This is a genomic window from Nocardia sp. NPDC052316, from assembly GCF_044547795.1.
Taxonomy (GTDB): Bacteria; Actinomycetota; Actinomycetes; order Mycobacteriales; family Mycobacteriaceae; genus Nocardia.
Genome location: NZ_JBIUBB010000005.1, coordinates 741,308 through 797,632, shown reverse-complemented (window position 1 = coordinate 797,632; position 56,325 = coordinate 741,308). Strand labels below are relative to the sequence as shown.

The following is a 56,325-nucleotide window of genomic DNA, read 5'->3' as shown; positions in this document are numbered from 1 at the left end:
CCGGCGTCGAGGTCACCTTCGCCTCCGGCGCGCGGCAGCGCTTCGACCTCGTCATCGGCGCCGACGGCCTGCATTCCGGCACCCGCCGCCTGGTGTTCGGCCCGGAAGAGCAGTTCTCCACCTATCTCGGCGGTTACATGTCCTTCTTCACGCTGCCCTCCCCCGACGACGTGGAGCACCACTGGTTCACCATGCACTCGCTGGTCGGCGCGACCAGCATCGGACTGCGGCCCGACGCCGACCCGGCGACCGCCAAGGCCCTGATCACCATCCGTTGCGACGCCGATCCGGCACTGCGCCGCGATGTCGCGGCCCAACAGGACCTCATCCGGCAACGGCTGGCGGGCGGCGGCTGGGAGTCGGCCAGGATCGCGGGCGCGCTGGGCGAGGCCACCGACTTCTACTTCGACGAGCTGGCCAGGATCGATATGCCGTCCTGGTCGAAGGGCCGGGTCGTACTGCTGGGCGACGCCGGGTACTGCGGGTCACCCCTCACGGGCAACGGCACCGCGATGGCACTGATCGGGGCGTACGTGCTCGCAGGTGAAATCGCCCGGCACACCGACGATCTCGCGCAAGCACTGATCCGCTACGAGGAAGTGCTGCGCCCGTTCATCGCGAAAGCACAGGAACTCCCGCCGGGCGGGCTGAAGGCCATGACCCCCGAGACCAGCTTCGGCATCCGTGCGGGTCAGACCCTCAGCAAGCTGATGACCACGAAGCTGCTGCGGCCGCTCATGCTGAAGATGCTCGCCAAGGCCGAGTCCTATGAACTGCCCGACTACACCACGCAGACCGTCGGCCGGTAGTTCGAAATCGTCACGACCGCAGTCTTCCCCGAGCTGCGGTCGTTAATCGATCGTCGTTCGCTTGTCGAGCAGGAACGGCAGCGCGAAGTTGCGAAGCATTGCGCGCTCGTCATCTTCGGTCGCACCGGGCAAGGTCAGCAGCGACACCATTACGCGCACGAACCATCGGCCGAGTCGGCGGGCCGCCGGTGCGGGAAGATCCGGCCGGAAGCCGCTGACGAAATCGGCGGCGAGGGTGTCCACCACCTCTGACGAATTCGACAGCTGCGCAACGATTCCCGTGTTGGCGGGCGCGAACCATACGGCCAGATGCGGCGTTTTACGCACCTCGGCGAGCAGCGCGGTGAGACCGTCGAGCAGCCGCTCACCGGGGTCGGTGGCGGCGGAGACGGCCGGGTCGCGCCACACCCGCTCGACCACCTGGCGGGCCTCGCGGCCGGCGAAGGCGACGTAGAGCGCCTGCCGGTTGTCGAAGTAGCGATAGAGCGTCGCCCTGGAACAGCCTGCGGCCTCGGCGACTTCGGCCATGCCGACGCCGCTGACCCCCCGGTCGATGAACAGCGCGCGGACCGCGTCCAGGATGCGCTCGCTCGCCAGCTCGGCGCGACCGTCCGCCAGCCAGTCGCCCGTCATCCGAGACACCGGAACGCAACGGTGGTCGGCCTGCGCACGTAAGGCCCCGGCGCGTATTCGACGGCGTCGATATCCACCGCGAAGTTCGGGAAGCGATCGAGCAGTTCCTCCAACGCCACCCGCGCCTGCATCCGAGCCGCGGCCGCACCGAGGCAGTGGTGCGGTCCGTGCCCGAAGGTGAGGATTCGCTGCGGATTCCGATCGATGTCCAGCGCTGCCGCGTCGGCGCCGAAGGCGCGTTCGTCCCGATTGGCCGAGCCGAACACCAGCAGAACCTTGCGCCCCGCGGGAATCGTCTTGCCGCCCAACTCGACCGTGCGCGTCACCGTGCGCGCCAGACACTGCACCGGTGCCGTCAGCCTCGCGAACTCCTCTACGGCCGTGCGGATCCGGCCCTTGTCCGCGACCAACGCGGCACGCTGCTCGGGATGTTGATGCAGCAGTTGCACCGCACCACCGAGCAGCCCCGTCGTGGTGTCGTTGCCGCCGGCGACCATCGTCCAGGTGTAGGCCAGAATCTGCACCAGGCCACGCACGTCCGCGGCGTCCGCCGCCATGCCCGCCTGCACGAGCAGCGATACCGTGTCCGTGCCGGGGTCGGTGCGACGCCGCCGGACGAGTTCGGCGAAGTACGCCATCATCGCCATGGAAGCGGGCATGGCTTCGGTGCTCGCGCGATCGGTACTGCCCGCGACCACCGCGTCGGTCCACCCGTCGAACCGATCTCGATCCTCGGCGGGCACCCCTAAGTAGTAGGCCACCACCATGCTCGGCAGCGGCTTGAACACCTGCTTGACGATGTCGCCGCCGCCGTCCGCGGCGATCCGGTCGAGGCGTTCGCGAACGAAGGCGCGCACCACCGGTTCGACCTCGGTGACCTGACGCGGCGTGAACCCACGGGCGACGAGCTTGCGAAAGTCGGTGTGCTCCGGCGGATCCTGCATCACCAGCGGCGGGTTGTCGACCAGCCCGATCTGTTCGAGCTCGCCGTACTCCACGGTCAGCCCGTCGCGCGAGGAGAAGGTCTCGCTGTCCCTGGCCGCCGCGTACACGTCCTCGTGCCGGGTGAGCACCCAGTAGTCGTGCTCGGGACGTGTCGGCGGCACCACGTGATGCACCGGATCCTGTTCGCGCAGTGCGGCATACATCCCCCACGGCGACTTCCAGGTGGCGCCGGAGCGAAGCTCGAAGGCGGGAGCGGTCCGATACGCATCGATCACCATGTAGTGACGGTAAGACAGATAGACGATTATGTCTAGAACGAGTTCTAGTTCGGTGGCGCCGGGCCGATCACCCTCCGAAACCAGTCCGGCTGCCCCTCCGAGTCGGGACCGTTGCCGCGCGCCCGCGGTTACCTTCGGCAGTGGCAACGGTGATCGTTGCCGGTCAGCTCCCGGAAGAGCCTGCGAAAACGTGTCCGGTACCCGAGTGGCCCACCAGGCCGGTCACCCCTCGAAGACCGGCCCGGCAAGCACTCTCCCGGAGGCCCGACCTGTCAACCCCTCGAAGACAGGTCGGGCCCCGTTCCCCACCCCCGGCGGTGGATCCAACACCGCCACCCGGCTCCCCCACCCGGCTCCCCATCCGGGTTTCCCACCCCCGGGTGGCGGTGTTGACACAAACAATGCACGGGCGGGCTTAGCACGCACTTAAGAACACCTTGCAGACGGAAAACCGCTGGTGATACGGCCATCTGGGCGGCGAATGTGCCGAGCTTGTAGCACCCGGCCCCGAATGGCGGATGATAAAGGTGAGTGCGACGAAGAGAGTGGGAGCGACGATGGAAACCGCAGTGGTCTGGGTACTGGCCTGCCTGCTTTATTGGTGGGGCCTGCTGTAGTCATGAGGGGCAACCTGGCCGAAACCGGCCAGGTCTACTACATTCGGTAGTAGAGTTGGGGTGCGTCGAGCTCGCATTCATCTCTCGTCCGATGGGAGTCACCATGGCTCGCCCCACCGCCGCCGCGCCGAACCTCGGCACCGACCCCGCCCACACCCGATTACGTTGGGCCACCGCCGTGTTCGCGGTGGCGCTGCTCACCCACGGCGCCGACCACCTCCGACGCGGGATGGACACCATTTCCAGCACCGTAATGGCGCTCGGCACAGTGCAATTCGTCCTAGCGCTCGCCACCATCGTGCTGGTGTGCACCGGTCATCGCCGCGCCCCGCTCGCCGCCGTGGCCATCGGCTTCGTCAGCGCCGCCGGGTTCATCCTGGTACATCTGTTCCCGGACTGGTTCGGCCCGTTCAGCGACAGCTTCATCAATCCGCCCGCCGCCGCCAAGGTCACCGGATTCTCTTGGTTCGCAGCAATTTTCGAGATTATCGCCGACTTGATCCTCGGCTTCGCCGGACTGCGAGCCCGGCGCGCCGTCGCCTGATGGAACGTTGCGCCGAGCCCAGGGGCGACTCCACACATACGAACAGGGCAGGTGCGCCCGCTGGAGATGCGCACCTGCCCTGTTGTGGAACAGCGTCGGTCAGCCCTGCGAGGGCGCCGGTGTCGGCGCACCCTCGAGCCCGGCGCGGACACCTTCCTCGACGCGCTTACCCAGGTCGGGATCCACGTTCGTCCAGTACTCGAACACGCGGCTCAGCACCGGCTCCCGCACACCGCCGAGCACGTGCCCGACGATATTGCTCACCAGCCGGTCGCGCTGATCATCGTTGAGTACCTCGCGGACCAGCGTGCCCGCCTGGGTGAAGTCGCCGTCCTCGGCATGCTGGACGTAGCCGGCCCGCACCATGGTCGGGTCGAACTCCCACAGTCCGCCGTCGGGTGCCAGCGCCGGATCGGCGTGCGGGCCGCCGAAGGAGTTGGGCGCGTACACCGGCACGCTCGCGTCGTTGTAGAAGTACCGCATGGCGCCCTCCTTGGAGTAGGAGTTCACCTCAGCGGCCCTCGGCAGGTTCGGCGGCAGCTGCGCGTAGTTGGTGCCGATCCGGTAGCGGTGCGCGTCGGCGTAGGCGAAGACGCGTCCGAGCAGCATCTTGTCCGGCGAGAAGCCGATGCCGGGCACCACATTCGAGGGTTCGAAGGCGGCCTGCTCGATGTCGACGAAGTAGTTGGCGGGGTTACGGTTCAGCGTCCACTTGCCGACCTCGATCAGCGGGTAGTCCTTGTGCGACCACACCTTGGTCAGGTCGAACGGGTTGAACCGGTAGCCCTCGGCCTCGGCCACCGGCATCACCTGCACGTGCACCGTCCAGCTCGGGAACTCGCCGCGCTCGATCGCGTCCCACAGATCCTTGCGGTGGTAGTCGGCGTTCTCGCCGGCGATGCGGTCCGCGTCGGCCTGGGTGAGGTAGTCGATGCCCTGATCGGTCTTGAAGTGGTACTTCACCCAGAAGCGCTCGCCCGCCGCGTTGATCCACTGGTAGGTGTGCGAACCGTAACCGTTCATGTGCCGGTAGGTCTTCGGGATGCCGCGATCACCCATCAGCCAGGTCACCTGGTGCGCCGTCTCCGGGCGCAGGGTCCAGAAGTCCCACTGCATGTTGTGGTCGCGAAGTCCGTTGCCGGGCAGGCGCTTCTGCGATCGGATGAAGTCGGGGAACTTGATCGGGTCCTTGATGAAGAAGACCGGGGTGTTGTTGCCGACGAGGTCGTAGTTGCCGTCCTCGGTGTAGAACTTCACCGCGAAACCCCGAGGGTCACGCCAGGTGTCGGGGCTGCCCTGCTCACCGGCGACGGTGGAGAACCGGACCAGCGACTCGGTCCGCGCACCCGGCTGGAACAGCTTGGCCTTGGTGTAGCGGCTGACGTCGTTGGTCACCACCAGCTCGCCGTAGGCGCCCGCGCCCTTGGCGTGCACGATCCGCTCCGGCACCCGCTCACGGTTGAACTGCGCGAGCTTCTCGATGAGGTAGTGATCGTGCAGCAGGATCGGGCCCTGAGTGCCCGCGGTGAGCGATTCGTCGTCGCTCTCCACCGGCGTTCCGGTGTTGGTGGTTGTCGGCTTGGTCATCGTCGAAGCCTCCTCGGCTGGTGAACAACGTCCCGGGTGGGCTGACCCGGGCTGGTCAAAAATGGCTGCCGCTACACCGAACGGCAGGTCGGGCACAGTCCCCAGAAGACGACCTCGGCCTCGTCAACCGAGAACCCGTGCGCGTCATCGGGTTCCAAGCAGGGTGCTGCGCCCACGACACAGTCGACGTCGACGACCGTGCCGCAGTCTCGGCACACCAGGTGGTGATGGTTGTCCCCGGTCCTGGCCTCGTACCGCGCGGGCGAACCGGCGGGCTCGATGCGCCGCAGCAGGCCGGCGTGCACGCAGGCGCGCAACACGTCGTAGACGGCCTGGGTGGACACCGAACCCAACGCTTCCCGCACGATGGCGGCCACCCGATCCGCATCGGCATGCGGGGCGGCGGCGACCGCCTCCAGCACCGCGACCCGCGGGGCGGTGACCCGCAGACCGGCCGCGCGCAGCTGCGCCTCGGCGTCGGTGTGGTTGGTGTGCATGACTCCGATACTCCTCCTTTTCTGGAATTAGTCAAGAAAAGGATCCGGTCCGGCATGGCGTAGATCACATTCGACCGCGTGGAATACATCCGGGCGGATGGTCGTTGATGCTCACTGTCGGCGTCCGGACAGCCCCGGGCCTCACCCCTTTGTCGCTACGAGCGACCACCCGCCGAGAGGCGCTTGTGGGACGTCGACTTCGAGTCGTGACGCTGGCGTGGCGTCCGGCGACTCAGCGCCGCCAGGTTTTGCGACCTGGCGGCGTTTGTGATTTCCGGCCCGGCTCGCCGCTCGGTGGCCGGGGTTGCGCCGGTGACCGCGATAGCCTCGTGCGCATGGGGCGATTCGGTGGGTTTCTCGTCGTGCTCGCTGCGTTATCGCTGGTCGCGGGCAATATGTGCACCGGCAAAGCGCAGGCGATACCCCATCGCGCGTCCGATGAGGTGCGCTGCACCCCGCAGTCCGGGCGGGAGTTCGCGCGGGCGAAGCCGGAGCAGGTCGGCCTCGACAGCGAACGCCTCGCGGCGGCGTTGGCCTTCGCCAGCACCCGCAACCGGCTGAATGTGCAGGTATTCCGGCACAACTGCCTGATCGGCGAGGGACCGACGAACGCGCAGACCGGCAACGTGGCCTGGAACATCTGGAGTTCCACCAAGAGCGTCGTCTCGCTGGTCGCCGGGATCGCCTGGGATCAGGGCAAGCTCGATCTCGCCGCACCGATCGGCCGCTACCTGCCCGCCGAGCTCGGCGACACCGAGCACCGCTCGATCACCGTGCAGAACCTGCTCACCGAGTCTTCGGGGCTGAAGATCGGCGCCCTCACCGAGGGCATCACCGGCGTGGTCCCGATCGATCCGAACAGTGCGGTGCAGGCGCTGGGCATGCCGCTGGAGAATCCGCCGGGCACGGAGTTCAGCTACAGCCAGCGCAATGTCGACCTGCTCACCTACGTGCTCGAACTGGCCGTCGGCGAACCGCTGCAACAATTCGCGCAGCGCGAGCTGTTCGACCCACTCGGCATCCAGCGCGACGACTACTACTGGGCGCGCGATCGAGCCGGGCACACCTACGGCTACGCCCATCTGATGATCCCGCCGAACGACTTCGCCAAACTCGGGCTGCTGGTCAGCAACGACGGACGCTGGGGCACCGAGCAAGTCATCTCGGAGCGGTATCTGCGGCAAGCGCTGACGCCCTCGCCCCCCAACGACTGCTACGGATATCTGTTCTGGGTCGGACCCGAGTGCGCGGCAACCCTTTACCACGTGCCGCCCGATCTGTTCATGATGGACGGTCTCGGCATGCAGAACGTCTTCGGCATTCCCAGCCTGGACCTCACGGTGGTCTGGACCGGATTCTTCGGCAATCGCAGCAGCAAGGGCCTGACCGGCACCTTGCAGAACCAGGCCGAGCTACCGTATGAATTCTTCCGCAAACTGTTCGCCGCATTCCAGCAGCGACCGCTGCCCGATCCGGGTCCGTTCGTCGAACCTCCGGTGCAATTGGATCCGAGACAGTTCGTCGATCCGAACATCCTGCTCGCCGTATTCGGTATCGGACCGGATACCTATCCCGGCTGCAACGTCTTCTCCTGCCTGGACTACCCGCTGGCCCCGCCCTTTTGGGACACCGCGCCGGGCTGCGCGATCCTGGTGTGCCTCGGCCCGGGCGCCCCGGGCATCGACTGACCCCGGCGCACCACAACACGCCATTCACCTGTCCACCGCCACCTCGCGCGATAGCCTCGTGCACATGGGGCGATTCAGTGGGTTCCTGGTCGGGTTCGCTGCGTTATCGCTGGTGGCGGGCAACGTCTTCACCGGGAGTGCGCAGGCCGCCGCCGACCCGGTGTCCTGCGAAGTGCGCTCCGATCGCGAATTCGCCCGCGCGCGGCCCGAGCAGGTCGGCATCGACAGCGCGGGGCTCGCGGACGCATTGGCTTTCGCCGCCACCCGAAACCGGATCAATGTGCAGGTATTCCGACACAACTGCCTGATCGGCGAGGGGCCGACGAACGCGCAGACCGGCGATGTCGCGTGGAATATCTGGAGTGCCACCAAGAGTGTGGTCTCGTTGCTCGCCGGGATGGCTTGGGATCAAGGCAAACTCGATATCGCCGCACCGATCGATCGGTATCTGCCGCCCGGACTCGGTGACGCCGAGCATCGGTCGATCACCGTGCATAATCTGCTCACCGAAACCTCGGGAATGAAGGTCGGCGTTCTAACCGAGGGCGCGACCGCGGTCGTGCCGATCGATCCGAACAGCGCGGTGCAGGCACTCGGTGTGCCGTTGGACAATCCGCCGGGCACGGTATTCAGCTATAGCCAGCGCAATGTCGACCTGCTCAGCTATGTCCTCGAATTGGCGATCGGGGAACCGCTGCAGCAATTCGCGCAACGGGAACTGTTCGATCCGCTCGGCATCGAACGCGGCGACTACTACTGGGCGCGCGATCGGGCCGGGCACACTTACGGCTACGCCCATCTGCTGATTCCGCCGAACGACTTCGCCAAACTGGGTCTGCTGGTCAGCAACGAAGGGCGATGGGGCGCACAGCAGATCGTGTCGGCCAGTTATCTGCGGCAGGCACGCCAACCCTCGCAGGCCAACCGATGCTACGGCTATCTGTTCTGGCTCGGGCCGGGCTGCGCGGAGTCCGCAACCAACCTGCCGCCCGACACCTACATGATGGCCGGGCTCGGCTTGCAGAATGTCTTCGTCATGCCGAGCCTAGGGCTGACGGTGGTGTGGACCGGGTTCTACGGCAATGTCAGCCGGTACGGACTGACCGGCACCATCCAGAACATCGCGGAGTTGCCGTACGAGTTCTTCCGCAAGCTGTTCGCGGCGTTCCATGCGCAGCCCATCCCCGACCCCGGTCCGTACGTCGAGCCACCGGTGCGGCTGAACCCGAGCCAGTTCGTCGACCTGAACTTCGTGCTCGCTGTCTTCGGCGCCGGACCGTACGCCTATCCGGGCTGTGATGTGTTGTCCTGCTTGAACTATCCCCTCACGCCGCCCTTCGCGGATACCGCGCCGGGGTGCACGATCGTGATCTGCCTAGGACCAGGCGCTCCCGGTATCCGCTGAATCACACGCCGAGGAACGGCAATTCGCCGTCTTCGGCCCCGTGCGCGCGGAAATGGTCGGGTGAGACGACGATGAACAGCGCGTCGGCCTCGGCGATGAGTTCGCCGTCGAGTTCGAGCCGCGCGTAGATGTGCAGTTTGCGCGTGCCCTCGCGGTGATCCAGGTGCGCGGACACCGTCATCGGGCGGTACAGCGGAGCGGGTTTGACGTAGTTCACCGTGATCTTCGCGGTCACAGCCGGAATCCCGGTGCCGGTCGGGACGCTGCCGCAGGCCTCGTCCAGCACTGCGGCGACCACCCCGCCGTGGGCCAGGCCCGGTGCGCCCTGGTGCTTTCGGTCGAAGGTGCAGCTGCCGGTGAGGCGGCCGTCCACCAGCGTGGACGCCATCGCGACGCCGGCCGGATTGCGCGGACCGCAGCCGAAGCAGTGGTCACCGTGCGGGGACAGCGCACCGCCCGCGGCGCGTGGCGCGTCCCGCAGGCCGCGATCGGACGCTTCGGCAAGTCCGGTCATCCGCACTCCTCGATCAGGAATCAACTGTCTCCTGATTGAAGCTAGGTTTAGGAAACATCCGTGTCAAGATGACGGGGTGGCGAAGCAAGCACGGACCTACGGCGGAGTCACCGCCGATCAGCGCCGCGCCACCCGGCGCGAGCAGCTGCTGGAGGCGGCGTTCGAGGTGCTGGCGCTGGACGGTCCCGGCGGGCTGACCATCCGGGCCGTGGCGAAGCAGGCGGGACTGTCCACCAGGTTCGTCTACGAGAGTTTCACCGATCTCGACGACCTCGTGGTCGCGGCGTTCGAGCTGGCCTTCCGCCAGATGGCGGCGTCGGTCGATGCGGCCGTCGCGGCCGCGGCACCGGGCCGTCGCACTCAGGTCACGGCGTTGGTCGAGGCGCTGGTCGATTTCTTCTCGAGCGCGCCCGCCAAGGGAAAACTCTTGTCCACCAAGGCTTATGGGCATCCGGCCGTGGCGGCCCGTCGGCTCGCGCGGTCGGAGAACGTCTCGCGTACCTACGGAGCGCTGCTGCACGGACTACTGCCCGACCGCCCGCCGGACGACCCTGCCATCGATCTCACCGCACGATTTTTGGTCGGTGGTTTCGGCGAGACCAGCACCGCGTGGATCCAGCAGTCGCTGCCCTACCCGCGCGACGAGTTCGTGCACGACAATGTCGAGCTCTTCCTGGCGGCCATCGCCGCCCTCGAACGGCTGTAGGGTCTCGGCGACGATGCGCCCCTCGACCTGAGCTGGTCCGCCAGCGCACGCCACTACGCTCGACCCGTGACGCAGGAACAACGCGGTGGGCGGGCGGGGCAGGCGGATCGGCGCCGGGTGCAGATCCTCGATGCCGCGCGCGAGGTGATCGCGGAGCGGGGGTATCGGGGCGCGTCGCTCGGGGCGGTCGCCGAGCGGGTTGGGCTGACCCAGCCCGGGTTGCTGCACTATTTTCCGAGCAAAGAGCACCTGCTGGTCGCGGTGCTCGAAGAGCGGGATCGGTGGGATACCGCGGCGTTCCTGGCGGGGCCGTCACAGAGCTGGCGGTTGTCGCATCTCGCGCAATTGGTCGAGTACAACGCGATGCGACCGGGTGTGGTGCAGACGTTCGCCGCGTTGGCGGGGGAAAGCGTGACCGGCGGGCATCCGGCTCGGGAGTATTTCATCGAGCGGTACGCGCAGGCCAGGGTGCGGCTGGCCGAGCTACTGCGGGCGGAGTTCGGGGAGCGGCTGGCCGGTGGGCGGACGCCGGAGCAGGTGGCGCCGTTGCTGATCGCGGTGCTGGATGGTTTGCAGACGCAGTGGTTGCTCGACCCGGAGTCGGTCGACATGGGCGCGGCGTTCCGGGACTTCGTCGCGCTGCTCGGACCGAGTGCCGACACCGAATAGTATAACGAGCCGATAACGACACCTACCATTGATTAGGTGAGTACGGCGGAACCCGCGGACGCCCGCCTGGACTCATGCACGCGTAATCCGCTCCGCGACGACATCGGCAGACAAAGGAGTTCCTCATGAGTCCAGGCGACGTAACCCGGGAAGCCGTGGTGACGGCGGCCCTCGGCAAGCTCGACCTGACTGCCAAAGCCCGGCTGCTGCTGGGCCAGGACATGTGGTCGCTGCCCGCGCTGCCCGAGATCGGGTTGCGGTCGCTGGTGATGTCCGACGGTCCGATCGGGGTGCGCGGCGTGCGCTGGACCGCCGACGACCCGTCCATCGCGCTGCCTTCGCCGACCGCACTGGCCGCCACCTGGGATCCGGAACTGGCCAGGCGCGCCGGTCGGCTGCTCGCGCAGGAAGCGCGGCGCAAGGGCGTGCACGTACTGCTCGCGCCGACCGTCAATCTGCATCGGTCACCGCTGGGTGGACGGCATTTCGAGAGTTACTCTGAGGACCCGTACCTGACCGGGCGGATCGGCACCGGCTATGTGAGCGGCGTGCAGGACGGCGGAGTCGGCACCACCGTCAAGCATTTCGTCGCCAATGATGCGGAAACCGAACGCTTCACCGTGAACAATGTGGTCTCCGCACGCGCGCTGCGCGAGCTGTATCTCGCGCCCTTCGAGGCGATCGTCCGCGACGCGGGACCGTGGGGCGTGATGGCCGCCTACAACCAGGTCAACGGCGCCACGATGACCGAGCACGGCGAGCTGCTGAACGGAGTACTGCGCGGGGAATGGGGTTTCGACGGCATCGTCGTCTCCGACTGGATGGCCGCGAGGTCGACGGTCGCGGCAATCACCGCCGGGCTGGATGTCGCGATGCCGGGGCCGCGCGGCGTCTACGGCGACGCACTCGTCGCGGCGGTGCGCAACGGCGACGTCGACGAGTCCGTGGTGGACACCGCGGTGCGGAATGTGCTGCGGCTCGCGGCGCGCGTCGGTCTGCTGGACGGTGCCGAGCCCGCGGTGACCACGCTGCCCGAGCAGATCGACGGAGTCGCGTTGGCCCGCGAGATCTCCGGGCGCGCTTTCGTTCTGGTGCGCAACGAGACGATCGGCGAACGCCCCGCCCTCCCCCTCGACGGGAAACGAACGAAGGTCGCGCTCAGCGGTCTCGCCGCCCGCGATGCCCGCATTCTCGGCGGCGGCTCGGCCACCGTCTTCCCTGAATCCGTGGTGTCGCCGCTCGACGGTCTCACCGCCGCGCTGCCGGACGGCGCGCTGAGCTACGCGATCGGTGCCGCCCCGAGTGACGTCCTCGGTGCCGCGGACCGCGGATTCGACTTGCACGCCCGCGTTTTCGACGCCGACGGGGCGCTGCTCGGTACGAGCTCGCTGCCCAACGGCATGGTCAACTGGCTCGGCGAACTGCCCGAAGGCATCGACTACGACGCACTGCACACCGTCGAGGTACGCGGCACCTTCACGCCGGCGGAGACCGGCGCGCACGCGTTCGGCACCAAGGGGGTCGGTGATTTTCGGCTCGTGGTCGACGGCACCGTGCTCTTCGATGGCGCCGAAACCCTCACCGGCACAGACCCGTTCGAGGCGTTCTTCGGCACGCCGACCGAACGCGGCACGGTCGAACTGACCGCGGGCACGACGGTCGAGGTGACGATGACGCACACGCCGATGAAGTTCGCGGACATGCCGATCCAGGCGATCCTGTGCACCCTCGCGCACGGCGACCCGCGCCGCGATCCGGACGAGCTGATCGACGAGGCCGTCGAAGCGGCGCGCGCCGCCGACGTGGCGGTGGTCGTCGTCGCCACCACCGAACAGGTCGAGTCCGAGGGCTTCGATCGCACGAGCCTGAAACTGCCCGGCCGCCAGGACGAACTGGTCAGCAGGGTGGCCGCCGCCAACCCGAACACCGTCGTGGTCGTGAACGCCGGGTCGCCGGTGGAGCTGCCGTGGCGGGACGAGGTGGCCGCGATCCTGTTGAGCTGGTTCCCCGGCCAGCAGGGCGGCGCGGCCCTCGCCGAGGTACTGCTCGGCGACGCGGAGCCGGGCGGCCGGTTGCCGACCACCTGGCCGGTCACGCTGGCCGACTGCCCGGTCTCGGAGGTGACCCCGACCGACGGCGAACTCGTCTATCGGGAAGACGTTTTCATCGGCTACCGCGCGTGGGAGCGGGCGGGCACCGCGCCTGCCTTCCCGTTCGGGCATGGATTCGGTTACACCACATGGGATTACGAGTCGATCGACCGCACCGGAACAACGGTGACCGTCCACCTGCGCAACACCGGGTCGCGCCGGGGCGCCGAAGTCGTGCAGGTCTACCTTGCCCCCGTTGCGGATTCGGCGCTGCGCCCGGCTCGCTGGCTGGCCGGCTTCGCCCGGGTGGCGGCCGATCCGGGTGAGCTGGTCACCGCTGAGATCCGAATCCCGCAGCGCGCCTTCGAGATCTGGGATGACAACGCTTGGCGTACGGTGCCCGGCTCCTACGAGATCCAGGCGGGTTCTTCCTACACCGACCGCCCATTGACCATCGGGTACGACGCGGAGTAAACGACAACGGCCGTGGATCCACTGGGGAGCCACGGCCGCGTCGACAACGCCTCAGCGATTACTGAGCAGCACTTCGGCGATTTGAATGGTGTTGAGCGCGGCACCTTTTCGCAGGTTGTCACCGGAGATGAAGAGCGCCAGCCCACGCCCGTCCGGAACGCCGGGATCCTGGCGGATACGGCCGACGAGCGAGTCGTCGGCGCCGGCCGCCTGCAGCGGCGTCGGCACGTCGACCAGCTTGACGCCGGGCGCCTTGGCCAGGATCTCCTTGGCCTGCTCGACCGACAGCGGTTCGTCGAACTCGGCGTTCACCGACAGCGAGTGACCGGTGAACACCGGAACGCGCACGCAGGTGCCGCTGACCAGCAGGTCGGGCAACCCGAGAATCTTGCGGCTCTCGTTGCGCAGCTTCTGATCCTCGTCGGTCTCGCCGGAGCCGTCGTCCACCAGCGAACCGGCCAGCGGCAGCACGTTGAACGCGATCGGCGCGACGTACTTGTTCGGCGCGGGGAAGGCGACGGCGCTGCCGTCGTGGGTGAGTCGCTCCGCGTCGTCGATCACCGCACGCGCCTGTGTCGCAAGCTCTTCCACACCGGCCAGGCCGCTACCGGACACCGCCTGGTAGCTGGACACGATGAGGCGGCGCAGCCCGGCGAGGTCGTGCAGCGGCTTCAGCACCGGCATGGCGGCCATGGTGGTGCAGTTCGGGTTGGCGATGATGCCCTTGACCAGGTTGCGGGTCTGCTCCGGGTTGACCTCGCTGACCACCAGCGGGACATCGGGGTCCTTGCGCCAGGCCGAGGAGTTGTCGATCACCGTGACGCCCGCCGCGGCGAAGCGCGGGGCCTGCACCCGGGACATGGTGGCACCGGCCGAGAACAGCGCGATGTCCAGGCCGGCCGGGTCGGCGAGCTCGGTGTCCTCCACGACGATCTCGCCGCCGCGCCACGGCAGCTTCGTGCCCGCCGAGCGCGACGAGGCGAAGAAACGCACCTCGTCGGCCGGGAAGTTGCGCTCCTCCAGCAGTTTCCGCATGACGGCGCCGACCTGTCCGGTCGCGCCGACGACGCCTACTCGAATGCCCATGGCTTAACGCCCCGTTCCCGCATGTACCACGGCGACCTCGTCGCCGCCGAGCTCGAAGGCCCGGTGCAGCACCTTGACGGCCTCGTCCAGTTCGGTGTCCTTGACCAGCACCGAGATCCGGATCTCGGAGGTGGAGATGAGATCGATGTTCACACCCGCCTCGGCCAGCGCCTCACAGAACTTGGCGGTTACGCCGGGGTGGCTCTTCATGCCCGCGCCCACCAGCGACACCTTGCCGATGTGGTCGTCGTAGAGCACCTGCGAGAAGCCGATCTCGTCCTGCTGCTTGGTCAGCATCTCGACGGCGCGCGCGCCGTCGGTCTTGGGCAGGGTGAAGGTGATGTCGGTCTTGCCGGTATCGATCTTGGAGATGTTCTGCAGCACCATGTCGATATTGATCTCGGCGTCGGCGACCGCGCGGAACACCTTGGCGGCGTAGCCGGGCACGTCGGGCAGCCCGACCACAGTCACCTTGGCCTCGCTGCGGTCGTGCGCGACGCCCGTGAGGATTGCTTGCTCCAAGGGGATGTCCTCCATCGATCCGTAAACGTAGGTGCCCGGCTTGTCGGTATAGGACGAACGCACATGCACAGGCACGTTGTACCGGCGCGCGTATTCGACGCAGCGCAGCATCAGCACCTTCGCGCCGCAGGCCGCGAGCTCCAGCATCTCCTCGTAGGAGACCTGCTCGAGCCGCTGCGCGTCCGGCACGATCCGCGGGTCTGCGGTGAACACGCCGTCCACGTCGGTGTAGATCTCGCAGACGTCGGCCTCCAGCGCCGCGGCCAGCGCGACCGCGGTGGTGTCGGAGCCGCCGCGCCCGAGCGTGGTGACGTCCTTGCTGTCCTGGCTGACGCCCTGGAAGCCGGCGACCAGCACGATCTGCCCGTCGTCGAGCGCCTGGCGCAGTCTGCCCGGGGTGACGTCGATGATCTTGGCGTTGCCGTGCGCGCCGGTGGTGATCACCCCGGCCTGCGAGCCGGTGAACGAGCGCGCCTCGGCGCCGAGCGAGTGGATGGCCATGGCGACCAGCGCGTTGGAGATGCGCTCACCCGAGGTGAGCAGCATGTCCATTTCCCGCGCCGGTGGCGCGGGCGCCACCTGCTGGGCCAGGTCGAGCAGTTCGTCGGTGGTGTCGCCCATGGCCGAGCAGACGACCACCACGTCGTGGCCTGCCTTCTTGGTCTCGACGATCCGTTCAGCGACGCGCCGGATGCGCTCGGCGGTAGCCACCGAGGATCCTCCGTACTTCTGAACAACGAGAGCCACGACAGGGTCCTCCAAGATCGACTACCAGCTGCTAACAGCAACCCAGCGTACCGGCCGTGGTCCAGCGGATTCCCCCTGCCTCCTCAGCCGACCGGTGCGCGGGAGCTGCCACGCAGGTCGCACTAGCCGGCGAACTTCGCGAACAGCCAGTGGTACTTGGTGTTCTGGAACGCTGCGATCTGCCAGTCGCCGTCGGTGCGAACGACCACCGTGGTCTGGACTTTGGTGTTGCGGCGGTTGCGGCGGCGCTTGCCCTTCAGCACTGCGCCCTCGGCGTGGATCAATGCCACGTCGGGGGTGAGGAAGCGGAGGCTGGTGATCTCGCCGTCGAGTCGGGTGTTCTTCAGGTACTTCGTGAGGACCGGGATGTGGGACTCGTGGATCTGTTGCCGACCCTTGGCGTGGGTGCCGAACCAGGTGACGTAGTCCGCGTCCTCGGTGAACAGCGCGGCGAAGGCGGCTGCGTCGCCGTCTTGCCACGCCTGGGCTTGGCGTGCGAACAGATCCCGGATGGCGGCTTCGTCGGTGCGCTGGTCAGTGGTCATGGCTACCCCTCGATGAAATCTTACTTGTTCATCAACTGCATAAGTAAATAGTTGATTGAGTAAGATATTGTCCGAGTGAGGCTAAGGTGTCAAGTCATGTCGAAGAAGGGCGAATCCCGGCGGGTGGAGTTGGGTGCCGCGCTGACGCTCGCCGCGCAGCGCAGCGCCACCGACGCGGTGATGATGCACCAAGCCGTTGCGGACCGCTTGGACCTGCACGTGACCGATCTGCGCTGCTTGAACATGCTGCGCCTCGGCGGGCCTGCCACCGCGGGCGAACTGGCGGCCGCCGCCGGGCTGACCACCGGCGCCATCACCCGGATGATCGACCGGCTACTGAAGGCCGGTTACGTGCGCCGCGAACACGATGGGCAGGACCGGCGGCGGGTGATCATCTCCCCGGTGCAGGAGCGGATCGACGAGATCGCGCCGCACTACGAACTGCTGGCAAAGGAATTCGGCACGGTAGCCGCCGACTACACCGAGGATCAGCTGGAGCTGATCCTGGAACTGTTCAACCGGTTGCACGACACATCGCTGCGGGTGACCCGGGCATTGCGCGCCGACGAAACCGGGTGAATGACGCACCATGGGGACATGAAGAGCACGGTAATCACGGTGACCACCGGACGGACCGAGGTCGTGCAGGACATCACCGAGCAGTGCGCGGCCTTCGTGCGCGAGGCCTGCGGTGGCGGAGACGGGCTGCTGAATGTCTTCGTCCCGCACGCGACGGCCGGCCTGGCGGTGATGGAACTGGGCGCGCGCAGCGACGACGACCTGCTCGCCGCGCTGCGGGATCTGCTGCCCGCCGACGATCGCTGGCGGCACGCGCACGGGTCACGCGGGCACGGGCGCTCCCATGTGATGCCCGCGATGATCGCGCCGTACGCGACGATCCCGGTGATCGACGGCGAACTCGCGCTGGGGACTTGGCAGTCCGTCGCCTTCGTCGATCTCAATGTCGACAATCCCGATCGCCAGGTCCGGCTGTCGTTCCTGCGCGAGGGCTGACCGGCCAGGAAAAGAAGACGACGGCCCAGCGGTTGCTACCGCTGGGCCGTCGGTACGGGCGACTCAGGCGCGGGTGAGCCAGGTGACCTGGTTCCCGTTGCTGAACTCCCGGCGTCCGGTCGGGGTGAACAGCGTCGGGTGGAACTCACCGGCGAAAGCGGGAATGCCGGTACCCGCGACGACCGGGTAGCTCTTGATCACCAGCTCGTCGATCTCACTCAGCAGGGCGGCGGCCAGCTTTCCGCCGCCTGCCAGCCAGATATCGAGGCCCTCTTCCTTTTTCAGCTGTCGCACCAGGGCGAGCGGGTCCTGATCGACCAGCTCGACAGCCGGGTCATCGATCCGGCCGAGCGTGGTCGACACCACGTACTGCCGCATATGCCCGTACGGGCTGGTCACCCCGACGGCCAGGCCGGGTTCGTAGGTCCCCCGGCCCATTACCAAGGTGTCGAACTTCTGATTCGGCGCGTCCGCCGCGACGCCGAAATACGAACGCGCGTGCGTAGGCAGGGTTTCCGGGTAATCCTGTCCGAGCCAGCCCGTGAAATCCTCGGGCAGCGGATAGAAATCGATCCCGCCGTCGGGTCCGGCGATGTAACCGTCGAGCGACATACCGACGAAGTAAACGAGTTTTCGCATAGCAGAGCCTCTTTCGTGGGGATAGATCAGGCGCGGGTGAACCAGGTGACCTGTGCGCCGTTGTCGAATTCTTCGCGCCGGGTCGGGGTGAACATGGTCGGGCGGAACTCTCCGGCGAAGGCGGATATGCCGCTGCCCGCGACGACCGGGTAACTCTTGATGATCATCTCGTCGACCTCGCCGAGCAGCGCGGCGGCCAGTGTGCCGCCGCCGCACAGCCAGATGTCGCGGCCCTCTTCCTTCTTCAGCCGCTGTACCAGGCCGACCGGGTCGGACCGCACCAGTTCGACGGCCGGGTCATCGACGCTGCCGAGCGTGCTGGACACCACGTACTGCCGCATGTGTGCGTACGGGTTGCTCACGCCGACGGCGTAGGTGGTGCGGCCCATGAGCACCGTGTCGCAGCGCTTGTTCGGTGTATCCAGGGCCATGCCCACCTGCGGCCGGAACTCCGTCGGGACGAACTCCGGGTACTGCGTGTTCAGCCAAGTAAGCATCTTTTCGTCGTAGGGGTAGAAGTCGAACTCGCCCGCCGGACCTGCGATGTATCCGTCGAGAGATACGGCGACGTAGTAGACAAGCTTTCGCATTCCGGGACCGCCCAACCTGTTGTACTCTGATCGAAGTGGTTGAAATGTAGTACTACGAATGGAGTGGTGTCAAGTGCGGACCAACCCTGAACGTCGACAGGCGCTGCTCGACGCCGCGATCGAGGTCCTGGCCAGCGAAGGAGCCCGCGGACTCACCTTCCGCGCGGTGGACAAAGAGGCGGGCGTGCCCGCGGGCACGGCGTCGAACTACTTCGCGAACCGCGACGACCTGCTGACCCAGGCGGGCGGGCGCTTCTACGAGCGGTTGCAGCCGAGCGAGGCGACCATGGCCAAGCTGGCCGACGGCCCGCAGACCAGAGCGCACATCCTCGAACTGATGCAGGAGACCGTCGGCCGCATCGAGGCGTTCCGCACCGGCTACCTCGCGCTGCTGGAACTCCGCCTGGAGGCGACCCGACGCCCGGAACTACGGGCGGTGCTGACCGATCGGGTGCGCGCGGACATCGACTTCAACGTGCGCAACCACCTCGCGGCGGGCCTGCCCGGCGACGAAAAATCCGTATTACTGCTGTATCTGGCATTGAATTGGCTGATCGTCGACCGGCTCACGCTGCCGGATGTGTTCACCGAACAGCAGAGTCAGGAGCTGATCGAGGCGGCGGTCGATCGCGTGATCGGCCGGGAAGGCCAGGAGGTCCAAACGTCGGAAACCTTGTGACCCCTGTCACTTCCGTCCGATAATGGGGCGATGATGGCGAATGTCGGAGATCGACTGCTCGTACACGGACACGTTGTGGGCCAAGGTGATCGCCACGCCGAGATCATCGAGGTCCGTGGACCGGAAGGATCGCCGCCCTACCTCGTGCGCTATGCCGACGGGCACGAGTCGCTGGTGTACCCGGGGCCGGACGCGATCGTCGAACCGGCGGGCTGAGGCCCAGCCTGCCGGCCCGGTCGGCCCCGCGAGGCGCTGATTGTCAGTGGCCGCACGGCAACGCGCCAGTGCCCGCGAGACAGCGCGGCGGCGTCCGCACGGCGATTCAGCGGGCGGCGCCGCACACCTGGCCTTTTTGCCGACAACTGTCCCGAACACGCGCGCGATGTTGTCCCAAACCATTCCACCCGCAAGTTGTTCACCGTTCTCCCGAGCTACGTTCTGGACACATACGTCCATGTCGACCCCTCGACGGCCCATTGACCAGGACGTCGAGGTTGACGAATCAGATAACCGATAGAGAGAATCGGGCTGAGTTGTCCATCGGGGGTCGGAAGGTTTTACATGCGCACGAGAACCGATATTCGATTCGTCGTCGACGCCGATTCCGCGCAGGTGATGGATGCGTTGGCAGCTGTCGAAATGCTCCCGGAATGGTCGCCCGGATATACCGATGCCCGAGTCGCCTCCCGCGACGATCGAGGAAGGCCGGTTCGAGTTTTCGTCAAGGCCGAACTGATGAACGGCTCGGATCTGCAAGTGCTGGAATATGATTGGACCGACGTCCGATCGTCGTGGCAGGTCACCGACAGCACAAGGGGCGTCAAGGGCGGCGGCTGGTTCGAGGTCTCCGACGGCAGGGAAGGCACCGACGTCTGGTTCCACAGCGAGATCTACCTACCCATCCCGGTGCCCGGTCTCCTACTCAAGCGCACCGTGCGGAAGCAGAACGAGATCGCGGTGCAGAATTTCATCGAGTTCGCCGAGGGATTTCCCGACCCGGAAACAATCAAGCCGTATAGCTATAACGAATAACCGGTAGACCTACGCGCAGCGCGAAATCGGGCGACGCGGGGCGCGGCTGACACGCGCCGACCCGATCGGGGTGCGACTATGTGCACCATGATCGGTTCCAAACGGGTTCGGCTCCAGCCGGTGGCCGAAGGTGCGTCGGTGACGCAGCTCGAGCTGTTCTTCGACCTCGTCCTCGTTTTCGCGTTCACCATGGTCACCGACCTGGCGGCGGAAGAGACGAGCGCCAAGAACATGCTGCGGGCGGTCCTCGTGCTCGCCTTGATGTGGTGGCTGTGGATCGCTTACTCCTGGCTCGGCAACGTGATCCGCGCCGACGAGGGCTTCGCCAGGGTCGCGATGTTCACCGCCATGGGTGGCGCGTTCCTGGCCGCACTCACCATTCCCGAGGCGTTCCACGACCTGCCCGGCGGCTGGTACGGGCCGCTGGTCTTCGCGATCGCCTACCTCGTGGTCCGGCTGGTCCACGTCATCATGTTCTGGCTCGCCAGCACCGAGGACGCGCAGTTACGCAACCAGGTGCTGCGGTGGGCCCTCGGCTCGATCACCATCGGCACCACGCTGCTGGTGATCGCCGCCATGACCTCCGGCACGTTACAGATCGGCCTGTGGATCGCGGCGATCGCAGGCGACTACCTGTGGACCCTGCTGGCGGGCACCGATTGGCGGCTGAATTCGGCGACCCATTTCGCGGAACGCTACGGGCTGATCATCATTGTTGCGCTGGGCGAGTCGATCGTGTCGATCGGTATCGGCGTGGCCGGACTACCGATTTCCTGGCCGATCACCGTCGGCGCACTGCTCGGGCTCGCGGTCTCCGGACTGCTGTGGTGGACCTATTTCGATGTCGCCGCGCTGTCGATCGAGCACGAGCTGAAGCACGCCGACGGCGCGAAGCAGATCAAGATCGCGCGCGGGGCCTATACCTTTTGGCATTTCCCGATGATCGTCGGAATCATCGGGCTCTCACTGGGTTTGAAAAAAGTTCTCTACTATGTCGGCGACTCTTCGCACCACACACTGAAAGACGCGCTGTACGGAATTCCGTTGTTCGCGTTGTACGGCGGTGTTGTGCTGTATCTGATCGCGTTGGTCGGGGCGAAACACTATGCGACAGGGATGATCAGCGTGCCGAGGGTGGTCACGATCGTGCTGCTGCTCGCTGCGATCCCCTTGGCGGCCGCGCTGCCCGCGCTGGCGTCACTGGCCCTGCTGTGTGCCGTACTCGGCGCGCTGATCGTCTGGGAGACAATCAAACTGGCGCAGCCGCGCGACGCGATCAGGCACGGGGTATCCGACTGAGGTGATGGCGCACGCCGTGTTCGGCGGCCGTCGGCCCGTACGCGGACGGCGGCACCCGGATATCGTGCTGCACCGCCAGCCGGATCTGATCGATGTTCTCCCGCAACACATCCGAGACCAGTTCATCGGTGCGTGGATCCTCCAGCACCTGGAACAGGATGCGGAAGGTGGTGTCGGCGATCAGCCGGATGATGTCGTCGTGGAACGGGATGTAGCGCACCCGGCCCGCCTGCGGGTCCTTCTTGATCAGCTCCAGGATCATCTCGTCCAGCTCGGACCGGTTCTCCTGTAGCGCCGCCGCGATATTGCGGGTGTAGTGGCCGGTGCGCATCACCTTGGCGACCTCGTCCATCACCGCGATGGTCATCGGCCGCTTGATCGTCTCGACGATCGTCGAGACGAACCGGTTGACCAGCGCGGCGGTCACCCGATCACCGAAGACGCGGTCGGCGACGCGGCCGAGCCGGACCACGATCACCACGATCCGCAGCAGCCGGAAGCCGCGGAAGAACGGGCTGGTCACCGGGATCATGCCGAGGACCTCGTACCAGTAGACGAACGGGAACGTCCACGGCCAGCCCGCGCGGCGCCAGCGCCACAGGAACTCGACGGCGAACACCCCGCACACCGCCCAGTCGACGATCACGATCGTGCGGTAGGTCTGGTCGGACACCGTGAAGAAGGTGATCCAGCCGACCAACACCACCGAGACGATGGCCAGCGCCAACATCACGAAATCGGTCCACAGCGTGGGCGGCTTACGCGGGTAATCGCCCTCCGGGAGTTCCTCGCTCACCGCAGTGGTGCTCGCAGCCATCACCTGGGTTCCCTTCAACGCCGAACGGTCAGGCCGAGGGTAGTCGGCACGACCCCACAGCGGCTGCAGGTCTACTTTCCGGTGCGGATGATCGCCTCGATATTGCGCTCGGCGAGCGCGGCGATGGTCAGCGACGGGTTCACGGTTCCGGTACTGCCCGGAATGGCGGCCCCGTCCATCACGTAGAGCCCCGGATGCCCGTGTACCCGCCCGTAGCCGTCGGTCGCCTTGCCGAGCACCGCGCCGCCCAGTGGGTGCGCGGTGAACAAGGCGTTCGCGTCGTAGCCGAGGGCGCCGTATTCGAGGACGGCATCGGCGCGTTCGGCGATCCGGTGGTCGACCGCGCGGGCCGCGGCCACCATCTCGTCGCGGTTCTTGCTCGGCCAGGACAGCCCGACCCGGTTGGCCGCCGCGTCGTAGCCGAACCGGGTGCGGGCCGGGTCGAGCACCATGCCGAGCGAGGCCAGCGCACCCGTCTCGAACGGGATGCCGGGGATGTACCAGCTCTCCAGGCTGAGCGGCAGCCCGGACTCGTCGAAGATCCGGCTGGCGCTCGGCACGCCCTGGCCGAGGCCGGCCAGCGCGCTCGCGCCGCGGCCGAGAACCACGTCACCGTTGGTGCCCCAGCCGTCGCCGATGTGCTCGTTGAGGTTGGGCAGCGCGCCGGTCGCCTGCGCCCGGACCAGCAGCTCCGAGGTGCCCACCGAGCCAGCGCCGAGGAAGAGCCGGTCGCAGGTGAGCGTGCGGGTGCCGAGCACCTCGCCGGTCGGCGCCAGCTTCGTCACCCGGACCGAGTACCGGCCGCCGGGCTCCTGGGCGATGGACTCCACCTGGTGGCCGGGGAAGATCGCGGACCGGCCGGTGCCCTCGGCGTATTTCAGATAGTTCTGGTTCAGGTCGAATTTGGCGCCGTTGGAGTTGCCGAGGTTGCTGCGGGCGACGGTGGCCGAGGCCCGGGTGGTACCCGCCAGCTCGCCGCGCAGGATGTCCCAGTTGAAGATCGAGTCGTTGGGCATCGGCTGGTAGCCGGCCTTGCGGACCTGATCGTCCCAGGCTCTGGAGTGCGTGAACGGCTTGGCGGCGTAGATGTCGCCCGGCATCGAGCTGAGCCGCAGCATCTCGCGCACCCGCGGGTAGTAGACGCGATCCAGCTCGCCGTACTCGACGGTGCCGCCGAAGAGGTGGTCGAAGAAGCGCCGCTCCGGGGCGACCATCGCGCCGGTGAAGATCACCGACCCGCCGCCGACCGCGGCCGCGCGCCACACGTCGATGCCGGGATACTCGGTGCAGTCGAGGACACCGCCGAAGCTGGCGAACCGCATCGGCACCTTGCTGACACCGGTGAAGCTGGTGCGATGCCAGAAGCCGCGGCCGTCCGGCAGGTCGTCGCCGGTGAAGATCTCCCGCCACGGATCGTTGGGCCAGCGCGACCCGCGCTCCAGCACCGTGTTGGCGATGCCCGCCTCGGCCAGTCGCAAAGCGGTGACCGCGGCGCCGAAGCCGGAGCCGATCACGATCGCGGGCGAGTGTTCGGGCGGATCGGGCAGTGGCGCAAAGATTTCCGGCACCCACGACTGGAACAGCAGGTTCCAGGCCGGGTCGGCGGACGCCGGTCGGGCGGGCAGCGACGTGCTCGCGGCAGCACCGAACAGCGCGGCTGCACCGACAGCTTTGAAGAAGGCGCGTCTACGCACCCAGCCACCTCCCTCATCACGCATGGCCGAGCGCAGATTACCGGTATTCCTGGCGGCTGAACAGTCGTCGCCCGCCCGTCATCCGTTGTCCCCCTTCCGTTGTCCCGCAGGATGAGCCCGCGGGACCGCCGGGCGAAGGGAACGGCAGGGTGACGAGCAGGCCACGAAACGCCGCGGCAAGTGGACGCCGGGGGTCGGCGACTCAGCCCGCGAACGGCGCCCGATCGGCTTCGCAGGTCGCGCCGGGGGCGGGAAGTTGCTGGTCGATGAGGTACCGCTCCTGCAGCCGCCGGGTGCAGTCGACCGTGGTGTCGTGCCCGTAGCCGCCGTCGACGACCACCAGGCGGGCGTTGACCAGGGCCTGCTGGGCCTTGCGCGCGGCGGTCAGCGGCGTGGCCGGATCGAACCGGTTGTTGAACAGCAGCGCGGGTACGTCCGAGCGCAGGATCCACGGTCCGGCGTAGCGCTGCGGGTAGCCACCCTGCGGGGACGGCCACGCGGCGCACGGTTGCCGCAGGTACAGCCAGAACGCGGCGAAAGTGGGTCCGTCCGCGGCCAATTCCGCGGCCAGCGCGGGCCACTGCTCCGGGTCGCGGGGCACGGTGTTGTCCGCGCAGGAGATCGCGGTGAACGGGTCGAGGAAGGCGGGCGGCAGCGTGCCCTCATCGAGGATCGCGCGCACCACATCGGGGTTGCCCGCGGCGCCGCGCTCGAGTTCGGTGAGCAGCTGGGCCAGGGCGGGCCAGCCCTCCGCCGCGTCGTACAGCAGCAGCGCGTGCGCGGGCATGACCTCCGCGTAGGTGACCGGCCGGGCGCGCTCCCCTTCGCCGACCACTACCGGCCCTTGCCGCAACCGCTCCAGCAGCGCGGTGTCGCGGACGCGCAGATCCTCACCGCCGCTCGGCTTCTGGTCGCTGCGGATCTGCTCGATCGGGTCGGCGGGCGCTTTACCGCCCGCCGCGAAAGCACAGCGCGGCTGTCCGGCTCGGGCACACAGCCGGAAGAACTCCGACAGCACCTCTTCGGTGCCCGCCGCCGCGTCGGCAATCTCGGTGCGGGTGTCGGAGGTGTACGCGTCCGGGTCGATCATCGAGCTCAGGCTCAGCGCGCGCACCCGGTCGCCGAACACGGCGCCGTACACCTCGCCGAGATAGCTGGCGTAGGAACCACCTTCGTAGGTCAACCGCTTGTCACCGACGGCACGGCGCAGCAGATCCAGGTCGCGCGCGGCATCCACGGTGGTGAGGTGCGGCAGCAGGGCGGGACTGTGCGCGGCGCACCCGGCCGCCAGGTCGCGGCTGGCGCGCGCCTGTTCGGCCGCCTGCTCGGTGCCGACCGGTGGCAGCCGTACGCCGGACCAGAAACGTTGCGCCGCTTCGGCATCGGGGAAGCAGCGGACCGGCGAGCTGCGCCCGAGACCGCGCTGATCGAAGGTCACCACGTCGAACCGGCGCGCGATCTCACCGGGGAACATCTCGCCTTTGCTCGCCCAGTCGATGCCGGAGGCGCCTGGCCCGCCCGCGGCGGTGAAGAGGGTGCCGATGCGGCGCGACTGGTCGGTCGCGGGCTGGCGGACCAGCGCGAGCCCGAGCGTCGGGCCTGCGGGCTGCGCGTAGTCGACCGGCACCGCCGCCGTCGCGCACTGCAGCTTGCTCAGGCTCTTCTCCTGGCACGGCACCCAATCCAACCGGGGCGTCGGCGCGGCATCGGCCTGGGCGACCAGATCGGCCACCGCCTGTTCGTGCTTGGCGGGCGTGCCGCAGCCGCTCACTGCCAGCGTCGCGGCCAGTGCGGCAACGACGACGATCCTCCACCCACGCATACCGATTATCTTGTGCCGCAACGGCGCGGCCGTCGTCCGCCGTAGGGATGAATTGCACCCTGAGAATCCCGGTGCTGTCGACCCTGAGCGCACCACTCCGCCGCAACCACGCCCAAGCCGTGATTCGTCGACCCCACGCGCCACCTCCTACGTCATCAACAATCGGACCACCGCGATGAGGCCGACCACGACGATGACCGCGCGCAACACGGTCGGCGGCATCCGCCTGCCCATCTTCGCACCGAGTTGTCCACCGATGATCGAGCCGAGCGCGATCAGCAGCACCGCCCGCCAGTCCACGTCGGCGATCACGATGAAGATGATCGCGGCCACCCCGTTGACCAGCATCGCGAGCACATTCTTGATGCCGTTGAGGCGCTGCATGTCCTCGTGCACGAACACCCCGAGCAGCCCCATCAGCAACACGCCCTGTGCCGCGCCGAAGTAGCCGCCGTAGATGCCGGTGGCGAAGATCGCCACGAACAGGATGGGGCCGCCGTGCTTGGGCGCCGGGCTGTCGCCCTGCTCGCGCCGCAGCTTCACCCAGCGCGACAGCCGCGGCTGCACCACGACCAGCACCAGGGCCGCGATGATCAGCACCGGCACGATCGCCTTGAACGCGTCGGCAGGCAGGGTGAGCAGCAGTATCGCGCCGGTGATGCCGCCGAGCAGCGACGCGGTGCCGAAGCGAAGCAGCCGCTCCCGCTGCCCCGCGAGCTCCCGGCGATAGCCGTGCACGCCACTGATCGAGCCGGGGACGAGGCCGATCGTGTTGGACACGTTCGCGGTGACCGGCGGCAGCCCGAAGGCGAGCAGTACCGGGAAGGTGATCAAGGTGCCCGATCCGACGATCGTGTTGATGCCGCCCGCTGCGATGCCCGCACCGAAGACCGCCAGTTGTTCCAACCAAGTCATGCCCGAGTCCGTTCGACGTCCCGTCGGATCGCCAGATCCGTACAAGCGTTTGCTTCTGGCGCGAACGCTAGCCGCAACGTCGGATCACCCGACGACGGGACCGGGGTTCCGCAGGTGTATTGCCACACGGTAAACTCGCCGCATCATGCAGCGGGCACTTCTTCTCAGCCGCCGCGACGGGGTCTGATCGGACCGGCTCCCGCCGCGGGGTTTTGCCGCGCCGGTCGACCCACCCTTTGGGAAACACCACACCCTCGGAGAAATCGCCATGTCCCCTGCTGACGCTTTCGTATCCGGCGCGCGCACCATCACGCCGCCCGCCAAGCCCGCCCCCGGCGACCAGCCCGCCTGGAACACGCAGAAGAACTCCTCGATGCCGACCTTCCGGTACCGGCCCTTCGCCGAGGAGGTCGAGCCGATCACGCTGCCCGACCGCACCTGGCCCGACAAGATCATCGACGTCGCGCCCGGCTGGTGCGCCGTCGACCTGCGCGACGGCAACCAGGCCCTGATCGACCCGATGAGCCCGGCCCGCAAGCGCCGCATGTTCGACCTGCTGGTGCGGATGGGCTACAAGGAGATCGAGGTCGGCTTCCCGTCGGCCAGCCAGACCGACTTCGACTTCGTTCGCGAGATCATCGAGGACGGCGCGATCCCCGACGACGTCACTATCCAGGTGCTGACCCAGTGTCGCGCCGAGCTGATCGAGCGCACCTTCGAGGCCTGCGCTGGCGCCCAGAACGTGATCGTGCACTTCTACAACTCCACCTCCATCCTGCAGCGGAAAGTGGTGTTCCGCGCGGACCGGGCCGCGGTCAAGAAGATCGCCACCGACGCCGCGACGTTGTGCCTGGAGATCGAGCAGCGCTACCCCGACACCAACTGGCGCTATGAATACAGCCCGGAGTCCTACACCGGCACCGAACTGGCCTACGCCAAGGAGGTCTGCGACGCGGTCTCCGAGATCATCGCGCCGACCCCGGCCAAGCCGCTGATCATCAACCTGCCCGCGACCGTCGAGATGGCCACGCCGAACGTCTACGCCGACTCGATCGAGTGGATGAGCCGCAACCTGGCCCGCCGCGACTCGATCGTGCTGTCGTTGCACCCGCACAACGACCGAGGCACCGCCGTGGCCGCCGCCGAACTGGGCTACCAGGCCGGCGCGGACCGGATCGAGGGCTGCCTGTTCGGCAACGGTGAGCGCACCGGCAACGTCTGCCTGGTCACCCTGGGCATGAACCTGTTCTCCCGCGGCGTCGACCCGCAGATCAACTTCTCCGACATCGACGAGATCCGCCGCACCGTCGAGTACTGCAACCAGCTGCCGGTCGCCGAGCGCCACCCGTACGGCGGCGACCTGGTCTACACCGCCTTCTCCGGCAGCCACCAGGACGCCATCAACAAGGGCCTGGACGCGATGAAGGTCGCCGCCGACGACGCGGACGCCGACGTGGACGACATCACCTGGGCGGTGCCGTACCTGCCGATCGACCCGAAGGACGTCGGCCGCACCTACGAGGCCGTCATCCGGGTCAACTCGCAGTCCGGCAAGGGCGGCGTCGCCTACATCATGAAGACCGATCACGGCCTGGCGCTGCCGCGCCGGTTGCAGATCGAGTTCTCCCAGGCGGTGCAGCGGATCACCGACGGCGAGGGCGGCGAGGTCACCCCGAAGGAGATGTGGGACGTCTTCGCCGACGAGTACCTGAGCCCGATCCGGCCGCTGGAGCGGATCCGGCAGAAGGTCACCGCGTCCGAAACCGACGGCGGCACCGACACCATCGCGGTGGTGGTGAAGGTCGACGGCGCCGAGCAGGAGATCACCGGCACCGGTAACGGCCCGCTCGCCGCGTTCGTGGACGCGATCGCCACCGTCGGCTTCGACGTCCGCGTGCTGGACTACTCCGAGCACGCCATGTCCGCCGGTGACGACGCGCAAGCGGCCGCCTACGTGGAGTGCGCGATCGGCGACAAGGTGGTGTGGGGCGTCGGCATCGCCACCTCCATCACCACCGCGTCGCTGCGTGCGGTGGTCTCCGCGGTGAACCGGGCACACCGGTAGCAACCGCATCGGTGCGCGGTCGGCCTCCTCGGCCAACCGCGCACACCGATAGCGCAGGTCGAGTACGGTAGAGCCGGATGCGGGGGTCGTCGATCGGCCCGGCATCCGGCTCTCGATCTTGCTGTCGGAGACCAGATATCGGCGGTGTGGCATTCGTGCGCGTCCGCTCTCCATACCGTGACGCGAGCCCGCGAACCCCGTGCTAGCGTTGGTTTCGCACTCAAGCGCCGAGCTCTCTGCTCGTAGTCCCGAGCAGATGGGGGAACTGTGACAACAAACGACCACAACCCGACCTCACCGCCCTGGCTGCAGAGTCAATCGGTGGACACGGCCGACGCGAAAGAGTCGGAGCCCGCCGCCGATCCGTCGGCGGAGCCGTCCGGCGACGTGGACGTGACCGAGTCCGAGACGGCCGAGGCGCCCGCGCCGCCGGAGCAGGATCCGGCCGAGCCCGACTTCGGCGGCTCCACCGACCAGACCGTGTCCTACCCGCACGCGATGTCGCAGCAGTCCTACGGCTCGCCCGAGGGATTCGCGCCGCCTGGCCAGGCCGAGCAGTACGGCGGCTACGCGCCGCCGAACGCCGGGCCGTTCGCGCCACCCGGCGCATATGAGCCGTACCAGACCGGCCAGTATCAGCCGGCCGCCGCGCACAGCGGTAGTCACCAGATCGCGCCCGAACCGCAGAACCCTGGCTACGGCGAGTACCGCCAGGAGATCGGCCCCGACGGGCTGGTCCGGCGGGTTCCGCAGGAACATTCCGAAGCCGCTGCGCCGCAAGCCGAGCAGCAGGCCGCGCCCATCTACAGCTGGGCGCCGCCGCCACCGCCGGTGACCCACCAGCCGCCGCCCACGTATCAGCCGCCGCCCGCCCCGATGGGGCAGCAGCAGCCGCCGGCGATGGGGCAGGTACCCCCGCCGAGCTGGCAGGGCGGACCGAACCCGCACCAGCCCGCGCAGCCGTTCCAGCCGCAGCATGTGCCCGCACCGGGGCAGCCGGGCCACTCGGTCAACGACCTGAACCTGCTCAAGCGGGCCCGCCGGGCGCCGCGCAGCGGGTGGCGGCGCGCGGTGCACAAGGCCACCGGTGGCGTGCTCAACCCGGGTGAGTCCGCGGCCGACGTCGTCTACCGCGACCTCGTCGACCGGGTGAATCAGCCGGTGCGCGGCGACTACCGGATCGCGATCCTGTCGCTCAAGGGTGGCGTCGGCAAGACCACCACCACGGTCGGCCTCGGCTCCACCTTCGCGTCGCTGCGCGGTGACCGGGTCATCGCGATCGACGCCAACCCCGACCTCGGCACGCTGGCGCACCGGGTGCCCCGGCAGACCAGGTCGACCGTGCGCAACCTGCTCGAGGACCAGCACATCAGCAGGTACTCGGACGTGCGCGCACACACCTCGCAGGCGCCGAGCCGCCTGGAAGTGCTTGCCAGCGAACAGGATCCGGCGGTCTCCGAGGCGTTCAGCGAGGCCGATTACCGCAAGGCCATCGGCATCCTGCAGTCGTTCTACAACATCATCCTGACCGACTGCGGCACCGGCCTGATGCACTCGGCGATGGCAGGCGTTTTGGATATGGCCAGCTCCCTGGTGCTGGTCACCTCGCCCGCCATCGACGGCGCCCGTAGCGCCTCGGCCACGCTGGACTGGCTGGACCACCACGGCTACGGCAAGCTCGTCGAGCGCACCGTCGTCGTGGTCAACGCCTCCCGGCGCGGCGCCTCCACCGTCGACCTGGATCAGCTCCGCAAGCTCTTCCTCGACCGCACCCGCGCGGTCCAGGTGGTGCCCTTCGACGACCACCTCGCCGAGGGCGCGGAGATCGACCTGGAACTGGTGAGCAAGCCGACCCGGCGCGCCCTGCTGGAGCTGGCCGCGATGGTCGCCGACGACTTCGGTTACGTCGGCGCGCAGCAGTACCACCACCCCGGCCCGATGGGTCACTGAACGACCGAAAGATGGTGCGGCCCCGATGTATTCACATCGGGGCCGCCCTCTTTCCGCCCTAGTACTTGCCGAACAGCACCGCCGCATTGTGGCCGCCGAATCCGTACGAGTTGTTCATCACGTACTGGATGTCCGCGTAGCGCGCCGCACCGCTGACGATGTCGAGATCGATGTCGGTGTCCTGGTTTTCCAGGTTCAGGGTCGGCGGTATCGCCCCGTCGCGCAGGGTCAGCACCGAGATCGCCGCCTCCAGCGCGCCGACCGCGCCGACCGAGTGCCCGAGCGCCGATTTGGGCGCGTAGACCGCGGGATGCTTGCCGATCGCGGCGGCGATGCCCTTGGCCTCGGCCAGATCTCCGAACGGCGTTCCGGTGGCGTGCGCGTTGACGTGGTCGACCTCGGTGCCGGCTACGCCTGCGGTTTCCAGCGCGCGGCGCATGGCGCGCGCGTTGCCGCGACCCTCCGGGTCCGGCGCGACCAAGTGGTAGCCGTCGGCGGTCAAACCCGCGCCGAGCAACCGGGCCAGCGGCCGGGCGCCCCTGGCCAGGGCGTGCTCCTCGGACTCCAGCACGAGCAGTGCCGCGGACTCGCCGAACACGAAACCGTCCCGGTCACGATCGAACGGGCGCGACGCTCGTTCCGGCTCCGCCACCCGCGAGCTGAGTGCCCGCATATTCGTGAATCCGGCTAGCGCAAGGGCATTGATCGGCCCCTCGACGCCGCCCGCGACCACCATGTCCGCCTCGCCGAGGATGATCGACCGCCAGGCGTGCACGAGTGCTTCACAGCCCGACGAGCAGGCCGACACCGGCGTGATCACGCTCGCCCGCGCGCCGAGTTCGAGCCCGAGTACCGCGGCCGGACCGTTCGGCATAGCCATCGGAATCGCGAACGGCGAAACCTTGCGGTAGCCCTTTTCCCGCATGACGTCGTTCGAGTCGACGATGACCTCGGCTCCGCCGACGCCGGTGCCGAGCGAGACGCCGAGCCGGTCCTGGTCCACCTCGGGCGCGCCGAGGGCTGCCCAGAGGCGCTTGCCCATCACGTAGGCGACCTGCTGGACGTACGACATGCGCCGCTTCTTGACCCGATCGAGCCCGGCCGTCGGATCGCTTGTGAACCGCGCGCCGATGGCGATCGGCAGGTGCATGCTCTCGATCTCCGGGTCGTCGAGGGGCCGGACACCACTCTCCCCCCCAGCAGCCCCTTCCATGTGGACTCCGTGTCGGCGCCGAGCGCCGAGGAAACCTCGACCGCGGTCACCACCACGCTTCGGAATCCGCCATTGCGGGTGGAGAACTCGGAGATATCACGCATCGTGTCGAAATCCTTCATCGGTTGGCTGACTATCCTGCACTGTAGTTGGCTCGCTCGCGGTGGAGACATGTCGGGAACCCTCACAGGACAGATGCCGATCTTGTAAGAATATGCCAACGACGCAACGGGATTCAGACCCTAGGCTCGACGCCCGACCGCCGGACCAGGGCCTTTGCTGTCCGCTCCGTCGACCATCGCGAACCCGACTGTGGAGAGTCGACAACGACCGCCCCGGCGAATCACCGCGCCGGCGGCGCGGATTCGGCGGTGACGCCCGCTGCGGCGTTCCGGAAAGCCGCAATGACCGCAGCGATAGCGGGGCTGCCTTCGGCGCGGGGACGGATCGCCAGTTCGAACAGGCGGGCGGCGCGAACGTCGGTGAGGCGCAGCACCGACAGGTTCGGGTGGGCCACCGAGTAGCGGGGCATCAGTGCGACACCGTAGCCACTCGCGACCAGGGTTTCGATGACGCGGAAGTCGTTGAGTCGCTGCGCTATTCGCGGTTGCACGCCGGTCAGGGTGGCGATCGAGCGCTGCACGTCATCGATCGGGAAGCCGCCGCGGACGCTCAGCCACGTTTCGTCGGCCAGTTCCTCGGGGGTCACCGCGGTGCGACCCGCCAGCCGATGGGTCGGCGCGACAACCACGTCGATGGGTTCCCGCATGAGCAGCTGGACGGTGACCCTCGGGTCGGCGATGGGCGCGGCGCGCTCGTCCCGATGGGTCAGCACCACGTCGTAGTCGGCGAGCAGCCGCGACACCTCACTCGGCGGTAGGTCGACGTCGCTCGCGACGACGTCGACCCCGCTGTCCGCCATGGCATTCAGCACCGCGGGCAGCAGCAGCGCCCCACCGGAGGGAAACACCGCCACGCGTACCAGGCCGCGCGGCGAACCGCGGTAGTGCGCCATCTCGGCCGCCGCGCGATCCAGCGCGGCGAGCACCTCGTCCGCGCGCACCACCAACGCGCGGCCCGCGTCGGTCAGGCGGACTCGGCGACCGTCGCGTTCCAGCAGTGCCGCGCCCGCCTCCATGGCCAGCACCTTGAGCTGCTGGGAGACGGCCGATGGCGTCATCGACAGCGCGGCGGCCACCGCGGCGATGGTGCCGCGATCGGCGAATTCGCGCAGCACGCGCAGCCGCTCCACCGACATCGACGGCGCCACGTCAGTTCCGGCCGGTACGCGCTGCAATCATGAAGCAAAACTACCGTAATATTCCATTTCAATTCGATTGTCCTGAACGTTCGTGACCCTAACGATGGACCGCGTGAACACTCGTGACCGCCTGCTCGGGCTGACCGTCGTCCTGCTCTGGGGACTGAACTTCCTCGCCATCCGAGTGGGGCTCGATCACTTCCCGCCGTTCTTCTTCGCCGCGCTGCGCTTCGCGGTCATCGCGGTGCCCGTCCTGATCTTCATTCCGCGCCCGAAGGTGCGGATGCGCTGGATCCTGCTGTACGGCACCGGCTTCGGCGCCTTGCAGTTCGCTTTCCTGTTCACCGCTATGCGGATCGGCATGCCGACCGGGCTCGCCTCCCTGGTGCTGCAGTCCTCCGCGCCGTTCACCGTGCTGCTCGGCACGCTGTTCCTGCGCGAGCGGATCCGGCCCGTGCAGGTCGCGGGCATCGTGGTCGCGATGGCCGGCATGGCGGTGATCGGCTGGGACCGCCTCGAACACGCCAGCTTGCTGCCGGTGCTGCTCACGCTGGCGGGCGGGCTCGGCTGGGCCTTCGGCAATATCGGTGCGCGCAGGGCCACCCTCGAATCGCCGGGGCTGAACACGCTGCACCTGACGCTGTGGATCGCCGTCATCCCGCCGCTGCCGTTGTTCGCACTGTCCGCCGCCACCGAGGGGCCGACCGCCGGGCTGCGCGCCGTGGCCGACTCGTTCTCCGCGACAGGCTGGCCCGCCCTGGTGGCGCTGGCCTACATCGCGGTGCTCGCGACCGTGGTGGGCAGCAGCCTGTGGACCTACCTGATGAGCCGCTACCCCGCGGGCATCGTCGCGCCGTTGACACTGCTGGTTCCGGTCGTCGGCATCGCCGCCGCCTGGCTGTTCCTCGACGAGACACCGACGCCGCTGGCACTGGTCGGTGGTGTCATCGTCATCGCGGGTGCGTTCGCCGCGACCTCAGGCAAGCGCTCGGCGGTGGCCGCCGACCAAGCGGTGGAGCTCGACGCCGCCGCCGGGCGGCGTCCTGGCACACCGCAACTCGTGCAGACCTGAGACTCCCGTCGACATCGTCACCGCCCACGCACCCACGGAGCGGACTCGGCGACAGCCCCGGTGCCGAGTCCCTAACAGCGCGGATATTTATGTGTGCCAACGGGTTCGAGAAACCGCCGTCACACGTTCGCCTATCCGAACCCGAATATCGCTATGCTCACATCCGCCGTCCGAATCAGCCTTCACCTCGGGCCAGGCACGGGGCGGGTACGCCGGTGCGGACCTGCCGCTTTACAGTAGTGACAACGTGTAACAAAGGTCCCGAGGCTAGGCACAGTGCGGCGCATGGCAGATGATCGGTGGACCGTATCGCGGAGGAAAGTGCTTCGCGCAACGGCTACGGCGGGGGTAGCGACGGCGGGGGCACTGCTGACCGGTGCGCTGAGATCGGGGCCTGCCGCCGGCAGTCCGGGCGGCAGGCGGGTCGCGGTACTCGGCGGCGGCGTAGCGGGATTGACCGCGGCGCATGAACTGATCGAACGCGGTTTCCAGGTAACGATTTACGAGCGCCGCGCCTGGGGCGGCAAGGCGCGCAGCGTGCCGGTGCCCGGCACCGGCTCCGGCGGCAGACCGGAGTTACCCGGCGAGCACGGCTTCCGGTTCTTCCCCGGCTTCTATCAACACGTGCCCGACACCATGCGCCGTATCCCGTTCGAGGACAACCCGAATGGCGTGTGGAACAACCTGGTCGCGGTGCCCGAGGCCCGTTTCGCCCGGCGCGACGGCGACGATTTCCGGTTGCCGCTCGGCCCACGCGCCCGCATGGCGTTCAACCCGGACAGTTTCCGGGAAACCCTCGGCGCCGCCCTCGCCACCACCCTCAAAATGCCTGGCAGCGAAGGCCTCTACTTCGCCAATCGCCTACTGGTGTTCAACAGCAGCTGCGATGCCCGCCGCCTCGGCCAGTGGGAACACACCTCCTGGCGCGACTACGTCGGCGGCCACGTCCGCTCCCACGAATTCCGCGCGCTGCTCTCGCGCACGCTGACCAGCATCATGGTCGCGGCGAAAGAGGACGTCGCCAGCGTCCGCACCATCGGCAACATGGGCGAACAGTTCCTCGGCAACCCGGCCGAGATCGGCAACGACGGCGGCCTCGACCGGGTGCTGAACGGGCCGACCAACGACGTCTGGATCGACCCGTGGCTACGGCGGATGCGCGAGCTCGGCGTGCGGTTCGAGCTCGGCGCCGAGGTGCGCGGGCTAGAGGTGCGCGACCGCAGGATCGCCTCGGCCCGCATCGTGGACCGCGACGGGACCCAACGCACCGTCGACGCCGACTATTTCGTGGTCGCCGTACCCGCCGAACAGGCCCGCGCCCTCTGGTCGCCCGACGTGCTCGCGGTGCGGCCCGAATTGGCCGCGATGGACCGGCTTTTCAGCGACTGGATGAACGGCATCCAGTTCTATCTACGCACCCCCGCCGATATCTCGCGCGGCCACACCGCCTACATCGACGCGCCGTGGGCACTCACCTCGATCAACCAGAATCAGGTGTGGGCCCGCAAATTCAGCGAGTTCGGCGACGGCACCGTGCAGGACTGCCTGTCGGTCGACATCTCCGACTGGAATACCCCGGGCATTCTTTTCGGCAAACCCGCCAAAGAGTGCACGCACGAGGAGATCGCCCGCGAGGTCTGGGCGCAGCTCACCGCGCACCTCGACGACCGTGGCGACCTGCTGCGCGAGGCCGACCTGCACTCGTGGTTCCTCGACCCCGGCATCACCTGGCAGCCGGACCAGCGGCGCAACACCAACGCCGACCCGCTGCTGATCAACACCGCAGGATCGTGGGAGTATCGGCCGGAACCCCACGGCGCGCTCGAAAACCTGTTCCTCGCAGGCGATTACGTGCGCACCAATGTGGACCTGGCCACTATGGAAGGCGCAAACGAATCCGCCCGCGCCGCGGTGAACGCACTGCTGGACGTGGCGGGCTCGAATGCGCAGCGGTGCCGGATGTTCACGCTGTACCGCGCGACCGAGCTCGACCCGCTGCGCCGCATCGACGCCGACCGCTACGCCGCGGGCGCGCCCAACATGTTCGACCTCCAGCTCTGAGGCGACCGATAGCCCTACCCCAGCACCGGATTCGGCACGGCGATGCTTGAATCGGGTATGCGTGCGATCACCGACCCGGCCGAACTACGACAACTACTCGGCGATGTGCCGCCCCGCGCCGCGAACAAGGAGCGGGTCGCGCTGCACCCCAGGGATCGCGACTGGATCGCCGCCAGCCCGTTCCTGGTGATGAGCACCAGCGACGCCGCGGGCAACTGCGACGCGTCGCCGAAGGGTGACCCGGCGGGCTTCGTGCGGGTACTCGACGACCGGACCCTCGCGATTCCCGAGCGTCCCGGCAACCGCCGCGCCGACGGCTACCTCAACATCCTCAGCAATCCGCACGTCGGTCTGCTGTTCGTCATTCCGGGCCGCAGCCAGACCCTGCGGATCAACGGCCGCGCCAAGCTTGTCGGCGACGCCCCCTACTTCGACGACATGGTGGTGCGTGGCCACCGCCCGATCCTTGCCGTGGAGGTCGAGATCGAGCAGATCTTCTTCCACTGCGCGAAGGCCTTCCTGCGCAGCCACCTCTGGGAGCCGGAGCAGTGGCCCGCCGACGGACTGCCCTCGTGGGCCCACCTGGTCAAGGAAGTCCAGACCGACACCACCGAGAGCATCGAGGAGCTCGAGCACCACTACGCGCCCGCCAACTACAACGCCAAGCTCTACCAGGGCTGAGCGGCCCGGGTGGGCTACGCCACTGGACCGGGGCGCGCCGGGAACCGACGCCGAACATAGACTCGCGGCGTGGCAGACATTTCGGTGCGTGGGCGTATTGCACTGCGGGCGGCGGCGGCGGCGTCGTGGGCCTCGCAGAAGGCGGGGCGCGGCAAGGGATCGATGATCGGCGGGCTCATCGCCCTGCAGATCGACAAGACGATCATGGGTCAGCTCGGCCGCGGCAAGCGCACGGTGCTGATCACCGGCACCAACGGCAAGTCGACCACCACCAGGATGACGACCGCGGCGCTCGGCACGCTCGGCGCGGTCGCCACCCAGGCCGACGGCGCCAACATGGACGCGGGCATCGTGGCCGCGCTCAGCGTCCACCGGGACGCGCCGCTCGCCGCGATCGAGGTGGACGAGCTGCATCTGCCGCACGTCACCGACGCGCTCGACCCGGCCGCCGTGGTGCTGCTGAACCTGAGCCGCGACCAGCTGGACCGGGTCGGCGAGATCAACATGATCGAGCGCAAGCTGCGCGCCGGCCTGGCTCGGCACCCGGACACCGTGGTGATCGCGAACTGCGACGACGTGCTGGTGACCTCGATCGCCTACGACCACCCGAACGTGGTGTGGGTGGCCGCGGGCAGCGGCTGGTCGATGGACGCGACCAGCTGCCCACGCAGTGGTGAGCCGATCGTGTGGGAGGACAGCCACTCGGGGTCGGCAGCAGGCGGGGCGGGTAAGCACTGGCGCAGCACCGGCGCGGATTTCGAACGGCCCGAACCTGCTTGGTGGCTCGACGGCGACGACCTGGTCGGCCCCGACGGACTGCGGTTCCCCTTGAAGCTGGCGCTGCCCGGCCGGGCCAACCGGGGCAATGCCGCACAGGCGGTGGCCGCGGCCATCGCGCTCGGCGCCGATCCGGCGGCCGCGGTCACCGCGACCGGCACGGTGCGCGAGATCGCGGGCCGCTACCGGACGGTGCAGGTCGGCGACCATGCCGCACGGCTGCTGCTGGCGAAGAACCCGGCGGGTTGGCAGGAGGCGCTGTCGATGATCGAGCCCACCGCGGCCGGACTGGTGATCGCGGTGAACGGGCAGGTGCCCGACGGCGAGGACCTGTCCTGGCTGTGGGACGTGCGGTTCGAGCACTTCGAGGGCGTGCAGGTGGTCGCCGCCGGTGAGCGGGCCACCGATCTCGCGGTGCGCCTCACCTACGCGGGCGTCGAACACACCACGGTGCCGAACCCGTTGCGCGCCATCGCCTCCTGCCCGGCGGGCCACGTCGAGGTGCTGGCAAACTACACCGCATTCCGGGATCTCAACCGCGACCTCGAGGCGAAGTAAATGAGTGAATCGACCTTCCGCATCGGTCTCGTACTGCCCGATGTGATGGGCACCTACGGCGACGGCGGAAACGCGCTGGTGCTGCGGCAGCGGTTGCGGCTGCGCGGCTACGACGCCGAGGTCGTCGAGATCACGCTGGCCGACCCGGTTCCCGACTCGTTGGACATCTACACCCTTGGCGGGGCGGAGGATTCGGCGCAGCGGCTGGCGACCCGGCACCTGCAGCGCTACCCGGGCCTGCAGCAGGCGGCCGCGAAAGGCACGCCGGTGCTGGCCATCTGCGCCGCCATCCAGGTGCTCGGCCAGTGGTACGAGACGTCCACCGGCGAGCGGGTCGACGGCGTCGGCATGATCGACGTCACCACCGCGCCGCAGGCCAAGCGCGCGATCGGCGAGGTGACCACCGCTCCCCTGCTCGACGGGCTCACCGCGGCACTGACCGGATTCGAAAACCACCGGGGTGGCACGAAACTCGGCGGCGAGGCGACCGGATTGGCCAGGGTCACCCGCGGGGTCGGCAACGGCGTCGGCGACGGGCTCGAAGGCGTGGTGCAGGGTTCGGTGATCGGCACCTATATGCACGGCCCCGCCCTCGCCCGCAATCCCGAACTGGCCGACCTGTTGCTGGCGCGGGCGCTCGGCGTCGCGGAATTGGCGCCGCTGCCGATGCCGGAAGTGGAGCAATTGCGCCGCGAACGCCTGCGCGCGTAGGTTACTCCGCCTGCGGGCAGCGCAATGCCAGGTCGCGTCGTGATTGATCAGCAAACGCGACTCGACCGATAGGCTCCGGGGTGTGTGGCTATTTGCACGCTACGCTCCCCGCTATGACGACGATCACGCCGGGGTCACCTGCCGAATCAATGACGCAGCCGGTAATGCCACGCCGTCCACCGATTTGGGCCCGCTGGCGCAGCCTGCTATGGCCGCGTCCGTTGTATCTGTCGCTGATCGTTTCTTCGGTAGTGGCGCTCAAGGCGTTCGAGATGTCTTTTGCCGCACTGCACCATCTGGCCGTACGCAACCTGGTTGAACCCGAACTGGCGGCGAATGTACCGATCGCCATCGACGGTCTCGTCGTCGGCTCCATCGTCGCCACCGCGTCATTTCCCAAGCGCAGCGCGGGATGGTGGTATGCGACGGGGCTTTTCGTGGTCTCGACGCTGGTTTCGGTCGCCGGGAATATCGAATACGCGCGGGAAATCGGCGGCGGGCCGGTGTCGTTGATCATCTACGCCGGAATGCCGCTGACCCTGCTCTTCGCGGTGCACCTGACCCTCATCCTGCTGGCGCGCAACAGCGCGACCCGACGCGCCACCGTCGCCGTGAAAGCCGAGCAGTTCGCCGTCGAGGATGCACCGGAGCTGGTGACGTCGCCGCAGCTCATCGGGCATGCCTCGACGAACGGGCACGCCTCGACGAACGGGAACGCGCAGAGCAACGGCCAGGCACAGAGCAACGGCAACGGCAACGGCAACGACCATCCGCAGACCGGTCCCGCGGCGCCCTTCGCCACCGGGCCGAATACCCCGATGCGTTTCAACACCTTCGACGCCGACGGCCGAAAGCTGGTCAACCACCGATAATCCCGCCGCGACGTCCCGGTAATTACCCACCAACGCTCGACTACTTCGATGGAGAAAAACTATGTCTCTAACAGTCTGGCAGGACCAGGACGTCGATCAGTTCCGTGAAGTAGCAAGCAGGCTCGCCTCGGTGATTCAGAGCAGTGTGGACCGATCGGGTGCGCTGAGCCAACTCACCGAGTCGGTGGAGAGCGGGGACGCGTTCACCGACCTGTTGATCGAATTCGCGGGCCGGTGGTTCCACGAGACCGGCGGACAATCGGTGTTGATCGGGCCTGAATTGTTCTGGCTGCTCTCGGAACCGAACCTGCGTAAAGGCATCAGCAGTGCATTGCGCGGCCCGGAAGTCGCGCCCGATCTCGAGTACTCGGTGAGCAGGCGCAGCCGAAAGCTGTTGCTCATCTGTGTTTTCGAGACATTGGCGCAGAACCAGTGGCTGGCGGGCAACATCGGCGAGCACGTCGGCATGAATGGCAGTGTCAACGGAATAGGGTGATCGCTCAGCGCGCGGAGCCACCGCAGCGATTAAGTTCACGGCGTTTCTAACTCTCCCCTCGACGCCATCGGCACCGATAGCGTCGAGGTTTGCCGAGCGTTGAGGAGAGTGCCGTGTCCGAGGTGGGCCTGGGTCGGCGTGGACTGTCGCCGAGTTCCGCATGACCGCGATCAGCACCCCGGACACCCAGCCGGTCCAGACGGACCAGCCTGCCGTGGCACCGCGGCGACCCCGCGACTATCGCCGCCTGCTGGCTCCGGCGCTGACCCGGGTCGGGGCGCTGGCGCTGGTGCTCGGGCTGTGGGCGGCGGTAACCGCGGCCGGGCTGGTCGATCCGCTGTATCTGCCGTCGCCGCGAGCGGTGTGGGATGCGTTCGTACGGGCCAACTCCCGGCATCAGATCGCGCCGGGTGTGGACCGCACGGTGATCGGTGAACAGAACTACTACCTGTGGGAGCACCTGCTCGCCAGCCTGCAGCGGATCGGCGCCGGTGTCGGGATCGCGATCGTGGTCGGTCCGCCGGTCGGCTTCGTGATGGGGATGCTCACCCCGGTGCGCCTGGTCACCGAGCCGATCCTGAACTTCCTGCGGTCGCTGCCGCCGCTCGGTTATATCGGGCTGTTGATCGTCTGGTTCGGCATCGGCGATCTGTCGAAGGTCTGGCTGCTGTTCCTCGCCGCGTTCCCGCCGATCGCCATCGCGACACTCGGCGGTGTCACGGGGGTCAAGCAGGACTATCTCAATGCCGCCCGCGCGCTGGGCGCCGGTCGCGCCCAGGTCATCTCGCGCGTGGTGCTGCCCGCGACGCTGCCCGAGGTGATCGGCGGCATCCGGATCGCCACCGCGTTCGCGTGGACCACCGTGGTCGCCGCGGAGCTCAACAACGGCATTCCCGGCATCGGCGGCCTCGCGTATATCGCGGGCACACAGCTGAATACGCCACTGACCATCGCGTGCATCATCGTGATCGGCTGCGCCGCGCTCGTACTCGACTCCGTCATCAAATTTCTCGGCACCAAAGCAGTTCCGTGGAAAGGCAAGGTATGAAAGCCGCAGTCCGTCGCCTGGTCACGATTGGTCTCGCCGTGGCCGCCGTCGTCGCGGCGACCGCAGGGTGCGTCGAGTCCGGCCGCGGTGATACCGGAGTGGCAGGGGCGCAGGCGAGTTGCCCGTTCGCCGCGGATCCCAGCGTCACCACGCAGGCGCGGATCGGCTTCCAAGCCATCCCCAATGCCGATCTGTTCGTGAAGGATCGCGGCCTGCTGGCCGCCTGCCTGCCGAACGCGAAAGTCACCTGGAGTCAGTTCTCCTCGGGAGCCGACGTGGTCCAGGCCTTCGGCGCGGGCAGCCTCGACATCGGCACCATGGGGTCGAGCCCGGCGACCAAGGCGCTGTCCGCACCGCTACGGCTGCCGGTGCGCGTGCTGTGGATCCACGATGTGATCGGCAAGTCGGAATCGCTTGTCGCCAAGGACAAGTCGATCACCACGCTGGCCGGGCTGCGCGGCAAGCGCATCGCGACACCGTTCGGCAGCACTGCGCACTACAGCCTGCTGGCCGCGCTCGGCAAGGCCGACCTCGGCAGTGACGTACAGGTCATCAACTTGGCGCCCGATGCGATTCCCGGCGCCTGGAACGGCGATCAGATCGACGCGGCCTGGGTGTGGGATCCGACGCTGTCGAAGCTCCTCGAGTCCGGCGGTCACCTCGTCACCTCGAGCGCCGATACCGCGGCCGCGGGCGCGCCGACCTTCGATCTGGCGGTCGCGAGCACCGAGTTTCTCGACGAGAACCCGCGATTCGCGGTGATGTGGGCGAAACTGCAGGACTACGCGGTGACGCAGCTGCGGAGCAAGCCCGAGGATGCCGCCGTGTCGATCGGCGCGCAGCTCGGCATCGCGCCCAAACTGGTCGGCCCGCAGCTGGCCGGGTACACCTACCTCGGCGCGGCCGAACAGGCCGACGCGAAGTACCTGGGAGGCGGATTCGCCGCCGATCTGCGCAAGACGGCCGAATTCCTGTTGAGCCAGGGTGGTGTCGATTCGGTTGGCGACGAAACCGCTTACCGCAGTGGTATTTACGCTGACGCGGCCAAGGGAGCGTCCGCGTGACCGCGCTGGACGAGCACCGGGTCGTCCTCACCGGCGTCAGCAAGAGCTACCGGGGCGACGACGGCCCGACGCAGGTGCTCGCACCGACCGACCTGACCATCGAGAGCGGCGAATTCGTCTGTGTCGTAGGGCCTTCCGGCTGCGGCAAGTCGACGCTGTTGAACATCCTCGCTGGGTTCCTCGCGCCGACCGAAGGCACAGTGCAAGTCGGCGGCCGCACCGTCACCGGCCCCTCTCCGGACCGCGGCGTCGTCTTCCAGCAACCCAATCTCTACCCGTGGTTGTCGGTCCGCAAAAACGTCGAATTCGGCCCCGAAGTCCGTGGCGTGCCCCGCGATGAGCGCCGCATCGAAGCCGAACGCATGCTCACCTTGGTCGGCCTGGACCACCTCGGCAACCGCCGCCCCTACGAACTCTCCGGCGGCCAGCAGCAACGCGCCCAAATCGCCCGAGTCCTGGTCAACGACCCCCAAATCATCCTGATGGACGAACCTTTCGGCGCGCTGGACGCGCTGACCCGCGAGAACCTCCAGGACGAACTCCGCACCCTGTGGCGCGACCGCAGGAAAACCGTCCTCTTCGTCACCCACAGCATCGACGAGGCCCTCCTGCTCGGCACCCGAGTCATCGTCATGGGCACCCGCCCCGGTCGCATCATCTACGACAACCCCACCACCTTCAAAACCCCCCACACCACCCCCACCCAGGCCCGCACCCACCCAGCCTTCGCCCACATGCGCGACGAAGTCTCCGCCCACATCTACGCCGCCCACGCGTAACACGGCACTACATCAGGCGGCGAGAATCGCGACCTCGTACTTCTGGCACCATGCGTCATGGGTGACCAGCGTGAGACCTTCAGTTTGCGCCTGCGCCACCAACATTCGGTCGAATGGATCCCGGTGAATCAACGGCAGTCGGCCGGCCAGTCTCGCATGCTCGGCGCTGATGGGCAGCGGAAGGAACCCGCTGCCCATCACGTGCTCGGGCAGGTCGATCGGCCCGGTCAGTTTTCCCAGGGCCTGTTTGATGGCGACTTCCCACACCGTCGCCGCGCTGACGTAGATATCCGGATCGTGTTCGATCCGCTCCTTGAGATCATCGGACAGCGCTGGATCGTCGGTCAGCCACCACACGATCACGTGGGTGTCCAGCAGCAGTCTCATGCCGTCGTGCCGAAGTCGTCGGCGATCTGTGCGTTGGTCGCGTCGGAGTCCCAGTCGGTGGCGAGCACGAGTCGCCCCCGCAGCGAGCCGCGGCCGACCCGGTTGACTCGCCGGACCAGCGGGACCACTTTCGCGACGGGGTGACCGGCGCGACTGATGACGATCTCCTCACCGTGTTCTACCCGCTCGATGATGCGGGACAGATTCGTCTTCGCCTCGTGGATATTGAACTGTTCAGCTGCACTGCCCGACATGATCCACCTCCTTAGCTAAGAGGTTAGTCCGGTAAGGTGCCGAGTGCAACGGACTTGCCATAACCACAGTCTGAGCGGGGCGTGGCGGCGCAGCGTCACAGCAATCAGGCAGGCGACCCACACGTGTGCGTCATCCACATACGGGGGAGACATCGACCGAGACGGTGATCGTGCTGTGTTTGGCGTCGGTGTAGATGATGCCGCGGAGTGGGGGGACGTCGGCGTAGTCGCGGCCCCAGGCGACGGTGACGTAGCGCTCGTCGCCGAATTGGTTGTTGGTGGGGTCGAAGTCGATCCAGTGGCCGGTTCGGTCGTGCTCGTCGACGCCGGGGACCCAGACGGCGGCCCAGGCGTGGGTCGCGTCGGTGCCGATCATGCGGTCCCGACCGGGGGGTGGGTCGGTGGCCAGATAGCCGGACACGTAGCGGCCGGCCAGGCCGTGGGAACGCAAGCAGGCCAGGCCTATACGGGCGAAGTCCTGGCAGACCCCGGCGCGGGCCGCGAAGACGTCGGCGACCTTGGTGGAGACGGTGGTCGAGCCGGAGCGGTAGGTGAAGTCGTCGTGGATGCGGCTGGTTAGTTCGGCCACCGCGTCGAGCAGCGGACGGCCGGGGGTCAGCGACTCGGCCGCGTATGCCCTTACCTCGTCGGTGATTTCGGGTGGTTGCAGATCCAGGGTGAACTCCACCGCGAGCGGCCCCGTCGCGCCGGTCGGACGGGCCAGTTCCCACGGCAGACCGGCAGGCCCGTCCGCGGCATGGTCGCGGCGATCGACTTCGACCAGCGAGTCGCCGGTGACCACCAGGGCCCGATGGGGGGCCGTCACGTGGAAGTACGACGTGGTGTTGCCGTACACATCCGAGCCTATCGACTGGTCCGAGGGCGCCGGGTCGATCGAGATGTCGTGCGAAAGCAGCTTCTGACCGGAGAATTCGCGCGGCGTCAGGTAGGCGCGGCCGTAGGAACTGGTGACTTCGTCGGAGTAGCAGTAGGTGGTGCGGTGCGCGACGCGGTAGCGCCGCACCGAACCGGCGCGGTCGATCATCCGACCACCCGCGTGCTACCCCACAGCGGCTGGAAGCCGGCGGGCAGCGACAGTCGCGCGGTCTCGAACGAGTCGGACAACTTGCGCAGCCGCAGGTGCACACCCTCCAGTAGCTCGAGCAGTTCGGTGCGTACGCCGTCGTCGTCGGTGATATCGAGGTCGTCCGGGTCGACGCGGCGCAGCATGCGTTGCGCGTCGGCCAGCAGGCGTTGCGGCCGCGACGATCCCGAGGCACCGGGCAGCGCCCGCAGGTCGGCTTCGAGCCGGTCCAGCTGGTAGGCCAGCGAACGCGGATTGGCGGTATCGAAGAGCAGCAGTCCGGCGACCGCGGAGATCCGCACCGAATCACCGTGGCGCCGACGGTAACTCACCTGCGACTCGGCGGCCCGCAGCACCGACGTGGTGACCACCCGTTCGGCCTCCTCCGGAAACTCCTGCGTCAGTGCGGCCGACATCAACGCGGTGAGCGCGAGCCCGCGCTCGATCCGTTTGCCGATATCCATGACGTACCAACCGGAGTCGCGCACCAGCGATTCGGCGCCGATGCCGGACAGCGACAGCAGCGCGGCCAGGGTCAGTGAATGCACCGCAGACAGCGCGGTCTCACGGTCGCCCTCGGTGCTCCGGTACTCCGTGAGCGCCCGATCCACGGCGCTCAGAATCATCCACGTGTCGGCGGACAGCTGGTCACGCACAGCACGCGCGGCGTTCTCGTATCGATCGATGGCGAAGGCCAGCGAACCGGGCAGCTCACGGTCGACGGTCAACGCCGCCAGGTATTCATACCCCGATCGGGATGCTCCGGCCGTAGGCGGCGGGCCGGACGACCCTGGCGCCAAAATACCTTGCTCCTGCGCCGCACTCGCCGCGGCAACGATGGCCCGCTGCAACACTCCCGGCCGGACCGGCACCTGCGTTTCGTCGGCGATACCCGCGCCCGCGACATCCGCCCGGTCGGATTCCGCCGAATCAGGCTCACTCCCGGCCGCGCCCGCGGGATCAGGCGAAACCGGCTCTGCCGCGGCGCTATCGGCGTCATCCACACCAAGCACCGCGTCCGGTGCGGCGGTGCAGGTGGCGCGAGCCAGCGCGGCCATCAACACCGGCATCGCCTCGGCCCCCTCCAGCCACGGCCGATAACGGAAGTCCTGATACCGGTCGTGCGTGGCCATGAGCAGCCGCGCGGCGGACTCGGCCCGCTCCCCGTAACGCCCCATCCAGAACAGATCGTTGAGCACACGCGGGGAACTGACGGCCGCCACCACCGGTGCGGCCCGCCGCTCACGTTCCTCGTGCACCTCGGTACCGACCGCGGGCACCGGACTCGGCGCCGCCCTGACCCAAATGTCCTTGGCACCAGCCCTGATCACCGCGCGGTCGGGCAGCGTGCGCTGATGCAGCCGGCCGAGGCCACCCGCCATCGCGGTGTAGCCGCTGCGGCGGGCCATCGAGAACAGCCGCATGCCGACCGGCGCGGGCGCCAAGCCGCCGTAGCCTTCGACCGCGGGCGCCACCGAGAACTGCGCGGGTTCCTGGCCGACCCACTGCCAACCGGTCTTCTCGATCCGGTCCCGCAGCTCGGCGCGCTGTCGAATCGACAATTCCGGCCCGAAGAGGGTGGCCCCGTCGACGGCCGACCGAATGATCAGCCGGTGCAGGTTCTTGATCAGTTGGGCGCGTTCTTTATCGTCACCGCCCCAATAGGTCGGTGCGCTCTCCAATTGCAGGTCCTCGCCGAGCAGCGCTCTGGACAGGCTCGGCAGGAACCCGGTGAGCGCCGGGTTCTCCAGCAGTCCACTGCCCAGCGTGTTCACCACGGTGACCGCGCCCCTGCGCAACACCTCGACCAGCCCGACCACGCCGAGCCGCGAATCCGGGCGCAGGTCGAGCGGATCGGCGAACTCGGCGTCCACCCGGCGCAGCACCACATCGACCCGGCGCAGCGTGCCGAGCGACCGCATCCACAGCGCACCGTCGCGCACCACCAGATCCGCGCTCTCCACCAGGGCGAAGCCGAGCATCGAGGCGAGATTGGCCTGGTCGAACGCGGACTCGGAGTGCACACCCGGACTCAGCACCACGACGAACGGATCGTCGGCCTCCCCCGGCGCCGACTCGATCAGCATCAACCGCATCGCCCTGGCGAACGGCGTCAGCGGACGCGGATTGGAATGCTCGAACGCCTCCGGGATCGCGGTGGACACCACCCGCCGATCGGCCAGCGCGTACCCGGCGCCGGACGGGGCCTGCGCCCAGTCGGCACTCACCCGGAATTGCCCGTCGCTCCACCGGCTGATATCGCAGCCGTGCAGGAACAGCTGGTGCCGCCCCGGCACCGTAATGCCGTGGGCGGCACGGACATAGCCGCGGTAGCCGAAGATCACCTCGGGTGGCAGCAGCCCGCTGGTGAGCGTGCGGCGCGGGCCGTAGACATCGGTGAGTACCTCGTCCAGCACCCGTGAACGCTGCACCAGGCCCGCCTCCAACCGGGTCCAGTCGTCCGCCGAGACAAGCAGCGGGATCGGATCGAGCCGCCACGGCGTCGCCACCGCTTGCTCCCCCTGGCCGATCACCTCGGTGTAGGTGATGCCGTCGTCCTCGATCAGCCTGCGCACCCGATTGTCGAGTCTGCCGAGGCCTGCGGTGCCGAGCTCGACGAAATCGGCGGACAGCTCCGACCACATCCGGCGCACCTTGCCGTCCGCATCGACCAGTTCGTCGTAGTAGCCCGCGGTGGGTCTGCCGCACTCGTCATAGGGCGCGGTCTCGACGCCGCCGGTGCGGTATCGCGCGAACTGCTCGGCCACTTGCTCGCGCAGGTCGGCCGCCGCGTTCGTCTCCCGCACAGCGTCCTCGCGCATCGTCACCGCGCCGACCTCACTTCCGCTGCCAGACGTGCCTGACGGTTCGCTGACCGATCCCGGCCGGTCGGCGCTCACCCGTGCCCTGCGCACCGCCGCCCACCGATGGTGCTGTCATTTTCGCACGTGGATCGCGGTGATCCAGCCGTATCGCGAGGTACCCGGTCGCCACAAAGCGCCGATTGCCGAGTGATTGCGCGGCCACCGGGCCCGAATGCGCCCGGCATAGGCCGAACCGCCCGGGTGCGCCACGCCCGGCGGGCGACACACATCGCCGACTTCCCCCAGCGTCCGGCTCGGAAGTGGTAGACAAAGATAACGAACCGATCACGTCTGGAGGTCACATGCGTGCGCCGGATTGTTCGTCCTGCGAATCCGCCGTCGACCACTGCCACGGCACCCTCGTCGTCCATGCGGGCAGGCTCACCGAATGCACCGAAAACGACTGTGTCGACCTGGATTACGTCAGGCACACCTTCGTCGTGGACTGCGCCGACGTAGCGGGCGGCTGCGCCTGTGCCGAGCCCGACACGGCCCGTCGCCTGGCCTGAACCGCGCCGTACGTACCCTGTGCGGGTGAGCTATGACCACGTCTTGCTGCCATCAGGTGTCGCGTCATCGATCGCCGAGGTGGACGCTTACCTCAGCACCCAACAGGGACTCCCGGAGGCGGGCATGGTCGCGCAGATCGCGGCCGAACTGAACAAGGCCAACGCCGAGGTTCCCGAGGACGACAGCTTCCTCAGCGTGCACCCCGTCGGCGGCGTCGCGACCGGCGCGGCGCTACAGGTGCCGTGCCCGTACGACGCGATCGGCTTCGTCCGCCAGCTGCTGTTCGCGATCGCGACGCCGCTGAACTACGCGATCTACGATCCGCAGCTGGCCTGGCTGATCGATCCGGCCGGGCACGTGCCCGCCACGGTCACCCACGGCGGCGCGGGCGAGTTCCCCTACCTGACCAAACCCCTTGCCGATCAGTGGGTCGCCGAGCTGGCTCCGCCGAATCCGTATCTGGTGGTGGAACGCGACGATCAGGTCTACATGCAGACCTACCGGGAGAAGACCGGCGCGTTCACCCTCGAGTACCGAGATGGCTCCCCGGACAAGCACTTCGGCACCACGGTGCTCGACGCGCCGACGGTGTCCGCGGTGATCTGGGACTGGGCCACCGACGACCGCAGCCGCATGCAGACGCTGCCGTGGTCGCGCGTCGAACTCTGAGTCGCGGTGCCGCTCACTGGTTTTGCAGCGCGAGGCGACCGGCCAGCGCGATGAAGGAGACGCCGAAAACCCGGCGCATCCAGGTCACCACCGTGGGCCGGGAGATGACGTGGCTGCGGACGGCGGCCGCGCACACGCCGTAGACCGCGAACACCACGAAGGTGGCGAGCATGAAGATCGCGCTCAGTTCGAGCATGCGCGCCAACGCGTTCGGCGAACCGGTGGGCACGAACTGCGGCAGGAACGCGAAGAAGAAAATGGTCAGCTTCGGGTTGAGGATATTGAGCAGCACCGCCGAGGTGATCACCTTGCGGGCCGAATAGGCGCTCTGCTCGCCGCCCTCCGGCACGGTCAGCGCGCCCTTGTCCCGGAAGGTGCTCCACGCCATGTAGATCAGGTAGGCGACGCCGAGATACTTGAGGGTCTGAAAGGCGACCGCGCTCGTGTGCAGCAGCGCGGCGAGGCCGGTGATCGCCGCGAGCATGTGCGGGACGGTGCCCAGTGTGCAGCCGAACGCCGCGATCACGCTGGCCTTCGTCCCCCTGGAGAGACCGGCCGCCAGGGTGAACAGCGCGCCGGTGCCGGGGGTGGCGACGATGACGAGCGTGGTCAGCATGAATTCGATGCTCATCCCCGACACAGTAACCTGCCCGAGATGCCCCGCAACCCCCCGAGATTCGGGGCAGGAGTCAGAGCGCGCGGCGCCCGGACAGCGCGCGACCCAGCGTCAACTCGTCCGCGAATTCCAGATCGCCACCCATCGGCAACCCGGAGGCGAGCCTCGTCACGCTGAGGCCGGGGAAATCGCGCAGCATCCGCACCAGGTAGGTGGCCGTCGCCTCGCCCTCGGTGTTCGGGTCGGTCGCGATGATCACCTCGGTGACGTCGATGCCGTCGGATTGGTTTCCGATGCGCGCCAGCAACTCCCGGATCCGCAGCTGGTCCGGGCCGACGCCGCTCAGCGGGTCCAGCGCGCCGCCGAGCACGTGGTATCGACCACGGAACTCCCTGGTGCGCTCGATCGCCTGCACGTCCTTCGGCTCCTCGACCACGCAGATCATGGTGCGGTCGCGGCGCGCGTCGGCGCAGATCCGGCACGTCTCACCGTCGGAGACGGTGCCGCAGACCACGCAGAACTGCACGCCGTCGCGCACCTTCTGCAGCGCGGCCTGCAACCGGTCGATCTCCGGCGGCTCCACCTGGAGGAGATGAAAAGCGATGCGCTGCGCGCTCTTCGGACCGACGCCGGGCAGCTTGCCCAACTCGTCGATCAGATCCTGAACCGGACCCTCGTACAACGGCTATGTCCCCGTGGCTCTCAGAAGCCCGGCAGCCCGGGCAGCGAGCCGCCGCCGAGCCCACCCGAGAGCGGGCCGAGCCGCTCGGCCGCCAGCTGCTGCGCGTTGGCCATCGCGTCGTTGACCGCGCCGATCACCAAGTCCTGCAGCGTCTCCACGTCCTCCGGGTCGACCGCCTTGGGATCGATGGTCAGCGCGACGACCTCGCCGGACGCCTTGATGGTGACCTTGACCAGCCCGCCGCCGGCCTGGCCCTCCACCTCGGCCGCCGCGATCTCGGCCTGGGCCTCCATCACCGCCTGTTGCATCTGCTGGGCTTGGGCGAGTAACTGCTGCATGTCGAACTGACCACCGGGCTGCACGGCATATTCCTCTCTGGGGAAAGTGTCACTGATCAGCCTAGTCCCTGAGTTGGGCGCGGTGCCGGGCCGCCTCGGCCGCCCGGCACACCGGCCCGCCCGGGATTCCACACCGCACTTACTGCCCGCCGGTCGTCATGTTCTCGATGCATGACCGGTAACAGGTTGGGTAAGTCCAGCTTCAGAACATCAAGATCGACCTAACATCAAAGAGTAGGTCGGGAGACCGTGCGGCAGTTCTGGAGTACCGATATGAGCACGATGAGGGCACGTTTCCTGAGCACCATGGTGCTTTCCCTGGGGGTTCCCGGCATTTTTCTCGGCGTGGCCGCCCCGACGGCGACCGCCGACGACGGTGTCACCGAGGCGGCCGCCGATTACGGCGGTGGCTGCGTCCTCGACCCGGACAACCGCGCGATCACGATCGACTCGCTGCGGTTCCGCTGCACACCCGAGCAGCAGGACGCGATCTTCCGCGACGCCGAACGCGGCGCGGTCCCGATGGGCGTGAAGAACGGCTGGGTGACCAGGCCGCCGACGATGCAGGGCGTCGCACCCGCGTTCTGGATCGGCAAGACCTTCTACACCGGGCCCGACGGCGGCTACCTGATGAACCGGGTCACCGGCGCCGGATACGAGGCCTGGCCCGCGAACGTCTACACCGCGCCCGCGCTGCTCGACGGCAGGCCGACCTGGGCACTGAACTACGACCCATCCCCCACCCCGCCGGTCTACGACGAGATCAGGGAGATCACCCCGGGTGTGTGGTTCGGCTACTCGTGGTGGCGCGGCGCGTTCCAGCACACCATGCTGCTGACCTTCGTGCTCGCCTGATCGACTTCGCCGAAAATTGACTCTCCCCTGGCTGGAGGGTGTTCGCTGAAGGCATGACCGCGACTGTCTCCATCGGGGAGTTCGCCAGGCTGACCTACCTGACTGTGAAAACGCTCCGGTACTACCACGACATCGAACTGCTCGAACCGGTTGAGGTCGACGCCTGCTCCGGCTACCGGCGGTACTCGACCGATCAAGTGGCGCAGGCCCATCTGATCCGGCGCCTGCGTCAACTCGACATGCCGCTGCCCGAGATCAAGGCCGTGCTCGCCGCGCCCGACGACGACATCCGCAACGCCGCCTTACGCGCCCACCTCGCGCGGATGGAGGCGGAGCTGGCCAGGACCCGCGCGGTGGTGGCCTCGCTGCGATCGCTGCTCACCCCGGCCGCGCCGATCGCCGTCGAATACCGCTCGATCCCCGCCTTTCCCGCATTGGCGGTGGCCGAGGTGGTCAGCCGGGCCGATATCGGACCGTGGTGCGCGGCGGCGTTTCCGCTGCTGCACCAGACGCTGAGCGCCGCGGGCCTCGAACCCGCGGGCGTGGACGGCGCCACCTACGCCATGGAGTTCTTCGAGAACGACATCGGCGAGGTGATCGCCTACGTGCCGATCCCACCGGCCGCCCGAATCGAACCCGTCGGCCGATCCTCGGTCATCGAACTACCGGCGCGCCGCTTCGCCATCGCGCTGCACGAAGGCGATTTCGAGGATTTCGACCGCACCTACGGCGCGCTCGGCAGCCACGTCGCCGAGCACGGCGGCGCGCTCGCCGAACCGGTCAGGGAGCGTTATCTGCTCAGCCCCGGCGACACCGACGACCCGAACACCTACCGCACCGAAGTCTGCTGGCCGATCGGCCTGCTCTGAGAAAGGGGAGAACCCTATGCCACTGTCGCTCGCGCACGTCACCGTCGACTGCCACGACGCCGCCGCCCTCGCCGGATTCTGGTCCGAATTCCTGGATCTGGCGGTAGACGAGGGCGCATCCGAACACTTCGCCACGGTCGGCCGCGCGGCCGGGGCCTCGCCGGTGCTGATGTTCATCCAGGTGCCCGACAAGAATCCGGGGAAGAACGTGATCCACCTCGACTTCCACGCCGAGGAGTGGCATCAGTACGTCGAGCGCGCGATCAGCCTGGGCGCCAAGCGGATCGGCGACTTCAGCGAGTACGGCGGGCAGTGGACCACGCTGGCCGACCCGGAGGGCAATCTCTTCGATATCGGCGCGAAGTAGCCCACCGGGTAGCCCGGCATTCAGCTGCCGGGCTACCCGGCCCGTTGATGACCTGCGGGTCAGGCGAGTTCGCGCTGCAGGTTGCCCAGCACCTCGGCCTGGATCTTCTTCAGCCCGAGCGGTGCGAAGATGCCCTCGAAGATGCCCGCGATGCCGCCCGCACCCTGCCAGGTGGTGCGCAGGGTGACCTGCGAGCCGGCGCCGTCCGGCGTCACGGTCCAGGTGTTCACCATGGTGGAGTTCGAATCACGCTCGGTGACAATCGAATCCGACACGGTGACGACCGCGTGCACGTTGCGCGTGCGCTTCTCGGTGGCCTGCAGCGTCCACTCCGCCACGGTGCCCGCACCCTTGCCACCCTCGACCACCTTGTAGTCGCGGTAGTGCGCGGAGAGAATGCGCGGCCGCACCGTCTGGTAGTCCGCGATGGCGTCGAGGGTGCGCTGCGGATCCGCCGCCACGGCGATCGAACTGCTGGCGCTGACCTGTCCCACAATGAGCTCCTTGTCCGGGTACGGTATGTCGACCGGTGTCCATCCTGCCCTGCGGCGGGCACCGCACCGCATACCGGTCGAGTCGTGTGGCGAACTTCTCCGAGTCGGCCGATATTCCGGTTCGCAACATATGCGTGACATTTCTCCCGAGACCCCGCCCTCGTGGTGGTCTCCGAATGCGGTGCGTACTAGCGTCGAGGGGTGGCAGTGAGTCTGTTGGGGAAGGCCGGACGCGCACCGGCCGCACAGGAATCCGGATTTGCCGCGCATCGGGCCGGTGTGGACCGACTGCTGGCGAGTTATCGCGCTATTCCCGGAAACGCCAACGTGCGGCTGGCGAAGAAGACCTCGAACTTGTTCCGGGCCAGGGCGAAAAACCCCGCGCCCGGCCTCGATGTCTCCGGACTGACCCGGGTGATCGCGGTGGACCCGGTGGCCAAGACCGCCGACGTGGCCGGGATGACCACCTATGAGGACCTGGTCGCCGCCACCCTGCCCTACGGCCTCGCGCCACTGGTGGTGCCGCAGCTCAAGACGATTACCCTCGGCGGCGCGGTGACCGGCCTCGGCATCGAGTCGACCTCGTTCCGCAACGGCCTGCCGCACGAGTCGGTGCTGGAGATGGACATCCTGACCGGCGCGGGCGAGATCATCACCGCCACCCCGGACAACGAGCACGCCGAGCTGTTCCGCGGCTTCCCGAACTCCTACGGCACCCTCGGCTACTCGGTCCGGCTGAAGATCGAGCTGGAGACCGTGCAGCCCTACGTTGCCATGCGGCACCTGCGCTTTCACGACCTGCGCGAGCTGGAGCGGACCCTCGCCACCATCGTCGACGAGAAGGCATACGACGGTGAGCGAGTGGATTATCTCGACGGCGTCGTCTTCACCGCCGAAGAAAGTTATCTGACCCTCGGCAGGCAGACCGACGAGACCGGTCCGGTCAGCGACTACACCGGCATGGACATCTTCTACCGGTCCATCCAGCACGACGACGACCGGCCCAAACGCGACCGGCTCACCATTCACGACTACCTGTGGCGCTGGGACACCGACTGGTTCTGGTGCTCGCGCGCGTTCGGCACGCAGAACCCGAAGATCCGCCGGTTCTGGCCGAAGCGGTACCGGCGCAGCAGCTTCTACTGGAAGCTCATCGCGCTGGACCACAAATACAACATCGCCGACAAGCTGGAGGCCAGGCAGGGCAACCCGCCGCGCGAGCGGGTGGTGCAGGACATCGAGGTGCCGGTCGAGCGCACCGCCGACTTCGTCGAATGGTTCCTGCGCGAGATCCCGATCGAGCCGATCTGGCTGTGCCCGCTGCGGTTGCGCGAGACCGGCGCGCCCGCGACGACCGAGCGCACCTGGCCGCTGTACCCGCTCGAGCCGAACCGGACCTACGTCAACGTCGGGTTCTGGTCAGCCGTCCCTACTGTGCCAGGACAGCAGGAAGGAGCGGCCAATCGGGCGATCGAGCGCACCGTGACCGACTTCGACGGACATAAGTCGCTGTACTCGGATTCCTACTACGACAAAGATGAGTTCGCGGCGCTGTACGGCGGCAATACCTACACCGAATTGAAGAGACGCTACGACCCGGACCAGCGGCTGCTGGATTTGTATTCGAAGGCGGTGCAACGCAAATGACGACATTCAAGGACCGTTCCGACGTCTTAGCGGACCTCGGTACCAAACTCAGCATTGCCGAGATCTTCGAGACGCTGATCGACGGCGAGGTACCGATCCGGCTGACCGCCTACGACGGCAGCACGGCCGGTCCCGAGGACTCGAAGTACGGGCTGGAGATCAAGACGCCCCGCGGCATCAACTATCTGGCGACCGCCCCCGGCGATCTCGGCATGGCGCGCGCCTACATCGCGGGCGACATGACCGCAAGCGGCGTCCACCCCGGCGACCCCTACGACATCTTGAAGGCGATGGAGGGGCTGAAGTTCCATCGCCCGTCCGCGCTCGCACTGGTCACCATCGCCCGCTCGCTGGGCTGGGAGCGGCTCAAGCCGGTCGCACCGCCGCCGCAGGAGACGCTGCCGCGCTGGCGCCGGATCGCGCTGGAAGGCCTGCGGCACTCCAAGACCCGCGACGCCGAGGCGATCCACCACCACTACGACGTCTCCAACAAGTTCTACGAGTATGTGCTCGGCCCGTCGATGACCTACACCTGTGCCTGTTACGGCGACGAGAACTGGACGCTGGAGCAGGCGCAGGAGAACAAGTACCGCCTCGTCTTCGAGAAGCTGCGGCTGAAGGAAGGCGACCGGCTGCTCGACATCGGCTGTGGCTGGGGCGGCATGGTCCGCTACGCGGCCAAGCGCGGCGTCAAAGTGATCGGCGCGACGCTCTCGGCCGAGCAGGCGGAGTGGGCCCAGCAGAAGATCGCCGAGCAGGGCCTGTCCGAGCTGGCCGAGGTGCGCCACTCCGATTACCGCGACATCCCCGAGGGCAACTTCGACGCGGTGTCCTCGATCGGGCTGACCGAGCACATCGGCGTGCACAACTACCCGTACTACTTCGAGTTCATGAAGGACAAGCTGCGCGACGGCGGCCTGTTCCTCAACCACTGCATCACCCGCCCGGACAACACCAGGACCACCAAGGCCGGTGACTTCATCGACCGCTACGTGTTCCCCGACGGTGAGCTGATCGGGTCCGGCCGGATCATCTCCGAGATCCAGAATGTCGGCCTCGAGGTGCTGCACGAGGAGAACCTGCGCGAGCACTACGCGCTCACGCTGCACGAATGGTGCAAGAACCTGGTGGAGAACTGGGATGCGTGCGTCGCCGAGGTCGGCGAGGGCACCGCGAAGGTGTGGGGCCTGTACATGGCGGGTTGCCGGCTCGGCTTCCAGCGCA

Annotated in this window: 55 protein-coding genes and 1 pseudogene (2 of these 56 only partly in view); 32 read left to right on the top strand and 24 right to left on the bottom strand. The window is 67.8% G+C overall.

The window, feature by feature from the left end; genetic code table 11:
- On the top strand, window positions 1-809 hold the 3' portion of the coding sequence (locus ACIHA7_RS27200) for an FAD-dependent monooxygenase (protein WP_397293749.1). Its footprint begins 424 nt before the window's first position; the window shows 809 of its 1,233 coding nt (coding positions 425-1,233); its start codon lies beyond the left edge, outside the window; its stop codon occupies window positions 807-809.
- Window positions 810-851: 42 nt separating this feature from the next.
- On the opposite strand, the gene ACIHA7_RS27195 is transcribed toward ACIHA7_RS27200, so the two are convergent.
- Both ACIHA7_RS27195 and ACIHA7_RS27190 read right to left on the bottom strand, forming a co-directional pair.
- The gene (locus tag ACIHA7_RS27195) at window positions 852-1,442 is read right to left on the bottom strand and encodes a TetR/AcrR family transcriptional regulator (RefSeq protein ID WP_397293748.1); all 591 of its coding nucleotides are present in this window, start codon (window positions 1,440-1,442) and stop codon (window positions 852-854) included.
- Complete coding sequence (locus ACIHA7_RS27190) at window positions 1,439-2,665, bottom strand: cytochrome P450 (protein ID WP_397293747.1); 1,227 nt, start codon at window positions 2,663-2,665, stop codon at window positions 1,439-1,441. Before ACIHA7_RS27190 ends, ACIHA7_RS27195 begins: the two co-directional genes overlap by 4 nt.
- A 720-nt stretch (window positions 2,666-3,385) precedes the next feature.
- Here ACIHA7_RS27190 and ACIHA7_RS27185 point away from each other — a divergent pair.
- Complete coding sequence (locus tag ACIHA7_RS27185; protein ID WP_397293746.1) at window positions 3,386-3,826, top strand: hypothetical protein; 441 nt, start codon at window positions 3,386-3,388, stop codon at window positions 3,824-3,826.
- Between the two features lie 99 nt (window positions 3,827-3,925).
- Here the strand turns inward: ACIHA7_RS27185 and ACIHA7_RS27180 are convergent, their stop codons facing one another.
- Both ACIHA7_RS27180 and ACIHA7_RS27175 read right to left on the bottom strand, forming a co-directional pair.
- A complete protein-coding gene (locus ACIHA7_RS27180; protein WP_397293745.1) occupies window positions 3,926-5,413 on the bottom strand; it encodes a catalase in 1,488 nt (495 codons plus the stop codon).
- A 71-nt stretch (window positions 5,414-5,484) separates the two neighbouring features.
- Complete coding sequence (locus ACIHA7_RS27175) at window positions 5,485-5,910, bottom strand: Fur family transcriptional regulator (protein WP_397293744.1); 426 nt, start codon at window positions 5,908-5,910, stop codon at window positions 5,485-5,487.
- Window positions 5,911-6,245: 335 nt separating this feature from the next.
- Between ACIHA7_RS27175 and ACIHA7_RS27170 the strand changes: the two genes are divergently transcribed.
- Window positions 6,246-7,598: a serine hydrolase domain-containing protein gene (locus tag ACIHA7_RS27170; RefSeq protein ID WP_397293743.1), complete on the top strand. Its 1,353-nt coding sequence runs from the start codon at window positions 6,246-6,248 to the stop codon at window positions 7,596-7,598.
- A 64-nt stretch (window positions 7,599-7,662) separates the two neighbouring features.
- Complete coding sequence (locus ACIHA7_RS27165) at window positions 7,663-9,003, top strand: serine hydrolase domain-containing protein (protein ID WP_397293742.1); 1,341 nt, start codon at window positions 7,663-7,665, stop codon at window positions 9,001-9,003.
- 1 nt (window position 9,004) lies between these two features.
- Here the strand turns inward: ACIHA7_RS27165 and ACIHA7_RS27160 are convergent, their stop codons facing one another.
- Entirely contained in the window at window positions 9,005-9,517 is a 513-nt protein-coding gene (locus tag ACIHA7_RS27160; RefSeq protein ID WP_397293741.1) for a PaaI family thioesterase, read from the bottom strand.
- A gap of 76 nt (window positions 9,518-9,593) precedes the next feature.
- Here ACIHA7_RS27160 and ACIHA7_RS27155 point away from each other — a divergent pair, with 76 nt between their 5' ends.
- From ACIHA7_RS27155 to ACIHA7_RS27145, 3 genes are all read left to right on the top strand, one after another.
- Window positions 9,594-10,223, top strand: a complete 630-nt coding sequence (locus ACIHA7_RS27155; protein ID WP_397293740.1) for a TetR/AcrR family transcriptional regulator — start codon at window positions 9,594-9,596, stop codon at window positions 10,221-10,223.
- A 66-nt stretch (window positions 10,224-10,289) separates the two neighbouring features.
- Complete coding sequence (locus tag ACIHA7_RS27150; RefSeq protein WP_397293739.1) at window positions 10,290-10,892, top strand: TetR/AcrR family transcriptional regulator; 603 nt, start codon at window positions 10,290-10,292, stop codon at window positions 10,890-10,892.
- A 125-nt stretch (window positions 10,893-11,017) separates the two neighbouring features.
- Entirely contained in the window at window positions 11,018-13,456 is a 2,439-nt protein-coding gene (locus ACIHA7_RS27145; RefSeq protein ID WP_397293738.1) for a glycoside hydrolase family 3 protein, read from the top strand.
- A 51-nt stretch (window positions 13,457-13,507) separates the two neighbouring features.
- Here ACIHA7_RS27145 and ACIHA7_RS27140 read toward each other — a convergent pair whose 3' ends face one another.
- The 3 genes from ACIHA7_RS27140 to ACIHA7_RS27130 form a co-directional block, all read right to left on the bottom strand.
- Complete coding sequence (locus ACIHA7_RS27140; RefSeq protein ID WP_397293737.1) at window positions 13,508-14,542, bottom strand: aspartate-semialdehyde dehydrogenase; 1,035 nt, start codon at window positions 14,540-14,542, stop codon at window positions 13,508-13,510.
- A 3-nt stretch (window positions 14,543-14,545) separates the two neighbouring features.
- Window positions 14,546-15,811 (bottom strand): aspartate kinase, encoded by a 1,266-nt coding sequence (locus ACIHA7_RS27135; RefSeq protein ID WP_107653739.1) that lies wholly within the window; start codon window positions 15,809-15,811, stop codon window positions 14,546-14,548.
- 122 nt (window positions 15,812-15,933) lie between these two features.
- Entirely contained in the window at window positions 15,934-16,356 is a 423-nt protein-coding gene (locus ACIHA7_RS27130) for an SgcJ/EcaC family oxidoreductase (RefSeq protein WP_397293736.1), read from the bottom strand.
- A 96-nt stretch (window positions 16,357-16,452) separates the two neighbouring features.
- On the opposite strand from ACIHA7_RS27130, the gene ACIHA7_RS27125 reads away from it, so the two are divergent.
- Both ACIHA7_RS27125 and ACIHA7_RS27120 read left to right on the top strand, forming a co-directional pair.
- Window positions 16,453-16,935, top strand: coding sequence for a MarR family winged helix-turn-helix transcriptional regulator (locus ACIHA7_RS27125; protein WP_397293735.1), 483 nt, complete (start codon window positions 16,453-16,455; stop codon window positions 16,933-16,935).
- Between the two features lie 18 nt (window positions 16,936-16,953).
- Entirely contained in the window at window positions 16,954-17,370 is a 417-nt protein-coding gene (locus ACIHA7_RS27120) for a secondary thiamine-phosphate synthase enzyme YjbQ (protein ID WP_397293734.1), read from the top strand.
- Window positions 17,371-17,433: 63 nt separating this feature from the next.
- Here ACIHA7_RS27120 and ACIHA7_RS27115 read toward each other — a convergent pair whose 3' ends face one another.
- Both ACIHA7_RS27115 and ACIHA7_RS27110 read right to left on the bottom strand, forming a co-directional pair.
- Complete coding sequence (locus tag ACIHA7_RS27115; protein ID WP_397293733.1) at window positions 17,434-18,009, bottom strand: dihydrofolate reductase family protein; 576 nt, start codon at window positions 18,007-18,009, stop codon at window positions 17,434-17,436.
- 26 nt (window positions 18,010-18,035) lie between these two features.
- On the bottom strand, window positions 18,036-18,599 hold the full coding sequence (locus tag ACIHA7_RS27110) for a dihydrofolate reductase family protein (RefSeq protein ID WP_397293732.1): 564 nt from the start codon (window positions 18,597-18,599) through the stop codon (window positions 18,036-18,038).
- A gap of 73 nt (window positions 18,600-18,672) precedes the next feature.
- Between ACIHA7_RS27110 and ACIHA7_RS27105 the strand changes: the two genes are divergently transcribed.
- From ACIHA7_RS27105 to ACIHA7_RS27090, 4 genes are all read left to right on the top strand, one after another.
- Window positions 18,673-19,278, top strand: a complete 606-nt coding sequence (locus tag ACIHA7_RS27105; RefSeq protein ID WP_397293731.1) for a TetR/AcrR family transcriptional regulator — start codon at window positions 18,673-18,675, stop codon at window positions 19,276-19,278.
- 30 nt (window positions 19,279-19,308) lie between these two features.
- A complete protein-coding gene (locus ACIHA7_RS27100) occupies window positions 19,309-19,494 on the top strand; it encodes a DUF1918 domain-containing protein (protein ID WP_397293730.1) in 186 nt (61 codons plus the stop codon).
- A gap of 345 nt (window positions 19,495-19,839) precedes the next feature.
- Complete coding sequence (locus tag ACIHA7_RS27095) at window positions 19,840-20,310, top strand: SRPBCC family protein (RefSeq protein WP_397293729.1); 471 nt, start codon at window positions 19,840-19,842, stop codon at window positions 20,308-20,310.
- 87 nt (window positions 20,311-20,397) lie between these two features.
- Window positions 20,398-21,609: a low temperature requirement protein A gene (locus tag ACIHA7_RS27090; RefSeq protein ID WP_397293728.1), complete on the top strand. Its 1,212-nt coding sequence runs from the start codon at window positions 20,398-20,400 to the stop codon at window positions 21,607-21,609.
- On the opposite strand, the gene ACIHA7_RS27085 is transcribed toward ACIHA7_RS27090, so the two are convergent.
- The 4 genes from ACIHA7_RS27085 to ACIHA7_RS27070 all read right to left on the bottom strand — a co-directional run bounded on the left by ACIHA7_RS27085 (window position 21,587) and on the right by ACIHA7_RS27070 (window position 26,857).
- On the bottom strand, window positions 21,587-22,426 hold the full coding sequence (locus ACIHA7_RS27085) for an ion transporter (protein WP_397293727.1): 840 nt from the start codon (window positions 22,424-22,426) through the stop codon (window positions 21,587-21,589). The genes ACIHA7_RS27090 and ACIHA7_RS27085 overlap by 23 nt on opposite strands.
- 71 nt (window positions 22,427-22,497) lie before the next feature.
- Entirely contained in the window at window positions 22,498-24,144 is a 1,647-nt protein-coding gene (locus ACIHA7_RS27080) for a GMC oxidoreductase (RefSeq protein ID WP_397293726.1), read from the bottom strand.
- Between the two features lie 178 nt (window positions 24,145-24,322).
- Entirely contained in the window at window positions 24,323-25,942 is a 1,620-nt protein-coding gene (locus tag ACIHA7_RS27075) for an alpha/beta hydrolase (protein WP_397293725.1), read from the bottom strand.
- 147 nt (window positions 25,943-26,089) lie between these two features.
- A complete protein-coding gene (locus tag ACIHA7_RS27070; RefSeq protein ID WP_397293724.1) occupies window positions 26,090-26,857 on the bottom strand; it encodes a sulfite exporter TauE/SafE family protein in 768 nt (255 codons plus the stop codon).
- A 268-nt stretch (window positions 26,858-27,125) separates the two neighbouring features.
- On the opposite strand from ACIHA7_RS27070, the gene leuA reads away from it, so the two are divergent.
- Both leuA and ACIHA7_RS27060 read left to right on the top strand, forming a co-directional pair.
- Window positions 27,126-28,922, top strand: coding sequence for a 2-isopropylmalate synthase (leuA, locus tag ACIHA7_RS27065; RefSeq protein WP_397293723.1), 1,797 nt, complete (start codon window positions 27,126-27,128; stop codon window positions 28,920-28,922).
- 267 nt (window positions 28,923-29,189) lie between these two features.
- Window positions 29,190-30,872 carry an AAA family ATPase gene (locus ACIHA7_RS27060; RefSeq protein ID WP_397293722.1) on the top strand — a complete coding sequence of 561 codons (1,683 nt, stop codon included), beginning with the start codon at window positions 29,190-29,192 and terminating at the stop codon, window positions 30,870-30,872.
- Window positions 30,873-30,930: 58 nt separating this feature from the next.
- On the opposite strand, the pseudogene ACIHA7_RS27055 reads toward ACIHA7_RS27060, so the two are convergent.
- Both ACIHA7_RS27055 and ACIHA7_RS27050 read right to left on the bottom strand, forming a co-directional pair.
- Window positions 30,931-32,180, bottom strand: a pseudogene (locus ACIHA7_RS27055) (KasA/KasB family beta-ketoacyl-ACP synthase).
- Window positions 32,181-32,428: 248 nt separating this feature from the next.
- Window positions 32,429-33,343: a LysR family transcriptional regulator gene (locus tag ACIHA7_RS27050; RefSeq protein WP_397293874.1), complete on the bottom strand. Its 915-nt coding sequence runs from the start codon at window positions 33,341-33,343 to the stop codon at window positions 32,429-32,431.
- Window positions 33,344-33,458: 115 nt separating this feature from the next.
- On the opposite strand from ACIHA7_RS27050, the gene ACIHA7_RS27045 reads away from it, so the two are divergent.
- The 10 genes from ACIHA7_RS27045 (at window position 33,459) to ACIHA7_RS27000 (ending at window position 43,465) form a co-directional block, all read left to right on the top strand.
- The gene (locus tag ACIHA7_RS27045) at window positions 33,459-34,418 is read left to right on the top strand and encodes an EamA family transporter (RefSeq protein ID WP_397293721.1); all 960 of its coding nucleotides are present in this window, start codon (window positions 33,459-33,461) and stop codon (window positions 34,416-34,418) included.
- A gap of 285 nt (window positions 34,419-34,703) precedes the next feature.
- Window positions 34,704-36,479 (top strand): FAD-dependent oxidoreductase, encoded by a 1,776-nt coding sequence (locus tag ACIHA7_RS27040; RefSeq protein ID WP_397293720.1) that lies wholly within the window; start codon window positions 34,704-34,706, stop codon window positions 36,477-36,479.
- Between the two features lie 57 nt (window positions 36,480-36,536).
- Window positions 36,537-37,160, top strand: coding sequence for a pyridoxamine 5'-phosphate oxidase family protein (locus ACIHA7_RS27035; protein WP_397293719.1), 624 nt, complete (start codon window positions 36,537-36,539; stop codon window positions 37,158-37,160).
- A gap of 69 nt (window positions 37,161-37,229) precedes the next feature.
- The gene (locus ACIHA7_RS27030; protein ID WP_397293718.1) at window positions 37,230-38,495 is read left to right on the top strand and encodes a MurT ligase domain-containing protein; all 1,266 of its coding nucleotides are present in this window, start codon (window positions 37,230-37,232) and stop codon (window positions 38,493-38,495) included.
- Window positions 38,496-39,206, top strand: a complete 711-nt coding sequence (locus tag ACIHA7_RS27025) for a type 1 glutamine amidotransferase (protein WP_397293717.1) — start codon at window positions 38,496-38,498, stop codon at window positions 39,204-39,206.
- A 113-nt stretch (window positions 39,207-39,319) separates the two neighbouring features.
- The gene (locus tag ACIHA7_RS27020) at window positions 39,320-40,078 is read left to right on the top strand and encodes a DUF2637 domain-containing protein (RefSeq protein WP_397293716.1); all 759 of its coding nucleotides are present in this window, start codon (window positions 39,320-39,322) and stop codon (window positions 40,076-40,078) included.
- A 61-nt stretch (window positions 40,079-40,139) separates the two neighbouring features.
- A complete protein-coding gene (locus ACIHA7_RS27015) occupies window positions 40,140-40,574 on the top strand; it encodes a hypothetical protein (RefSeq protein WP_397293715.1) in 435 nt (144 codons plus the stop codon).
- Between the two features lie 160 nt (window positions 40,575-40,734).
- Entirely contained in the window at window positions 40,735-41,622 is an 888-nt protein-coding gene (locus ACIHA7_RS27010; RefSeq protein ID WP_397293714.1) for an ABC transporter permease, read from the top strand.
- Window positions 41,619-42,686: an ABC transporter substrate-binding protein gene (locus ACIHA7_RS27005; protein ID WP_397293713.1), complete on the top strand. Its 1,068-nt coding sequence runs from the start codon at window positions 41,619-41,621 to the stop codon at window positions 42,684-42,686. The genes ACIHA7_RS27010 and ACIHA7_RS27005 overlap by 4 nt, the downstream gene beginning before the upstream one ends.
- The gene (locus ACIHA7_RS27000; protein ID WP_397293712.1) at window positions 42,683-43,465 is read left to right on the top strand and encodes an ABC transporter ATP-binding protein; all 783 of its coding nucleotides are present in this window, start codon (window positions 42,683-42,685) and stop codon (window positions 43,463-43,465) included. Before ACIHA7_RS27005 ends, ACIHA7_RS27000 begins: the two co-directional genes overlap by 4 nt.
- A gap of 12 nt (window positions 43,466-43,477) precedes the next feature.
- Here the strand turns inward: ACIHA7_RS27000 and ACIHA7_RS26995 are convergent, their stop codons facing one another.
- From ACIHA7_RS26995 to ACIHA7_RS26980, 4 genes are all read right to left on the bottom strand, one after another.
- The gene (locus ACIHA7_RS26995) at window positions 43,478-43,852 is read right to left on the bottom strand and encodes a type II toxin-antitoxin system VapC family toxin (protein WP_397293711.1); all 375 of its coding nucleotides are present in this window, start codon (window positions 43,850-43,852) and stop codon (window positions 43,478-43,480) included.
- Complete coding sequence (locus tag ACIHA7_RS26990; protein WP_397293710.1) at window positions 43,849-44,106, bottom strand: type II toxin-antitoxin system Phd/YefM family antitoxin; 258 nt, start codon at window positions 44,104-44,106, stop codon at window positions 43,849-43,851. Before ACIHA7_RS26990 ends, ACIHA7_RS26995 begins: the two co-directional genes overlap by 4 nt.
- Window positions 44,107-44,236: 130 nt before the next feature.
- On the bottom strand, window positions 44,237-45,151 hold the full coding sequence (locus tag ACIHA7_RS26985; protein WP_397293709.1) for a transglutaminase N-terminal domain-containing protein: 915 nt from the start codon (window positions 45,149-45,151) through the stop codon (window positions 44,237-44,239).
- Window positions 45,148-48,012 (bottom strand): circularly permuted type 2 ATP-grasp protein, encoded by a 2,865-nt coding sequence (locus ACIHA7_RS26980; protein WP_397293873.1) that lies wholly within the window; start codon window positions 48,010-48,012, stop codon window positions 45,148-45,150. The genes ACIHA7_RS26985 and ACIHA7_RS26980 overlap by 4 nt, the downstream gene beginning before the upstream one ends.
- A gap of 344 nt (window positions 48,013-48,356) precedes the next feature.
- Here ACIHA7_RS26980 and ACIHA7_RS26975 point away from each other — a divergent pair, with 344 nt between their 5' ends.
- Entirely contained in the window at window positions 48,357-48,563 is a 207-nt protein-coding gene (locus tag ACIHA7_RS26975) for a hypothetical protein (RefSeq protein ID WP_397293708.1), read from the top strand.
- Between the two features lie 25 nt (window positions 48,564-48,588).
- A complete protein-coding gene (locus ACIHA7_RS26970) occupies window positions 48,589-49,233 on the top strand; it encodes a hypothetical protein (RefSeq protein ID WP_397293707.1) in 645 nt (214 codons plus the stop codon).
- 13 nt (window positions 49,234-49,246) lie between these two features.
- Here the strand turns inward: ACIHA7_RS26970 and ACIHA7_RS26965 are convergent, their stop codons facing one another.
- Genes ACIHA7_RS26965 through ACIHA7_RS26955 form a run of 3 tightly spaced genes read right to left on the bottom strand, consistent with a single transcriptional unit; the run spans window position 49,247 to window position 50,893 of the window.
- Window positions 49,247-49,864 carry a LysE family translocator gene (locus ACIHA7_RS26965; protein ID WP_397293706.1) on the bottom strand — a complete coding sequence of 206 codons (618 nt, stop codon included), beginning with the start codon at window positions 49,862-49,864 and terminating at the stop codon, window positions 49,247-49,249.
- 58 nt (window positions 49,865-49,922) lie between these two features.
- On the bottom strand, window positions 49,923-50,531 hold the full coding sequence (gene recR, locus ACIHA7_RS26960) for a recombination mediator RecR (protein WP_397293705.1): 609 nt from the start codon (window positions 50,529-50,531) through the stop codon (window positions 49,923-49,925).
- A gap of 20 nt (window positions 50,532-50,551) precedes the next feature.
- On the bottom strand, window positions 50,552-50,893 hold the full coding sequence (locus tag ACIHA7_RS26955) for a YbaB/EbfC family nucleoid-associated protein (protein ID WP_397293704.1): 342 nt from the start codon (window positions 50,891-50,893) through the stop codon (window positions 50,552-50,554).
- A 249-nt stretch (window positions 50,894-51,142) separates the two neighbouring features.
- Here ACIHA7_RS26955 and ACIHA7_RS26950 point away from each other — a divergent pair, with 249 nt between their 5' ends.
- Genes ACIHA7_RS26950 through ACIHA7_RS26940 form a run of 3 tightly spaced genes read left to right on the top strand, consistent with a single transcriptional unit; the run spans window position 51,143 to window position 52,960 of the window.
- Window positions 51,143-51,724 (top strand): hypothetical protein, encoded by a 582-nt coding sequence (locus ACIHA7_RS26950; RefSeq protein WP_397293703.1) that lies wholly within the window; start codon window positions 51,143-51,145, stop codon window positions 51,722-51,724.
- Window positions 51,725-51,777: 53 nt separating this feature from the next.
- Window positions 51,778-52,593, top strand: a complete 816-nt coding sequence (locus ACIHA7_RS26945) for a MerR family transcriptional regulator (protein WP_397293702.1) — start codon at window positions 51,778-51,780, stop codon at window positions 52,591-52,593.
- A gap of 16 nt (window positions 52,594-52,609) precedes the next feature.
- On the top strand, window positions 52,610-52,960 hold the full coding sequence (locus ACIHA7_RS26940) for a VOC family protein (RefSeq protein WP_147132278.1): 351 nt from the start codon (window positions 52,610-52,612) through the stop codon (window positions 52,958-52,960).
- A gap of 59 nt (window positions 52,961-53,019) precedes the next feature.
- Here the strand turns inward: ACIHA7_RS26940 and ACIHA7_RS26935 are convergent, their stop codons facing one another.
- A complete protein-coding gene (locus ACIHA7_RS26935; RefSeq protein WP_397293701.1) occupies window positions 53,020-53,454 on the bottom strand; it encodes an SRPBCC family protein in 435 nt (144 codons plus the stop codon).
- Between the two features lie 207 nt (window positions 53,455-53,661).
- Between ACIHA7_RS26935 and ACIHA7_RS26930 the strand changes: the two genes are divergently transcribed.
- Complete coding sequence (locus ACIHA7_RS26930) at window positions 53,662-55,101, top strand: FAD-binding oxidoreductase (RefSeq protein WP_397293872.1); 1,440 nt, start codon at window positions 53,662-53,664, stop codon at window positions 55,099-55,101.
- Window positions 55,098-56,325: the 5' portion of a class I SAM-dependent methyltransferase gene (locus ACIHA7_RS26925; RefSeq protein ID WP_397293700.1), read on the top strand. Its footprint extends 89 nt past the window's final position; 1,228 of the gene's 1,317 nt are visible here — the first part of the coding sequence; it begins with the start codon at window positions 55,098-55,100; its stop codon lies off the right edge, out of view. Before ACIHA7_RS26930 ends, ACIHA7_RS26925 begins: the two co-directional genes overlap by 4 nt.

Coding starts and splice junctions, on each gene's coding strand:
- ACIHA7_RS27180 (WP_397293745.1), bottom strand. CDS start 5,413: ATGACCAAGCCGACAACCACCAACACCGGAACGCCGGTGGAGAGCGAC.
- ACIHA7_RS27040 (WP_397293720.1), top strand. CDS start 34,704: ATGGCAGATGATCGGTGGACCGTATCGCGGAGGAAAGTGCTTCGCGCA.
- ACIHA7_RS27140 (WP_397293737.1), bottom strand. CDS start 14,542: ATGGGCATTCGAGTAGGCGTCGTCGGCGCGACCGGACAGGTCGGCGCC.
- ACIHA7_RS26950 (WP_397293703.1), top strand. CDS start 51,143: ATGAGCACGATGAGGGCACGTTTCCTGAGCACCATGGTGCTTTCCCTG.
- ACIHA7_RS27195 (WP_397293748.1), bottom strand. CDS start 1,442: ATGACGGGCGACTGGCTGGCGGACGGTCGCGCCGAGCTGGCGAGCGAG.
- ACIHA7_RS27075 (WP_397293725.1), bottom strand. CDS start 25,942: ATGCGTGGGTGGAGGATCGTCGTCGTTGCCGCACTGGCCGCGACGCTG.
- ACIHA7_RS27035 (WP_397293719.1), top strand. CDS start 36,537: ATGCGTGCGATCACCGACCCGGCCGAACTACGACAACTACTCGGCGAT.
- ACIHA7_RS27050 (WP_397293874.1), bottom strand. CDS start 33,343: ATGTCGGTGGAGCGGCTGCGCGTGCTGCGCGAATTCGCCGATCGCGGC.
- ACIHA7_RS27110 (WP_397293732.1), bottom strand. CDS start 18,599: ATGCGAAAGCTTGTCTACTACGTCGCCGTATCTCTCGACGGATACATC.
- ACIHA7_RS27005 (WP_397293713.1), top strand. CDS start 41,619: ATGAAAGCCGCAGTCCGTCGCCTGGTCACGATTGGTCTCGCCGTGGCC.
- ACIHA7_RS27185 (WP_397293746.1), top strand. CDS start 3,386: ATGGCTCGCCCCACCGCCGCCGCGCCGAACCTCGGCACCGACCCCGCC.
- ACIHA7_RS26985 (WP_397293709.1), bottom strand. CDS start 45,151: ATGATCGACCGCGCCGGTTCGGTGCGGCGCTACCGCGTCGCGCACCGC.
- ACIHA7_RS27025 (WP_397293717.1), top strand. CDS start 38,496: ATGAGTGAATCGACCTTCCGCATCGGTCTCGTACTGCCCGATGTGATG.
- ACIHA7_RS27115 (WP_397293733.1), bottom strand. CDS start 18,009: ATGCGAAAACTCGTTTACTTCGTCGGTATGTCGCTCGACGGTTACATC.
- ACIHA7_RS27190 (WP_397293747.1), bottom strand. CDS start 2,665: ATGGTGATCGATGCGTATCGGACCGCTCCCGCCTTCGAGCTTCGCTCC.
- ACIHA7_RS26980 (WP_397293873.1), bottom strand. CDS start 48,012: ATGCGCGAGGACGCTGTGCGGGAGACGAACGCGGCGGCCGACCTGCGC.
- ACIHA7_RS27010 (WP_397293714.1), top strand. CDS start 40,735: ATGACCGCGATCAGCACCCCGGACACCCAGCCGGTCCAGACGGACCAG.
- ACIHA7_RS27100 (WP_397293730.1), top strand. CDS start 19,309: ATGATGGCGAATGTCGGAGATCGACTGCTCGTACACGGACACGTTGTG.
- leuA (WP_397293723.1), top strand. CDS start 27,126: ATGTCCCCTGCTGACGCTTTCGTATCCGGCGCGCGCACCATCACGCCG.
- ACIHA7_RS26975 (WP_397293708.1), top strand. CDS start 48,357: ATGCGTGCGCCGGATTGTTCGTCCTGCGAATCCGCCGTCGACCACTGC.
- ACIHA7_RS26965 (WP_397293706.1), bottom strand. CDS start 49,864: ATGAGCATCGAATTCATGCTGACCACGCTCGTCATCGTCGCCACCCCC.
- ACIHA7_RS27145 (WP_397293738.1), top strand. CDS start 11,018: ATGAGTCCAGGCGACGTAACCCGGGAAGCCGTGGTGACGGCGGCCCTC.
- ACIHA7_RS27160 (WP_397293741.1), bottom strand. CDS start 9,517: ATGACCGGACTTGCCGAAGCGTCCGATCGCGGCCTGCGGGACGCGCCA.
- ACIHA7_RS27095 (WP_397293729.1), top strand. CDS start 19,840: ATGCGCACGAGAACCGATATTCGATTCGTCGTCGACGCCGATTCCGCG.
- ACIHA7_RS26940 (WP_147132278.1), top strand. CDS start 52,610: ATGCCACTGTCGCTCGCGCACGTCACCGTCGACTGCCACGACGCCGCC.
- ACIHA7_RS27165 (WP_397293742.1), top strand. CDS start 7,663: ATGGGGCGATTCAGTGGGTTCCTGGTCGGGTTCGCTGCGTTATCGCTG.
- ACIHA7_RS26945 (WP_397293702.1), top strand. CDS start 51,778: ATGACCGCGACTGTCTCCATCGGGGAGTTCGCCAGGCTGACCTACCTG.
- ACIHA7_RS27125 (WP_397293735.1), top strand. CDS start 16,453: ATGTCGAAGAAGGGCGAATCCCGGCGGGTGGAGTTGGGTGCCGCGCTG.
- ACIHA7_RS26995 (WP_397293711.1), bottom strand. CDS start 43,852: ATGAGACTGCTGCTGGACACCCACGTGATCGTGTGGTGGCTGACCGAC.
- ACIHA7_RS27085 (WP_397293727.1), bottom strand. CDS start 22,426: ATGGCTGCGAGCACCACTGCGGTGAGCGAGGAACTCCCGGAGGGCGAT.
- ACIHA7_RS27175 (WP_397293744.1), bottom strand. CDS start 5,910: ATGCACACCAACCACACCGACGCCGAGGCGCAGCTGCGCGCGGCCGGT.
- ACIHA7_RS27130 (WP_397293736.1), bottom strand. CDS start 16,356: ATGACCACTGACCAGCGCACCGACGAAGCCGCCATCCGGGATCTGTTC.
- ACIHA7_RS26990 (WP_397293710.1), bottom strand. CDS start 44,106: ATGTCGGGCAGTGCAGCTGAACAGTTCAATATCCACGAGGCGAAGACG.
- ACIHA7_RS27080 (WP_397293726.1), bottom strand. CDS start 24,144: ATGCGTGATGAGGGAGGTGGCTGGGTGCGTAGACGCGCCTTCTTCAAA.
- ACIHA7_RS27170 (WP_397293743.1), top strand. CDS start 6,246: ATGGGGCGATTCGGTGGGTTTCTCGTCGTGCTCGCTGCGTTATCGCTG.
- ACIHA7_RS27120 (WP_397293734.1), top strand. CDS start 16,954: ATGAAGAGCACGGTAATCACGGTGACCACCGGACGGACCGAGGTCGTG.
- ACIHA7_RS27015 (WP_397293715.1), top strand. CDS start 40,140: ATGTCTCTAACAGTCTGGCAGGACCAGGACGTCGATCAGTTCCGTGAA.
- ACIHA7_RS27020 (WP_397293716.1), top strand. CDS start 39,320: ATGACGACGATCACGCCGGGGTCACCTGCCGAATCAATGACGCAGCCG.
- ACIHA7_RS27090 (WP_397293728.1), top strand. CDS start 20,398: ATGATCGGTTCCAAACGGGTTCGGCTCCAGCCGGTGGCCGAAGGTGCG.
- ACIHA7_RS27070 (WP_397293724.1), bottom strand. CDS start 26,857: ATGACTTGGTTGGAACAACTGGCGGTCTTCGGTGCGGGCATCGCAGCG.